The organism is Martinezella sp. CNPSo 3964 (assembly GCF_057784375.1).
Window position 1 is genome coordinate 55,994 of sequence record NZ_JBXSOW010000019.1, and the last position, 48,343, is coordinate 104,336.

52 protein-coding genes and 1 tRNA gene (1 of these 53 only partly in view) are annotated in these 48,343 nt (G+C 59.5%); 25 read left to right on the forward strand and 28 right to left on the reverse strand.

Features of this window, described 5'->3' with window-relative positions:
- The 3 genes in view from fabI to fabA are tightly spaced (at most 53 nt apart) and all read right to left on the reverse strand, a layout consistent with a single transcriptional unit that may run on beyond the window.
- Positions 1-118, reverse strand: partial view of an enoyl-ACP reductase FabI gene (gene fabI / locus AC13Q5_RS33750; protein WP_488504748.1) — the start only. It extends 689 nt beyond the left edge of the window; the window shows 118 of its 807 coding nt (coding positions 1-118); its start codon is at positions 116-118; its stop codon lies off the left edge, out of view.
- A gap of 4 nt (positions 119-122) precedes the next feature.
- Positions 123-1,346 (reverse strand): beta-ketoacyl-ACP synthase I, encoded by a 1,224-nt coding sequence (gene fabB, locus AC13Q5_RS33755; RefSeq protein ID WP_488504749.1) that lies wholly within the window; start codon positions 1,344-1,346, stop codon positions 123-125.
- A 53-nt stretch (positions 1,347-1,399) separates the two neighbouring features.
- Positions 1,400-1,915, reverse strand: coding sequence for a 3-hydroxyacyl-[acyl-carrier-protein] dehydratase FabA (gene fabA, locus AC13Q5_RS33760; protein WP_047635773.1), 516 nt, complete (start codon positions 1,913-1,915; stop codon positions 1,400-1,402).
- 297 nt (positions 1,916-2,212) lie between these two features.
- Between fabA and irrA the strand changes: the two genes are divergently transcribed.
- A complete protein-coding gene (gene irrA / locus AC13Q5_RS33765; protein ID WP_075856753.1) occupies positions 2,213-2,632 on the forward strand; it encodes an iron response transcriptional regulator IrrA in 420 nt (139 codons plus the stop codon).
- A 75-nt stretch (positions 2,633-2,707) separates the two neighbouring features.
- Here irrA and AC13Q5_RS33770 read toward each other — a convergent pair whose 3' ends face one another.
- Positions 2,708-3,343: a trimeric intracellular cation channel family protein gene (locus AC13Q5_RS33770; RefSeq protein ID WP_075856751.1), complete on the reverse strand. Its 636-nt coding sequence runs from the start codon at positions 3,341-3,343 to the stop codon at positions 2,708-2,710.
- A 141-nt stretch (positions 3,344-3,484) separates the two neighbouring features.
- Between AC13Q5_RS33770 and AC13Q5_RS33775 the strand changes: the two genes are divergently transcribed.
- Positions 3,485-3,964 (forward strand): hypothetical protein, encoded by a 480-nt coding sequence (locus AC13Q5_RS33775; protein WP_488504750.1) that lies wholly within the window; start codon positions 3,485-3,487, stop codon positions 3,962-3,964.
- Between the two features lie 66 nt (positions 3,965-4,030).
- Here AC13Q5_RS33775 and AC13Q5_RS33780 read toward each other — a convergent pair whose 3' ends face one another.
- From AC13Q5_RS33780 to AC13Q5_RS33810, 7 genes are all read right to left on the reverse strand, one after another.
- Entirely contained in the window at positions 4,031-4,822 is a 792-nt protein-coding gene (locus tag AC13Q5_RS33780) for a YdcF family protein (protein WP_488504751.1), read from the reverse strand.
- A gap of 72 nt (positions 4,823-4,894) precedes the next feature.
- Positions 4,895-5,617, reverse strand: coding sequence for a YoaK family protein (locus AC13Q5_RS33785; RefSeq protein WP_457878110.1), 723 nt, complete (start codon positions 5,615-5,617; stop codon positions 4,895-4,897).
- Between the two features lie 99 nt (positions 5,618-5,716).
- Positions 5,717-5,962, reverse strand: a complete 246-nt coding sequence (locus AC13Q5_RS33790) for a GIY-YIG nuclease family protein (RefSeq protein ID WP_075856747.1) — start codon at positions 5,960-5,962, stop codon at positions 5,717-5,719.
- A 326-nt stretch (positions 5,963-6,288) separates the two neighbouring features.
- On the reverse strand, positions 6,289-7,041 hold the full coding sequence (locus tag AC13Q5_RS33795; protein ID WP_488504752.1) for a hypothetical protein: 753 nt from the start codon (positions 7,039-7,041) through the stop codon (positions 6,289-6,291).
- Positions 7,042-7,046: 5 nt separating this feature from the next.
- Entirely contained in the window at positions 7,047-7,229 is a 183-nt protein-coding gene (locus AC13Q5_RS33800; protein WP_488504753.1) for a hypothetical protein, read from the reverse strand.
- Positions 7,230-7,671: 442 nt separating this feature from the next.
- Positions 7,672-7,983 (reverse strand): hypothetical protein, encoded by a 312-nt coding sequence (locus AC13Q5_RS33805; protein ID WP_488504754.1) that lies wholly within the window; start codon positions 7,981-7,983, stop codon positions 7,672-7,674.
- Between the two features lie 146 nt (positions 7,984-8,129).
- On the reverse strand, positions 8,130-8,474 hold the full coding sequence (locus AC13Q5_RS33810; protein WP_488504755.1) for a YdcA family protein: 345 nt from the start codon (positions 8,472-8,474) through the stop codon (positions 8,130-8,132).
- Between the two features lie 159 nt (positions 8,475-8,633).
- On the opposite strand from AC13Q5_RS33810, the gene AC13Q5_RS33815 reads away from it, so the two are divergent.
- The 4 genes from AC13Q5_RS33815 (at position 8,634) to AC13Q5_RS33830 (ending at position 11,550) form a co-directional block, all read left to right on the forward strand.
- Positions 8,634-8,900: a hypothetical protein gene (locus AC13Q5_RS33815; protein ID WP_488504756.1), complete on the forward strand. Its 267-nt coding sequence runs from the start codon at positions 8,634-8,636 to the stop codon at positions 8,898-8,900.
- Between the two features lie 56 nt (positions 8,901-8,956).
- Positions 8,957-9,706, forward strand: a complete 750-nt coding sequence (locus tag AC13Q5_RS33820) for a hypothetical protein (protein WP_488504757.1) — start codon at positions 8,957-8,959, stop codon at positions 9,704-9,706.
- A 189-nt stretch (positions 9,707-9,895) separates the two neighbouring features.
- Positions 9,896-10,426, forward strand: a complete 531-nt coding sequence (locus tag AC13Q5_RS33825; RefSeq protein WP_488504758.1) for an ImmA/IrrE family metallo-endopeptidase — start codon at positions 9,896-9,898, stop codon at positions 10,424-10,426.
- A gap of 35 nt (positions 10,427-10,461) precedes the next feature.
- Entirely contained in the window at positions 10,462-11,550 is a 1,089-nt protein-coding gene (locus AC13Q5_RS33830) for a hypothetical protein (protein WP_488504759.1), read from the forward strand.
- Here the strand turns inward: AC13Q5_RS33830 and AC13Q5_RS33835 are convergent.
- From AC13Q5_RS33835 to AC13Q5_RS33855, 5 genes are all read right to left on the reverse strand, one after another.
- Positions 11,547-12,230 carry a hypothetical protein gene (locus AC13Q5_RS33835; protein ID WP_488504760.1) on the reverse strand — a complete coding sequence of 228 codons (684 nt, stop codon included), beginning with the start codon at positions 12,228-12,230 and terminating at the stop codon, positions 11,547-11,549. The two genes, AC13Q5_RS33830 and AC13Q5_RS33835, sit on opposite strands and share 4 nt — an antisense overlap.
- Before the next feature lie 36 nt (positions 12,231-12,266).
- A complete protein-coding gene (locus AC13Q5_RS33840) occupies positions 12,267-13,004 on the reverse strand; it encodes an HIRAN domain-containing protein (protein WP_488504761.1) in 738 nt (245 codons plus the stop codon).
- Positions 12,997-13,908 (reverse strand): HipA domain-containing protein, encoded by a 912-nt coding sequence (locus AC13Q5_RS33845; protein ID WP_488504762.1) that lies wholly within the window; start codon positions 13,906-13,908, stop codon positions 12,997-12,999. Before AC13Q5_RS33845 ends, AC13Q5_RS33840 begins: the two co-directional genes overlap by 8 nt.
- Positions 13,909-14,086: 178 nt before the next feature.
- Positions 14,087-14,162 (reverse strand) — tRNA-Ala (locus AC13Q5_RS33850).
- Positions 14,163-14,314: 152 nt separating this feature from the next.
- Complete coding sequence (locus AC13Q5_RS33855; protein ID WP_075856746.1) at positions 14,315-14,695, reverse strand: TIGR02300 family protein; 381 nt, start codon at positions 14,693-14,695, stop codon at positions 14,315-14,317.
- 356 nt (positions 14,696-15,051) lie between these two features.
- Between AC13Q5_RS33855 and AC13Q5_RS33860 the strand changes: the two genes are divergently transcribed.
- The 3 genes from AC13Q5_RS33860 (at position 15,052) to rpsA (ending at position 18,233) form a co-directional block, all read left to right on the forward strand.
- Positions 15,052-15,687 carry an FMN-binding negative transcriptional regulator gene (locus AC13Q5_RS33860; RefSeq protein ID WP_488504763.1) on the forward strand — a complete coding sequence of 212 codons (636 nt, stop codon included), beginning with the start codon at positions 15,052-15,054 and terminating at the stop codon, positions 15,685-15,687.
- A gap of 28 nt (positions 15,688-15,715) precedes the next feature.
- On the forward strand, positions 15,716-16,348 hold the full coding sequence (gene cmk / locus AC13Q5_RS33865; RefSeq protein ID WP_488504764.1) for a (d)CMP kinase: 633 nt from the start codon (positions 15,716-15,718) through the stop codon (positions 16,346-16,348).
- Positions 16,349-16,529: 181 nt separating this feature from the next.
- Complete coding sequence (rpsA, locus tag AC13Q5_RS33870) at positions 16,530-18,233, forward strand: 30S ribosomal protein S1 (protein ID WP_075856743.1); 1,704 nt, start codon at positions 16,530-16,532, stop codon at positions 18,231-18,233.
- A gap of 104 nt (positions 18,234-18,337) precedes the next feature.
- On the opposite strand, the gene AC13Q5_RS33875 is transcribed toward rpsA, so the two are convergent.
- From AC13Q5_RS33875 to AC13Q5_RS33885, 3 genes are all read right to left on the reverse strand, one after another.
- Positions 18,338-20,026 carry a hypothetical protein gene (locus AC13Q5_RS33875; protein ID WP_488504765.1) on the reverse strand — a complete coding sequence of 563 codons (1,689 nt, stop codon included), beginning with the start codon at positions 20,024-20,026 and terminating at the stop codon, positions 18,338-18,340.
- A gap of 239 nt (positions 20,027-20,265) precedes the next feature.
- A complete protein-coding gene (locus tag AC13Q5_RS33880) occupies positions 20,266-20,892 on the reverse strand; it encodes a ribonuclease D (protein WP_075856741.1) in 627 nt (208 codons plus the stop codon).
- 82 nt (positions 20,893-20,974) lie between these two features.
- Positions 20,975-21,805, reverse strand: a complete 831-nt coding sequence (locus tag AC13Q5_RS33885; RefSeq protein WP_488504766.1) for a MerR family transcriptional regulator — start codon at positions 21,803-21,805, stop codon at positions 20,975-20,977.
- A gap of 285 nt (positions 21,806-22,090) precedes the next feature.
- Between AC13Q5_RS33885 and AC13Q5_RS33890 the strand changes: the two genes are divergently transcribed.
- Positions 22,091-23,362, forward strand: a complete 1,272-nt coding sequence (locus AC13Q5_RS33890; protein ID WP_488504767.1) for a 4-aminobutyrate--2-oxoglutarate transaminase — start codon at positions 22,091-22,093, stop codon at positions 23,360-23,362.
- A gap of 72 nt (positions 23,363-23,434) precedes the next feature.
- Positions 23,435-24,916, forward strand: coding sequence for an NAD-dependent succinate-semialdehyde dehydrogenase (locus tag AC13Q5_RS33895; RefSeq protein ID WP_488504768.1), 1,482 nt, complete (start codon positions 23,435-23,437; stop codon positions 24,914-24,916).
- Positions 24,917-24,923: 7 nt separating this feature from the next.
- Here the strand turns inward: AC13Q5_RS33895 and AC13Q5_RS33900 are convergent, their stop codons facing one another.
- Entirely contained in the window at positions 24,924-25,697 is a 774-nt protein-coding gene (locus AC13Q5_RS33900; RefSeq protein ID WP_488504769.1) for a metallophosphoesterase, read from the reverse strand.
- Between the two features lie 378 nt (positions 25,698-26,075).
- Between AC13Q5_RS33900 and copD the strand changes: the two genes are divergently transcribed.
- Positions 26,076-26,960 carry a copper homeostasis membrane protein CopD gene (gene copD / locus AC13Q5_RS33905; RefSeq protein WP_488504770.1) on the forward strand — a complete coding sequence of 295 codons (885 nt, stop codon included), beginning with the start codon at positions 26,076-26,078 and terminating at the stop codon, positions 26,958-26,960.
- A gap of 10 nt (positions 26,961-26,970) precedes the next feature.
- On the opposite strand, the gene AC13Q5_RS33910 is transcribed toward copD, so the two are convergent.
- Both AC13Q5_RS33910 and AC13Q5_RS33915 read right to left on the reverse strand, forming a co-directional pair.
- Entirely contained in the window at positions 26,971-27,759 is a 789-nt protein-coding gene (locus AC13Q5_RS33910; RefSeq protein WP_488504771.1) for a TIM barrel protein, read from the reverse strand.
- Between the two features lie 60 nt (positions 27,760-27,819).
- Complete coding sequence (locus tag AC13Q5_RS33915; RefSeq protein WP_075856734.1) at positions 27,820-28,773, reverse strand: helix-turn-helix domain-containing protein; 954 nt, start codon at positions 28,771-28,773, stop codon at positions 27,820-27,822.
- An 86-nt stretch (positions 28,774-28,859) separates the two neighbouring features.
- Between AC13Q5_RS33915 and AC13Q5_RS33920 the strand changes: the two genes are divergently transcribed.
- From AC13Q5_RS33920 to AC13Q5_RS33940, 5 genes are all read left to right on the forward strand, one after another.
- Positions 28,860-30,134: an ABC transporter substrate-binding protein gene (locus tag AC13Q5_RS33920; protein ID WP_075856733.1), complete on the forward strand. Its 1,275-nt coding sequence runs from the start codon at positions 28,860-28,862 to the stop codon at positions 30,132-30,134.
- Between the two features lie 162 nt (positions 30,135-30,296).
- Positions 30,297-31,157: a carbohydrate ABC transporter permease gene (locus AC13Q5_RS33925; protein WP_075856732.1), complete on the forward strand. Its 861-nt coding sequence runs from the start codon at positions 30,297-30,299 to the stop codon at positions 31,155-31,157.
- Entirely contained in the window at positions 31,154-31,990 is an 837-nt protein-coding gene (locus tag AC13Q5_RS33930) for a carbohydrate ABC transporter permease (protein ID WP_075856731.1), read from the forward strand. Before AC13Q5_RS33925 ends, AC13Q5_RS33930 begins: the two co-directional genes overlap by 4 nt.
- 15 nt (positions 31,991-32,005) lie before the next feature.
- Complete coding sequence (locus tag AC13Q5_RS33935) at positions 32,006-33,094, forward strand: ABC transporter ATP-binding protein (RefSeq protein ID WP_075856730.1); 1,089 nt, start codon at positions 32,006-32,008, stop codon at positions 33,092-33,094.
- Between the two features lie 51 nt (positions 33,095-33,145).
- Positions 33,146-35,149, forward strand: coding sequence for an aldo/keto reductase (locus AC13Q5_RS33940; RefSeq protein ID WP_488504772.1), 2,004 nt, complete (start codon positions 33,146-33,148; stop codon positions 35,147-35,149).
- Between the two features lie 94 nt (positions 35,150-35,243).
- Here the strand turns inward: AC13Q5_RS33940 and AC13Q5_RS33945 are convergent, their stop codons facing one another.
- Positions 35,244-35,777: a methylated-DNA--[protein]-cysteine S-methyltransferase gene (locus AC13Q5_RS33945; RefSeq protein WP_488504773.1), complete on the reverse strand. Its 534-nt coding sequence runs from the start codon at positions 35,775-35,777 to the stop codon at positions 35,244-35,246.
- 252 nt (positions 35,778-36,029) lie between these two features.
- On the opposite strand from AC13Q5_RS33945, the gene AC13Q5_RS33950 reads away from it, so the two are divergent.
- Entirely contained in the window at positions 36,030-36,365 is a 336-nt protein-coding gene (locus tag AC13Q5_RS33950) for a DUF6665 family protein (RefSeq protein WP_075856728.1), read from the forward strand.
- Between the two features lie 3 nt (positions 36,366-36,368).
- Here the strand turns inward: AC13Q5_RS33950 and AC13Q5_RS33955 are convergent, their stop codons facing one another.
- A complete protein-coding gene (locus tag AC13Q5_RS33955) occupies positions 36,369-37,571 on the reverse strand; it encodes an ROK family transcriptional regulator (RefSeq protein ID WP_488504774.1) in 1,203 nt (400 codons plus the stop codon).
- Between the two features lie 230 nt (positions 37,572-37,801).
- Here AC13Q5_RS33955 and AC13Q5_RS33960 point away from each other — a divergent pair, with 230 nt between their 5' ends.
- The 7 genes from AC13Q5_RS33960 (at position 37,802) to AC13Q5_RS33990 (ending at position 45,315) form a co-directional block, all read left to right on the forward strand.
- Positions 37,802-39,040: an extracellular solute-binding protein gene (locus AC13Q5_RS33960; RefSeq protein WP_488504775.1), complete on the forward strand. Its 1,239-nt coding sequence runs from the start codon at positions 37,802-37,804 to the stop codon at positions 39,038-39,040.
- Positions 39,041-39,223: 183 nt separating this feature from the next.
- On the forward strand, positions 39,224-40,108 hold the full coding sequence (locus tag AC13Q5_RS33965) for a carbohydrate ABC transporter permease (protein ID WP_075856725.1): 885 nt from the start codon (positions 39,224-39,226) through the stop codon (positions 40,106-40,108).
- Positions 40,108-40,953, forward strand: coding sequence for a carbohydrate ABC transporter permease (locus AC13Q5_RS33970; protein ID WP_488504777.1), 846 nt, complete (start codon positions 40,108-40,110; stop codon positions 40,951-40,953). Before AC13Q5_RS33965 ends, AC13Q5_RS33970 begins: the two co-directional genes overlap by 1 nt.
- Entirely contained in the window at positions 40,950-41,972 is a 1,023-nt protein-coding gene (locus AC13Q5_RS33975) for an SIS domain-containing protein (RefSeq protein WP_488504778.1), read from the forward strand. Before AC13Q5_RS33970 ends, AC13Q5_RS33975 begins: the two co-directional genes overlap by 4 nt.
- Entirely contained in the window at positions 41,973-42,902 is a 930-nt protein-coding gene (locus AC13Q5_RS33980; protein ID WP_488504779.1) for a PfkB family carbohydrate kinase, read from the forward strand. It abuts the gene before it with no gap.
- A complete protein-coding gene (locus tag AC13Q5_RS33985; RefSeq protein WP_488504780.1) occupies positions 42,899-43,963 on the forward strand; it encodes an ABC transporter ATP-binding protein in 1,065 nt (354 codons plus the stop codon). Before AC13Q5_RS33980 ends, AC13Q5_RS33985 begins: the two co-directional genes overlap by 4 nt.
- A 149-nt stretch (positions 43,964-44,112) precedes the next feature.
- Positions 44,113-45,315: an MFS transporter gene (locus AC13Q5_RS33990; protein ID WP_488504781.1), complete on the forward strand. Its 1,203-nt coding sequence runs from the start codon at positions 44,113-44,115 to the stop codon at positions 45,313-45,315.
- 379 nt (positions 45,316-45,694) lie between these two features.
- Here AC13Q5_RS33990 and AC13Q5_RS33995 read toward each other — a convergent pair whose 3' ends face one another.
- The 4 genes from AC13Q5_RS33995 to AC13Q5_RS34010 form a co-directional block, all read right to left on the reverse strand.
- Positions 45,695-46,096, reverse strand: a complete 402-nt coding sequence (locus AC13Q5_RS33995) for a hypothetical protein (RefSeq protein ID WP_488504782.1) — start codon at positions 46,094-46,096, stop codon at positions 45,695-45,697.
- The gene (locus AC13Q5_RS34000; RefSeq protein WP_488504784.1) at positions 46,093-46,413 is read right to left on the reverse strand and encodes a type II toxin-antitoxin system RelE/ParE family toxin; all 321 of its coding nucleotides are present in this window, start codon (positions 46,411-46,413) and stop codon (positions 46,093-46,095) included. Before AC13Q5_RS34000 ends, AC13Q5_RS33995 begins: the two co-directional genes overlap by 4 nt.
- Positions 46,414-46,416: 3 nt before the next feature.
- Entirely contained in the window at positions 46,417-46,683 is a 267-nt protein-coding gene (locus AC13Q5_RS34005; RefSeq protein WP_488504785.1) for a type II toxin-antitoxin system ParD family antitoxin, read from the reverse strand.
- 212 nt (positions 46,684-46,895) lie between these two features.
- Complete coding sequence (locus AC13Q5_RS34010) at positions 46,896-47,669, reverse strand: site-specific integrase (protein ID WP_488504786.1); 774 nt, start codon at positions 47,667-47,669, stop codon at positions 46,896-46,898.
- Positions 47,670-48,343 lie beyond the last annotated feature (674 nt).

Genomic DNA, 48,343 nt, shown 5'->3' on the forward strand with positions numbered 1-48,343 from the left:
AGGTGAACGCCAGTTCCGCACCTTCGGCTGCAAGCGCCTTCGAAATACCCCAGGCAATCGAGTGATTGTTTGCGACGCCCATGATGAGGCCGCGCTTACCCTGCATGATTCCCATCATTGCCTTATCCGTTGTAGCGCTGGAATACGAGCGTGGCGTTGGTGCCGCCGAAGCCGAAGGAATTCGAAAGAGCAATATCGAACTTGGCGTTGTCGATACGCTTGCGCACGACCGGCACGCCTTCGAATTCCGGATCGAGTTCGGTGATATGAGCGCTTTCGCCGATGAAACGCTCCTGCATCATCAGGATCGAGTAGATCGATTCCTGGACGCCTGCTGCGCCGAGCGAATGGCCCGTCAGCGACTTGGTCGACTGGATCGGCGGAATCCTGTCGCCGAAGACTTCGCGGATCGCGCCGATTTCCTTGCTATCGCCCACCGGCGTCGAGGTGCCGTGAGTGTTGATGTAGTCGATGTCGCCCTTCACGGTGGCAAGCGCCTGGCGCATGCAGCGTACCGCACCCTCGCCCGACGGAGCGACCATGTCGTAACCGTCCGAAGTGGCGCCGTAGCCGATAATTTCGGCATAGATCTTGGCGCCGCGTGCCTTGGCATGCTCAAGCTCTTCCAGAACCAGCACGCCGGCGCCGCCGGCAATGACGAAGCCATCGCGCTTGGCGTCATAGGCGCGCGAGGCGGTTTCCGGGTGGTTCTCGTTGAAGTCGGAAGACATGGCGCCCATGGCGTCGAAGAGGTTCGACATGGTCCAGTCGAGATCCTCGTGGCCGCCGGCGAACATGACGTCCTGCTTGCCCCACTGGATCATCTCGGCGGCATTGCCGATGCAGTGCGCCGAGGTCGAGCAGGCGGACGAAATGGAATAGTTGACGCCGTGGATCTTGAACCATGTCGCAAGCGTTGCCGAGGCGGTCGACGACATCGACTTCGGCACGGCGAACGGGCCGATGCGCTTCGGGCTGTTGTTCTTGCGGGTGATGTCGGCCGCCTCGATCAACGTGCGGGTCGACGGGCCGCCGGAGCCCATGATGATGCCCGTGCGCTCGTTGGTGATGTCACCTTCCTCAAGCCCGCTATCGGCGATCGCCTGCTTCATGGCGACGTGGTTCCAGGCGCCGCCTTGCGACAGGAAGCGCATGGCCCGGCGATCCACCAGGTCGGTCGTATCGATTTTCGGCGCGCCCCAGACCTGGCACTTGAAGCCGTGCTCGGCAAAATCAGAGGAGAAGGAAATACCGGATTTGGCTTCGCGCAGCGAGGCGGTCACTTCTTGAGCATTGTTTCCAATCGAAGAGACAATACCCAGACCCGTAACAACTACCCGTCTCATGTCGATGACCTTTTCTAAAACATCTGTCTTTGTGGAGGCGGCGGTGCCGCGGTTCAGGCAACCTTGTCCTTGGACAGGCCTACGCGCAGGTCTGTCGCCTGATAGATGGTTTCGCCGTCGGCCTTCAGCCAGCCGTCGGCGGTGCCGAGGACGAGACGGCCGCGCATGACGCGCTTGAAGTCGATGCCGTATTCGAGAAGCTTCGTGTCCGGGCGAACCATGCCCTTGAACTTCACTTCGCCTGTCGAAAGCGCCATGCCACGACCGGGCTCGCCGAGCCAGCCGAGGAAGAAGCCGGTCAGCTGCCACATACCGTCGAGGCCGAGGCAGCCCGGCATGATCGGATTGCCGGCGAAATGGCAGGGGAAGTACCAATCATCGGGGCGTACATCGTATTCGGCGCGGATGAAGCCCTTGTCGAAGGCGCCGCCCGTTTCGGAAATTTCAGTAATGCGATGGACCATCAGCATCGGCGGCAGGGGAAGCTGTGCGTTACCCGGGCCGAACAGCTCGCCGCGGCCACAGGACAGGATTTCCTCGTAATTGAAGCTGGATTGTCTCGTCGTCATAAAAATTCCGTTTCCCCCGCATGAATGCCGATGGATGTGAAGCTTTAGTGCAAGATCGACAGAAAATGAAGCGCAACCATCACACTCTCATTCACCCATCCGATCGAACGCATTAGCTCTTATGTGGTGGTCGCATACAGGAACGCCAGAGCCGCTACCAGTGCCAAATGCGGCAAAAGCCCGATTTTTCCGGCTTTTGAGCACCTTCCCACCCCATTGAAACTATTGAAAGCAATCAAGGCAAAAGTTATATGGCTTAGTAAAGAATTATAGAGATCAGGAATCCGGAGTCCCTGAATGGCGGAAGAAGCCGAAATCGCGATAGAGAGCAGGCTGCGCAATGTGGGCCTGAGGCCGACCAGGCAGCGGATCGCACTCGGTGATCTTCTCTTCGCCAAAGGCGATCGCCATCTGACCGTGGAAGAGCTTCACGAAGAAGCTGTCGCTGCCGGCGTTCCGGTATCGCTCGCCACCGTCTACAATACGCTGCATCAATTCACCGAAGCCGGCCTGATCCGCGTGCTCGCCGTCGAGAGCACCAAGACCTATTTCGACACCAACGTCTCCGATCACCATCACTTTTTCGTGGAAGGCCACAACGAAGTGCTGGATATCCCGATCAGCAACCTGACGATCGACAATCTGCCGGAGCCGCCGAAGGGCATGGAAATTGCCCATGTCGACGTGGTGATCCGTCTGCGCCGCAAGCAGCGGTAAGTTGTGGGCAATAGGCAATGGAATTGTCTTCCAGCCATTTGCTGTTACCCACTGCCTAATTCCTACCGCCTCCAGCTACATCACATCGTCCGGATGACGACCCGGCTTATGATGATAGGTCGGGAAGGTCCAACCGAACCAGAGTGCGCCGCCGCGCACCGCAAAGGCTGCGATCACGCCCAATCCCGCAGAAGCGTAAAGCGGCAGCATGGTCGCATTGGCGGCAGTGAAGACACCGGCGCCGACGAGCGAGGCCGTGACATATATCTCCGGCCTCAGCAGCACGGAGGGCTCGTTTGCCAGCAGATCGCGCAGGATGCCGCCGAACGTCGCCGTCAGCGCGCCTGTGACGATGGCGACGGTCGGCGAACCCGTCGCCGCCATGCCCTTGGCCGCCCCCATCACGCAATAGGCTGACAGCCCGACGGCATCGAGCCAGATGAGCAGCCGATAGCGCGATTCGAAGAGGTGCGCGGTAAAGAAGACCAGCACGCCGACCACGGCACAGATGACGATATAGGTCGGGTTCAGTACCCAGAAGACCGGTACCCGGCCGAGAACGATATCGCGCAGCGTGCCGCCGCCGATGCCGGTGACGGCCGCCAGAAACAGGAAGCCGATCAGATCGAGCTGCTTGCGCGAGGCCGCGAGCGCGCCGGTCGCGGCAAAAAGAGCGACGCCGGCATAATCAAGAAACGAGAGAAGCGACATCGAAAACTCCAACGGGAGGTCGGCGATTTTTCCGAAATGAATCATGACGGCAAGGGTCGCGCAAGCAGGCGCGTGCAAAGATGTCGCAGCGGCTGCGGCTGTTATGGTGGCCGAGGCGACGCTTCGAAGAGGAATCCCCCCGTGAAATCCCTGTTGATCGTGATTTTCAATCTCGTCGCACTCGTCATGATGCCCGTCGTCGCCGAGGCGCAGCAAGCGATCCTGCAGGACCCCGTGGCCTATGAGAAGGATCACTTTACCAAGAGCTGCGACGGCCAGGTGAGCTTCGGCGATCATTTCGCCACCCAGCAGGACATCAACAACGACAAACTGATGGATATCGTCGTCAACGAGGGCGAGATCACCTGCAAGGGCGAAAAAGGTCCCTACTGCACCGACGAGGGTTGCCCCTATAATTTCTACGTCCAGGTTGCCGAGGGTGGTTATCTGCTGATCGCCACCGCGCAGATCTACGGCTATGATTTCATCCAGCGCTTCGGCAACATGGTGCTGGTCATGAAAATGCATCCGCGCTTCTGCGACCGCAAGGATGGCGAAGCCGTCTGCGAAATCACCGTCAGGGTGCGCGGCGTCAAATTCGTCACGATCTCGAAGAAATAAGCGATATCAGGAAAAGACGGACAGCCAGTCACGGTCCGGACACGTGGTTACGGTCCGGGCACGTCGTCACGGCCCGGGATAGAGCGCCGAGGTGCGGCCGACGGCGTAGTAGCCGACCAGACCGACCCACTCACGCAGGCCTGTCGCCAATAGTTGCGCATTACGCGAGGGCTGGGTGAAATCGAAGCCGAGGCTTTCCTTGCCGGTGCTGCGATAATCGACTGGCCAGGGCACGACATCAATGCCCTGTTTGCGGAAGATGCCCATCGAGCGGGGCATATGGAAGCCGGACGTAATCAGCAGGCAATTGGAAAGGCCGTTCTGCGCCAGCAGCTCCTTCGTGTTGACCGCATTCTCGAAAGTGGTGCGCGAGGTCTTGTCCTCGACCATGCGGCTTGTGGGAATGCCGAGCGCCGTGAAGAAGCGCTCGGAAATCACGGCATCGCCCTCATAGGTGCCGCCGATCGAGCCATCGCCGCCCGAGATCACGATGCGCGCCTGCGGGTATTTCTGCGCCAGACGCAGCGCCTCGATCAGGCGATCGCCGGCCGAATCAAGCTCGTAGCCGCCGCGCGCCGTCGTCACCTCGTTTTGCGTCGCACCGCCGAGAACGATCATGCATTTGAGATCGGCGGGATCGGCCGTCGGATGCGGAAAGCGCTCTTCCAGCGTTTGAACGACATAGGCACCGGCTGTCGTATAGAGCGAAACGAACAGGATCAGCACCGATAGGAGCGACGAGATGATGGTGGTGGCGCGCCAGCGCAGCAGGACGGCGATGAATGCCAGAAGGACGAAGAGAAAGGCCAGCGACAGCGGCTGACCGAAAATCCAGACAAGTTTCGAAAAAACGAACACGGCATATCCTTACGCTTGTCGGCAAAACGATTCGTTTTCCTCCCTAGCAGATTTTTGTGCACCGCAATGTGGCTATTTCGCCCGTCGCGCCGCGGGAGCCGCCATCGTCAGCCGCTGGCTGAAGCGGCGCTGCAGCGGGCGAGGGATGAAAAGAGTAACCAGCGCCAGCGCCAGCGCGACCATCGAAACCAGCCAGAGCGCTCGGGCACCAAGGGTATTGGCGAGAAGCGCGCCGATGATGGCGCCCGATATCATGCCGCTCCAGGGCACGATCTGCACCCGCCAGGCAAAATCCCGATCGCCCAGAAGAAACCGGCCGATGCCGCGGCCGAATCGCGAGAGCGCGCCGGTGACGTAAGTCAGGCCGATGGGCAGGCCTTCGATATGCTCGACCGTGGCGTTGACCATGCCCATAGCGAGCACCACCAGATAAAACTGCACCAGAATCAGCGATGGCGCGGTAAAGCCCGCGGCCGCGGCCAGAAGGATGCTAACACAGGCAAGCACGACAAAAGCCCGCCGATCCGCCGCATGGGCAACGACGATACCGAGTGCATTGCCGGCAATGAAGGTCAGTATGGCTGAGAACAGCACCGCCGCATGACCAAAATCCCCCGTCCCCAGCGCAATCGCCGCCCGCGTCGTATTGCCGGTCATGAAGGACACGAAATTCCCCGTCAGCATCAGCCCGACGGCGTCGGTCATGCCGGCGAGAAAGGCGATCGAGGCAACGAGCAAGAGCCCCGTCACGGTACGGCGGGTCTTGATGAGACGACGGCGGCGCTGTCTGGTCATGGGCGATTCGGGGTGGGTTAAGGAGGGTTGGAGGCTAGCATGAAATTGGGGGATGCGGAGGATGGATCAAATCATCTCTAAACAGAAGATGAGCAGCACCTATGAGAGCAGCCTCTTCTTTGCAAATGCTCTGCCTGAGTGGGATTTCAGATAAGTCTCAAACTCCAATGCCCGATACTTGTCCGGGAATGCCGAGTACCAAAGGAGGATCCAGGGCGTGAATTTCGCGGTATGAGTCGACTTACCGGCATTGTGGTCGGCGAGCCGCTGTTTAAGGTCCGAGGTCGATCCGGTATATTGCTGGTCAGGAAAATTTACGCTTTGAAGGATGTAAACGTACCACATCCGCATCTCGATCGATTGGCATCCGGTGATTCGAACGCAAATTCTATAAGCAATCGAGCTTGCCTTGGTATCTGCAAATGTTTTGAGAAGATTTCAGCCCGTCGTCGCCCTGCGGGCTTTGCCGGGCACTGCTTCGGCCTAACGGTTTCCCGCGGCTACACCACGCGAAGCCCGTAGGGGACGTTGGTTGCAGAGTAGGCGCAGCGAACTGAAGGAAACATGACGGACCCGTTAATGTGAAGTTCATCCTTGATGCAAGGCCTTAGTGGCGGCTGCCAGCCGGCTGCAAGCAGAAGGATCGAGCGGCATAACCAAGGCTCGATGCTTCAGTTTTGGCACCTGACAACGATCACGTTGACGCCCCATTTACCGCCCGCGCTATCCGATTTCATGTAGCCTCCGTTGCCATTTGGTTTGAGGCCCTTGTCGGCGCAAATCTCCAAAGCCAGTTTTTGAATATCCTCGGCGTTGGCAGAGTGGCCAATATGACGGAAGAAGTCATTGCGAGGGCATTTGCCAGAGCTATCTACGTCCGCATTGCACACGATGAATTCGGAGATAACCGGTGTGATCAGCGGCGGAGCGGGAGGCGTCTGAGCAGCTACGGATGGACTTGTGGGGGGAGGATTCCCCTCTTTTTGTATAGCAAGCGCGGACACGGAGGCGAACAAAACAGCTATAACAAGAACGGTTATCGTAATTTGCCATTGACGCTGCTCTTTTATCCGAAGCTGCTGAATGACGATTTCCAGCTTTTTGGATGGTGGTAACGATGAAATGTCAACACTGACGTATTCTTGCGCAACCCGTAGAGCCTCCAAACGATCTGCCGTCGGAACGGTTGCGAGGTTAGAGCGAATTCCTTTGAGGCGATACCGGTAGGCCTGAACAATCACTGCAATAACAAACGCAACCAGAGACAAGCCGCTAGTTATCAACGGGACTGCCTGGAACATTTTTTGCTCCCTCCTTGAAACAAGCAAAGCCTGCGTCAGCAAACTAAAGATGTCGAGACTTTTGAGTAGATCCTTTCCACTCTGGAATTCGAACACCGGGTGACCGGGCGCGGCGATTTTCAATAGCTCTACGTGGCGCGTCCTTTGAGGACTTCCATCTCTCTCTTGAGAAACTCGATATGGGTTTGGGCTTCATGGATCAGCGCGGCCTTTATATCTTCGCCGTCGCGTACAATTCTTATTCTGTCATCAGCGAGATCCGCGATCAGCTTCGACAATTGGTCAAACTCATGAGTGAGATCAGAGGTCATGTGGCACCGTTCCGTGATCATTGTCAGGGCGGCATTTTCGATCGCCGATTACTTGTTCTTGAACTCTTTGATGATCTCGTCGCGGATTGCAAAAGGATTAAGTTGCACGCCTAAAATTGTTGAGCAGTTCGGGCAAATTAAAGTCACAGTCCTATAGGTAAATCCATTACCGAACTGAGGTCGCGCTGACGACGCCTCGTAATATAGCTCTTGCGGAATATGATCGCATTTCGGGCATTTGCCGGTATTCAGCATCTATTCCTCCAAAGGTTAATCCATGCCAGTTTTGAAAACGCGCGGCATGAGAAAAGACAAGGGTCGGCAAAAATATTATATAAACGATCTGCTGCTGCTTGTTCTGGATGCGAACGCTATCCGCGCAATGGCGTTGAGACCAATTTTCTGATGTCTTCCACGGCCCGCTCTGCGCCTGCGATCGAGTTTATGGTTGCTGAACAGATCGGTTCATGAATGCCATAAGCGCCCAAATACAGACATCGTCGGACTTTCCGGCAACTCGGCATTCAAGCAAAGAAGCTCTGACCTCGGATTCGCACTGCTTCTGGTGAACCTCAGCATCGGCTAGTGCCTGTTGGCCGGTGTGATCCTTCTCTCCGGCAATAGGGTGTCCCCTTAAACAATCAATCAAAGCCTTGTCTGTGGAGCTGTCATAATCCGACATCATGCCGGCAACAGTTAAATTGCAAGGGAGAAAAAGGAAAAAGCATGCAATCGCCATTGCCATTCGCTGCATGTGATATTCCTAGATAATGTTTGAATCCGATACCAAACGCGACGGGCGAAGTGAATAATCATTGCCCGGACACGGGCGAATGTCGATGCCGAGATTTCGCCTAAGCGGCGAGTCCATAGATCCGGATTTTGATTTCGTCTCACTGTTTAGTCGTGCCGCATATAGCTCTTTTTGCCCTCATGGGTCATGCAGAAGCGGCCACCGCGAGGACCGGTGCAGTATTTACCACTGTCACACGAACAGTCGCCGGTCTCGGTCGGCGCCATTTCAGTCGCCCCTGAACCCATCAGGCCTGCGGCCATCCCGAGGCCACCGGTATAGGCTGGGCAGGATTTCTTGCTACCGCTTACCGATCCGTCGTTGCAAACAAAAGTGTTGCCCTGGCAATGGTTGATGCCACCCTTGTGGCCGCTGCAGGGGGTGTTCTGTGCCCATAACGATGCCGGTACCACAAAGAATGCTGCAGCCAGAACGATAGCCAGTTTTTCCATTGCTCCTCCCATGGATGAAAGGACAATGCTTCGGATGGCGGTATTAAGCAAGAATGATCGAAGGTGAGTCTGTTGCGGTAGATAATCTCTACATTTCTCGCATTGGTGGATGTAGTCTGATCGGCTAACATAAGTTCCCGACGACTGCAGGAGAAGCACATGTCAGACCGCGGCACCATCGAAGAGCAGATCCACGATGCCAAGTATGGAATGTCTATCTTGGTGACCTGTCTTGTGCAGGAGCTGGAAGCGATCCATCCAGGCTTTACGGAAAAATATGAGGAACGGCTTAGCCGAGCCTATTATGCGATACGTGAGCGGGAAACGAAGGCTATGGACGCCATGGAGTTGATCTCTTGGACCAGAGAACTCCTAACAGGCTTTAGCATGACTACCGGTCAGGGAAAGCCTTTCCTGCAAGATTAGGGCATACGGTTACGAGCGCAGGCGAAAAGTTTGCGTTTGGTCTAATGGGCATTGGCATGCGCAAGCTTGAGGAATGGGAACAGGACTTTAACAGCGTTGGCTGGTTCATTCCGGCCTATATTCAGATGGGGCCTTTGGCATCGTTGGCGGCCGCAATTCGCGCCTCAAATGGCGGCTTCAGCCAGGATGAACTTGAACACCGTATGGCCGCTCTCTACGAGCCGATCGGCGTCGCCGCTATGGTCTGTGAACGATATCCGCTCACTCCCGTTATCAACGAATACCGGCAATCAATTGCCGAGGCCGTTGCGGCTCACTTTGCGGGACTCCACCATGTTGCTGTCGCCGGCTTAATTCCTGTGATCGAGGGCGCCGGTCGAGAGATCCTGAACATGAGGGGAGAAGGGTCTCCCGATCTCGGAGTGCGCAAAGTGTTTACAACACTTGCAGCAAATTGCCTGACAGAGGTCCGCCAGAAGCAAATGGGAGACGTGGACGAAGTCGAGTCTATGTTTGCCGCGTTCGAAAATTTTACGCGAGATTATGTCTATAAAGATTCAGCACTTTACAGTCTGGCAGACAAAACGAACAGACACGGCATCACCCATGGTGCCTATCGTGATGCTGACTACGGCCGACCGTTGAATTTCTATAAGATAATCTCGGCGGTCGACTTCCTCACGTTCATATCGTCTTTCAGAGCAAATCTCTCATGGCTTGCGCCGGCCCCAACGCCAGCGTCCCTGAAGCTAGCTGCCTTCTACAAGGAGCTCGCCCGAAAGAACGTTTTCGACGGCTTCATCTAAACCCCGAGCTGGAACGGAACTACGCGGGCGGTAGTAAGACCGAGGCATTTTCCGTACGAGTCGGACTGCGGACTCTTTTATGGAAATTTGTCAATACTTGTTGTGTAAAATGTCAAAGTAAAGCACTATGTAAATGCTTTCCGTTGCGTACGATTCGACGCAGGATGTCGATCGGCAAGGAGACGTATCATGGTCGAATACAAAGATCCGATCCCCACTCAGGCTTCGAAGGCTAGTGTTGCTGCCTTTGCGGAGGCGATTGCAAATTCGGTTGCCTATCAATACGGCGAACCGATTGAATTGATCGTATCAAAGGTCGGCGGAGCCATTTCTTATTTGAATCCGATTGGAGAATCCAAGCCGGAATCCATAAGAGTTGAGCCTACGAAGGCGTTCACAATCTATCTGCCTTCTATGACATCGGCTAGCCGCGATCGTTTCACAATAGCTCATGAACTCGGTCATCTATTTCTGCATTTCCCCCTCGTTCAGAAGCAATTCCCTGAGAGTGGGATGCGCGCGTATCGGTGGGTGGATGACAGCAATGCTGCTTTGCAGCGGTGCGAGTGGGAGGCGAACTGGTTTGCCGCCGCTTTTGTTATGCCAGAGGCTCCCTTCCGGGAGGTCTACGGCAAAGGTGGAGTGGCGATGGCAAGTTCGCTGTTCGGCGTCAGCGAAAAGGCTGCTGAGATCCGCGTGAAGAGCCTGGGGATTCCGTGACAGAAAAGTGTCCTGAGTATCGTGTCAGGCTCTTTATGTCCGTCGACCTGGTTGGCTCGACTGCGTACAAATCGTCATTCCTCGATAAGCAAGCCAAAACACAGCAGGCAAACTTTGGCTGGGTAACCAGGTTCAAGTTGTTCTATCAGCGTTTTCCTGAGGTTCTATCTGCTGCCTATAGGGTTGCGGAGACCAATCATCAGGAACTAGCCGGCGTCGACCAACCGAAGATTTGGAAAACAATCGGTGACGAGATTATCTTCTGTTGCCGGGTCCGAAGCGTGGACCATGTGGCATGCTGTGTTTCAGCGTTTTTGAAAGCGCTCGAGGCGTACGGACAGAGCCTTGAAGCTGACGCCATCCCTCTTGATGTGAAGGGGTCCGGCTGGTTGGCTGCGTTCCCAGCTGAGAATATAAGCATCGAAATCTATGACGGGAATGTTGCCGCAACGAATAAGAACGAAGACTATCCGACCGAGGATTTCGAACGGCAGGCCGACGAAGCTCCCCACAAATTCGACTTTCTAGGTACTGGAATTGATGCAGGCTTTCGCATTGCAAAGAATTCGGCAACGGACCGATTTACGATTTCCGTCGGTCTAGCCCACGCTCTCGCGAATGCGGCCCAAAACAATATGTTCGGCGGCCAGTTCCGATATCACGGTCGGGAGTCGCTAAAAGGGGTCGCGCGTGGGCACCCTTACCCCGTAATTTCGATAGAGACGGAACGCAACGCGCATAAGCGAAAGCTCGCGGCACGGGAAATGTTGCTCTCTGGCGACCAATTTGCCCCGCCGGTCGCACTTTTTGACTACCTTCACGATTTCCTCGAAGAAGAAGGGATCGACGTTCCAAGCTTACCGCTCCATCCAACCGGAGAGATGATTCCACCGCCGCCTTCATACGATCAATACAAAGCGATTTGGCAGGTCAACGTTAAAGAAACGAGTGAAAGACAGGAAGGCATTCAGGATGCTGAGAAATCCGGCAACGAGGGTGGATCGGAGATATCACAGGACGTTCTTGATTATACCAGCCAGGCTCTCTTGCGCTTGAAGTTCGCCGTAGACCCGTCGATCGGCAAGGGGAAGCGCCCGAAAAGATCTCGTGCGAAGTCAGATTAGGCTTTTACAATCGGAATTCCGGGGCCGGATGACCCTGGAAATTGAAAACCCATTACCGTAACAGAATTGATAATCGATAGGACGAGCTCCGTGACGTGACGTTGAAGTTGCAGCAGAAACGCTTCGTCAATCCGGGTATCGAAAGCTCCGTCCTTTTTCGCAAAATAGCGCAATTCGGAAAATCCATTCGCGTCTGGCGGCATCCATGCGCCGTGACAGATGGCGTTCCTAATTTTCGACGCGTCTCTCAGATGCGCCACGAGGTCGTCGAGATTCTTAAATTGCGCATCAGGATGCGCTCGCACTGCCGCTGCATATTTGTCGATTAAGGGATTGAGAGTGTCGGAAAGAGTTTGCTCGAGACCGGGTATCCACTTCTCGAACGCTCCTTCAATCTCCTCGGGAGAATAGCGTCTGGTACCGGTAAAGGCGAAGATTGCTCTCGCGAGAGTATCTTCCAGCTGTCCGAATGTCGCCACTGTTCTTCCCAACCATTCCCAGAATGATGGTGAATGAAAGTGCGTTGGAAAGCGCGCCGGTAAATTGGCGGCATCTACTCGGAAGGCATCGTTCCGTTTTTCATTCATAGCTTTCCGCACGGCTTTTCGGCCAAAATCGACAATCCTTCTTGTAGGTTTCAGGAAGCCATGATGATCGGCTTCAGAATTCCGGAAAGTCAAAGGTTATCGGCAGCCGGGGCCAACGCCAAAGAGCTATCAAGCGGCTAGTGAGGTCAATCGAGCGGATACGCGAGCGAAGATATAGAGGCGAGGATGCGCGACTGTCCCGTTTACTCGTTCGATGACCGCACTCACCCTGCCCTCCTGAATCCACTTCTGAAACGCCGCGCACTGAAACTTGTTAATGTAGCCGACCTTCTTTGCATGGGCGAACACCATCACGGCGCTCGGATCCCACTGATTTTCAGGCTCCGGAATCAACTCCACAGCCTCACCGACCGCGCGAGTCAATTCGCACGGATAGTGCCTGTGGCCAGCTACCTCGATCATCAACTCCCGTGCCTCTTCTGTGTCGTCTAACGGATCGACAAGCGCGAACCCGTCTGCTGGCAGCTTTGCCTCCGTGATACCCAGCAATGCAAAGTCTGAAAAATCGGCGCTTTCGCTGATTCGAAAATGGCTGATGTACTTATCGAAGTCGGCACGATTCCGCGGAGGTAGACGACGTAGGAAGGCATCGAGCACACCGTCAGTATGATGGAGCTTCGTCGGGTTGAAGGCCGGATATTGCGCATATCCGATCGATCGCACTTCGGCTAGAGACTTCCCGTTCAGGCGAAGGAACTCGTCCTCCGAGAAATAAGTGAATGATGGCCGCGAATCTGCCTTCAGTTCGCCAACGGCGAACCGTGTCCTAGTCTTTGAATCGTCAAGTGTCTGCCAAGTTAACAGCAGTCGATCAGGTTCAACGATATGTTCGATCTGGTTAGGCATTATCCGCACACAAATGGGTTAGTAGCTCGCGACGACGAATCAGAAGGGTCCGTAAAAAGTTCGCACGCACAGCACTAAACTCAACTGGGGACTCAAAGTTTCGACACCAACCGAGCACGTCGTCGATCAGGTCATTGTTGAATGGAATCATAAATTCCTCGGCGACGCCAGCGGGATTATAATTTTCAAAGAAAGAGGAGCAGAGAGCCATATGTCGCTCCCCTTTCAGAGATCCGTCCCAGGCACAGTGGTGCCGTCCTCTACGAATATAAGCATCAAGGTCCTGAAACCTAGAGAGCTGCTCATCACTTTCGCCATAGCTGAGGCTGGATCCATTGTCGAACAACGGTGCCATCGTATAATTGTAACTGTTCCCAGTCGCAGCCAGCGCGAGCAAACCCCAGTTGTCCGGATGCCTGTCGACGTTGCCGATAATCGCATCGAACAAAAACGCCTTTGCCCACCATTCTTTGTAGTTCGAGATTCCAAGGCTCCTGGCAATGGTGAGATTAGCGCGAACGGCGTGTGGGCGTCCGCGTCTGCGGTCGTAGTTGCTCGACATCCAAGCATGTATGAAGTCGCTTCCGGGAATGAACCGCAGAGGTGGTTCGCCCTGATAGCCGTAGAAGAACTCCACCAGCACACCGGTCTGCTCCTCCGCACTGTCATAAGCCATGAAGCAAGGCGGCACTTGGACGTCGAGGCCACGTGACATCTCGTAAGCGATCAACTCCGACCAGATCTGACGCTCTTGCCACCCCGTAGGCATCTTAAAGAGATACTTATGGTTCGGGAGGAGAAACGGTGGCAGACCATGACCAGGGGAGATCAGGAGCTTCTTCGGCTGCTTACCTTCAGGATAGTAAGGGTTGTCGGGGTCGATCTCCCAACCGGAGATGTCCACGATTTGGTCCGAATTCTGACGCGGTCGATGTGCGATACCCACGGAATTCGCCCCTTTAAGATCCCTATTAAATTGAGGATCAATCCGTTTCGCGCTTCCCCGGCGCTTCCCCAACGAAAGACTGCCAATTTCGACGGATAAATCAGCTATTCAAGCCTTTGATTTTACAGCTGAAAATTGGTGGAGCTAAGCGGGATCGAACCGCTGACCTCTTGCATGCCATGCAAGCGCTCTCCCAGCTGAGCTATAGCCCCATCAAGATGGTGCCGTTTTACCGGCCCTGGGTCCCTTCCGAGCGCTTCGCCCATCGGGGTGGCGGCTTATTACTTGTGGTTTTCACAGATAGCAAGCCGAAAAATTCGGCCCGGGAAACTTTTCTTGTTCACCGGGCCGACTTGTCCGTGGATCAGACGTCGTCTTCGTCGCCGGTGACGCCGATGATGTCGCTCATGTCGTCATCGTCTTCATCTTCGTCGGCTTCGAGGAAGGTATCGTCGTCATCGTCGCCGATTTCGACGTCGTCATCGCCCATGTCCGGAATGTCGTCGCCGCTCGCGGCTTCGTCGGCATCTTCGAGCGACACCAGTTCGACTTCGGTGTTTTCGGTATCGACTTCGGCCACTTCGTCTTCTTCCGGAGCTTCCTTCGAAGCAGAGGTTTCTTCAAAGAAGGACAAGGGCCAGGACTTGCCGGTATAGGGCGAGACCACCGGGTCCCGGTTCAGGTCGTAGAACTTCTTGCCGGTATCGGGGTCGGTACGTTTTGTTCCAAGTTCCGCTTTCGCCACTGTCAAAGCCTCATGAATGGCCGAATGAAAATTCGGCAATGCCGGGGAAGCCGGCGTTTTAAGGGAAATATCAGCCGGTCCCCTTAATCGTTGCGGCCGTTTCTGTCAAAGCTAAAGTTCATGCCGCTTTGCACACGGTTTTCATGCATTGCGCCGCCGGCCTTTGCCAACGAGCCGTTGCGAAGTCGACCAGATCGGATCCGAGGCCATCCCCGCGATGCTTTTGTGTTTTTTTGCTATGATGACAAGATTGGGCGCGACGATCGAAACCAGGGACTGATAGACCGCGCCATAGGCCATGCGAAAGCCTTGCCTTGCAGGGCCTTCAGTGATGGCAGCAATAACGGACCGAAGCCATGTATCAGCCTCCCCATCATCGCGAAGACGATCTTAGCACGCAGCACCAGCTGATCCGCGCCCATCCGCTGGGAATGCTCATTACGGCCGGAGCCGGCGGGCTGATTGCCAACGCCGTGCCGTTTCACCTGAATGCGGAGCTTTCGCCGAAGGGCACGCTGCAGGCGCATGTGGCCAAGGCAAACGGGCAGTGGAAGGAGATTGCGGCGGGTGCGCCTGTCCTCGTCGTTTTCCAGGGCGCGGATACCTATATCACGCCCTCCTGGTACGCGACGAAACGGGAAACCGGCAAGGTGGTGCCGACCTGGAACTATGCGATCGTGCAGGTGCGCGGAGCCGCGCGAACGATCGAGGACCCCGCCTGGCTGCGCGCGCAGATCGGCGCGCTGACGGGCGAAAATGAGAGCGACCGCGCTCAGCCATGGGCCGTGGAGGATGCGCCGCCGGACTTCATCGCAGCTCAGATGAAAGGCATCGTCGGTATCGAAATCGAAATCGAGACGATTGACGGCAAATGGAAGGTAAGCCAGAACCGGCCGCTGGCTGACCGACAGGGCGTCGCCGACGGCCTCGGAGCGATCGATCGCACCGAGGCAGCGGAAATGGCCGATCTGGTGCGTCGCTACAGCAAATAACGAGAGACCGGCTAGGGACAGAGAAGACATGATCATCGCCATCGACGGACCAGCGGCCGCCGGCAAGGGAACTCTGGCACGTCGGATCGCCGAGGCCTATGGCTATCATCACCTCGATACCGGCCTCACCTACCGCGCGACCGCCAAGGCGCTGCTCGATGCCGGATCGCCACTCGATGACGAAACCGTTGCCGAAGGTATGGCGCGCAAGGTCGACCTGGCTGGGCTCGACCGGACCGTTCTGTCCCAACACGACATCGGCGAGGCCGCCTCGAAGATCGCCGTCATGCCGGCAGTGCGCCGGGCTCTGGTCGAAGCGCAGCGCCGCTTTTCCGAGAAGACGCCGGGCGCCGTGCTCGATGGCCGCGACATCGGCACCGTCGTCTGCCCGCAGGCGCCGGTGAAGTTTTACGTCACCGCCTCGGCCGAGGTTCGCGCCAAGCGGCGTTACGACGAGATCATCGAGGCCGGCGGCAGCGCCGACTACGACGCCATTTTCGAAGATGTGAAGCGGCGCGACGAACGCGATATGGGCCGCACCGACAGCCCTTTGAAACCGGCTGAAGACGCATACTTGCTAGATACCTCAGAAATGAGTATAGAAGCGGCGTTTCAGAAGGCTAAATCGATCATCGACGCCGCTCTGAGCCGAAATGCCTGAAAATATGAGCGGCTTTCGCGCGCCCCGCGCCGGAAACCGTCGATTTCAAAATAGCCTGACATTCCGTCCAAGCGCCGGATAGCTTCCCGAAAAGGAGGCGGACTGGGGTCAGGCCCGTTTAACGCGAACCACCGGCGCGTCAGTGTCCAGATCGCATGATCAGGACACGCCAGGAGATTTTATGTCTGTAACTTCCCCCTCTCGCGAAGATTTCGCGGCCCTTCTCGAAGAATCCTTTGCCAAGAACGATCTGGCTGAAGGCTATGTCACCAAGGGCATCATCACCGCCATCGAAAAGGATGTCGCTGTTGTGGACGTCGGCCTCAAGGTCGAAGGCCGCATCGCGCTGAAGGAATTCGGTGCGCGCGCCAAGGACGGCACGCTCAAGGTTGGCGATGAAGTCGAAGTCTACGTCGAGCGCATCGAAAACGCACTTGGCGAAGCTGTTCTGTCGCGCGAAAAGGCTCGCCGCGAAGAAAGCTGGATCAAGCTCGAAGCCAAGTTCGAAGCTGGCGAGCGCGTTGAAGGCGTCATCTTCAATCAGGTCAAGGGCGGCTTCACCGTCGATCTCGACGGCGCTATCGCCTTCCTGCCGCGTTCGCAGGTCGACATCCGTCCGATCCGCGACGTTACCCCGCTGATGCATAACCCGCAGCCCTTCGAAATCCTCAAGATGGACAAGCGCCGCGGCAACATCGTCGTTTCGCGTCGCACGGTTCTGGAAGAGTCCCGTGCCGAGCAGCGTTCTGAAATCGTTCAGAACCTCGAAGAAGGCCAGGTTGTTGACGGCGTCGTCAAGAACATCACCGATTACGGTGCGTTCGTTGACCTCGGCGGCATCGACGGCCTGCTGCACGTCACCGACATGGCATGGCGCCGTGTGAACCATCCGTCGGAAATCCTGTCCATCGGCCAGCAGGTCAAGGTACAGATCATCCGCATCAACCAGGAAACCCACCGCATCTCGCTCGGCATGAAGCAGCTCGAGAGCGATCCGTGGGATGGCATCCAGGCCAAGTATCCGGAAGGCAAGAAGATTTCCGGTACCGTCACGAACATCACCGACTACGGTGCGTTCGTCGAGCTGGAGCCGGGCATCGAAGGCCTCATCCACATCTCGGAAATGTCCTGGACCAAGAAGAACGTTCACCCCGGCAAGATCCTGTCCACGAGCCAGGAAGTCGAAGTTGTCGTTCTCGAAGTCGATCCGACCAAGCGTCGTATCTCGCTCGGCCTGAAGCAGACGCTGGAAAACCCGTGGGCAGCATTCGCCCGCAACCATCCGGCTGGCACCGAAGTCGAAGGCGAAGTCAAGAACAAGACCGAATTCGGCCTGTTCATCGGCCTCGACGGCGATGTGGACGGCATGGTTCACCTCTCCGACCTCGACTGGAACCGTCCGGGCGAGCAGGTCATCGAAGAGTACAACAAGGGTGACGTGGTCAAGGCCGTCGTTCTCGACGTCGACGTCGAGAAGGAACGCATCTCGCTCGGCATCAAGCAGCTCGGCAAGGACGCAGTCGGCGAAGCAGCCGCTTCCGGCGACCTGCGCAAGAATGCAGTCGTTTCCTGCGAAGTCATCGCAGTCAACGACGGCGGCATCGAAGTGAAGCTCGTCAGCCACGAAGACATCACCTCGTTCATCCGCCGCGCCGATCTGTCGCGTGACCGTGACGAGCAGCGCCCTGAGCGTTTCTCGGTTGGTCAGGTTGTCGACGCTCGCGTCACCAACTTCTCCAAGAAGGACCGCAAGATCATGCTGTCCATCAAGGCTTTGGAAATCGCAGAAGAGAAGGAAGCCGTTGCTCAGTTCGGTTCGTCCGACTCGGGCGCTTCGCTCGGCGACATCCTGGGTGCGGCTCTGAAGAACCGCAACGCCGAATAATCTTCGGTCGAAGCCTGGAAACAAAAGACCCGCCGGAGTGATCCGGCGGGTTTTTCTTATGTCCGTCATGCAGCATCCACGCCGCCTGTCCGTTGCGAGGTCGCCTATTCCCAGGCCACCATGCGCCGATAGAAATCGAAGGCGTGGTCGTGCAGGGGATCGCGCAAAGGCTGGGGCAAGGCAACGAGTTCCGGCCTGACATTATTGTCCCCAGCGGAGGTCGGACCGGCTTCCGCTTCGTCGGATGCTTCGCCCTCTGCTTGTGCTGACGATTCCTCCGCATGAGCCTGCTCTTCATCCTGGCCTTGCGGGGTTTCCTCGTCCTGAGCTTGTCCGCCCTCCTCATCGCCGACGGGATCGACGCGATTGAGCAATTTCGATTCGCTGTTCTTGCCGGGGGCGTCGAGCGGCAGATAATTCGCCACGACGAAGGGAACGCCGAGCGGCAGGGGCGCCGATATCGTTGCCTGCTCCGCAGCCTCATACACCGCCATCGGCGTTACGGACGACGTCTGCAACGGCGGCTTGCCGGAAGCTAGGGCAAGGGCACCTGATGTTTCAGGTTCTTCCGCCAATGACACCGGCATGGCCGCCAACGAAACCGGGCTCTTGGGGCCTTCATTGGCGGCCGGCGGCTGCGCGGACGATGCCTGCGCCGCGGTATTGCCGGTCAGCGCCTGAGCGATGATCTTCTCGATGGAGGAAGAGGGATTGCTGATGATTTGCAGAAGATCGGCATCGGTCGCCATTGCCGGCGGGCTGATGACGACCTGCAGGCCCTGTTTGATATCGGCTTCTATCTGCTGGATGTCGCGCGGCACCGGCGGTGGCGTCAGCGGCGACCGGATCAATGCGACTTCGGTCGGAAGTTCAGCCTCGGCGGCGATCGCCGTCAACAGCACGCCTGCGGTCAGATCATCGACAAGAGACGCAAGCATGGAAGGAGAGGCTGCGACAGCAATGCTGCCAGCAGGCGCGGCTTGCGGGACGATGATGGCTCCATTTTGCGCGACTGTCTGTGCTTGGGCCGTCTGCGCCAAAGTGGCCTGACCAACGGCCGGCGCCGATGGAGATTGAGCGAGGGAACCCGGTTGCGACGGCTGCTGTGCCGAGGGTGCCGGCTGTGCGGCAGGCTGGGCCGTGGCTGGCGTGGTCGTCGTAGGCGTAGGCGCGGGTATAGCGGAAGCCGGTTCTTCCGCAGCCGCAAGCGCCGTTGCCAGGGCGGCCAGATCGGCCGCTTTCTGCAGCGGCGCCGATGTCGGTGCCTGGGTGGCCGGCGTTTCCACCTCGCCGGCATTCTGCCCATAGGAATTGACGACCGCCTTCAGCACGGCGTCCGGCTCGACGGTCGATGCCTGCTCAAGGCTGAGAGCCAGCTGCACCGCCTGCGGGCTTTCAGGGTCCTCCAAAGCCGCTGCCAGAAGCGGCAACGGCACCGGCGTCCTCATCTGCGCGTCCAGCCGTTGTTGCGCAACGGCGAGCTGCGGCGGGGTCAGGCTGCGGATTGCGGCGGCAACGCGCTGCGCATAGGCGGTATTGCTCTCACCCGGCTCTCGGGAAACATTCACCACCTTGCTGGCGGCATCGATCGCGGAGAGCAGGCTGTCGAGCATGCGCTCGCGGGCCGCGACCAGCAGCATGTTCAGCTTGCCTTCGACGCTGGCATTAACGGTGCTCGACAGAACAGCGAGTGGCGTTGCCGTCGTCTGAAGCCCGGAGGTCTCAGCCGTTGCGGCAATCGGCTTCTCAATGGACACACCCACAGCGGACACGGCACCAACGGGAAGCAACATGACATGCTCCTTTGTCTGGCAAGGCGACGATGGAAGCGGGAGGGCAGGTTCAATCCAGGACCGCTCATGCGGCCGGTAACATTTCCTAGCGCCGGATGACCGAAGTGGCGAGGCGCGAACGCGCAGAACTGGAAATCATCCGCAAAATAGCAGTCGAATCCTTAACAGATCACTAAATAAGAGGGCCGATGCCACTTCCGCGACGCCGGCCCCTGGATTTCGCCCTGCAAGCGAAGCAATCAGCTATGTGCGAAGATATCCGCCTCTTCCCAGCCGAGAAGGTCGAGCTTGGCCCGCGTCGGCAGAAAGGCGAAGCAGTCATCCGCATAGTCCATACGGCCATCGCGCAACAGGCGTTGCGTCAGCTTTTCGCGCAGCGCATGCAGATAAAGCACGTCGGAGGCAGCATATTCGAGCTGCGCCGGCGAAAGCGTTTCCGCCGCCCAGTCGGATGACTGCTGTGCCTTGGAAATATCGACGTCGAGCATTTCCTTGAGATTGTCCTTCAGGCCATGGCGGTCGGTATAGGTACGGCAGAGGCGCGAGGCGATCTTGGTGCAGAAGACCGGCGTCGTGGTGACGCCGAACGTATGGAACAGGACGGCGATGTCGAAGCGGCCGTAATGAAAGATCTTCTGGTGCGTCGGGTCGGCGAGCATGGCGACGAGATTGGGCGCCTGCTTCTGGCCGGCGGCGATGCGGATGACGTCAGCCGTACCGTCGCCCGGCGAAAGCTGCACGAGGCAAAGCCGGTCGCGGCGTGGAACGAGACCGAGGGTTTCGGTGTCTATGGCTATGGCGCCGGTGTAGCGGGCGGCATCTTCGGCAGAAATATCGCCTTCGTGATAACGGATGGTGGCGGCCATGAGATTCTCCCGGCTCGGTCTTCAGAATTCGATTTTCGTCCGTTCTATAGAACAGACAGGATGAGAACCATACCAGCGCCGTTCAAAATGTCGGCGGCGTGTTGATCCAGAGCAATATGGTCTCACCATCATGGCGGTTGCGCCAGGAATGATAGCGCCGGCTTTCGAAATAGAGGGAATCGCCGGCCATGAGATCGAAGAACTGGTCGCTGTCCAGCACCAGTTCCAGACGTCCGGCAAGGACATGGATGAACTCCTCACCCTCATGACGATAGGCGCCCTCGCTCGCCGCGCCAGGAGCGAGTACGAAGCGGTGGCAATCCATCATCGTCCTGCCCTCAGCGAGCAGTTGCACGGTGACGCCGGGTGTCGTCGCCGGCCAGGCACGCCATTCGCCGGACCGGATGAGCGCGGGAACATCCTCCCGCTCCTCACCCGACAGGCGCGATACCGTCGTGCCGTAATAGTCCGCGAGATCATGCAGGGTCTTGAAGCTGACGCCCTGCGATGTGCGCTCCAGGGTCGAGAGCGTCGAGGAGGTCATGCCTATGTCGGCTGCGACCTGCTCCAGCGTCTTGCCGGCGGCATGTCGCAGCGAGCGGAGCCTGCGGCCGATATCCGAGGATGCCGATTGTTCGCCATTCTCCGCGCCGGTGGCATTCCCCTCCTCCGTCTCAAGCGCCTCGCGGATCGCCGCCGGATTGAGGCCGCGTTCGGCGCGGAACCAGGAAATGCGCTTCAGCCGCGCCACGTCCTCTGCGCTATATTGGCGATGGCCAGTCTCGGAGCGGGAAGGAACTACAAGCCCCTGGCTTTCCCATAGACGCAAGGTGGAGGCCGATACGCCGGCAAGACGCGCCGCTTCCGCCACCTTGTAGCGCACAGGATAGCGCTCGGGCTCGATGCTGCTCATTTGCCAATATCCCTGATTTTTGTCTTTCGATCCGTTTAGCATGGAAGGGCGCCCGCTGCACAATTCTTTAAATCGATTTAAGAATTCCTGCCGCTTTTCAAGATGCTACGGCGCCCCCTAGCCGCCATAAAGGGAGACGTGACGTTGTATGCGAGCCTTCGGCGCATTCTTGTCACCAACACAAAATCCCGCTTGAAATCCTACAGGAAAAATGTAGGAATTTTTTAAATAACTTGCAGAAGTTCTGCAAGATAATTCGAAAACGACCTTCTGGGAGCCACTGCAATGACCCTGACCGAGCGGAAGAATGCCGCCATTTCCCGCGGCGTCGGCATGACGACGCAGATCTATGCCGATCGCGCCGAAAACGCCGAGATCTGGGACAAGGAAGGGCATCGCTATATCGATTTCGCCTCCGGCATCGCCGTCGTGAATACCGGCCACCGCCATCCGCGCGTCATTGCCGCCGTCAAGGAACAGCTCGACCGCTTCACCCACACCTGCCATCAGGTGGTGCCCTATGAGAGCTATGTGCATCTCGCCGAGCGGCTGAACGCGATCCTTCCCGGCGATTTCGCCAAGAAGACGATCTTCGTGACGACGGGTGCGGAAGCGGTCGAAAACGCCGTCAAGATCGCCCGCGCCGCGACCGGCCGCTCCGCCATCATCGCCTTTGGCGGCGGCTTTCACGGCCGCACCTTCATGGGCATGGCGCTGACCGGCAAGGTCGCGCCCTACAAGATCGGCTTCGGCCCGATGCCGGGCGATGTCTTCCATGCCCCCTTCCCGGTGCCGCTGCACGGCGTGAGCGTCGAGCAATCGCTGGCGACGCTGAAGAAGCTCTTTGCGGCCGATGTCGATCCGCAGCGCGTAGCGGCCATCATTCTGGAACCCGTACAGGGCGAAGGCGGCTTCTACCCCGCGCCCGCGGCCTTCATGAAGGCTCTGCGCGAAATCTGCGACCAGCACGGCATTCTCCTGATTGCCGACGAGGTGCAGACCGGCTTTGCGCGCACCGGCAAGATGTTTGCGATGGATCACCATGAAGTGGCTGCCGATCTCGTCACCATGGCGAAGAGCCTTGCCGGCGGCTTCCCGCTCGCCGCCGTCACCGGCCGCGCCGAGGTGATGGACGCCCCTGGCCCCGGCGGCCTCGGCGGCACCTATGGCGGCAATCCGCTTGGCATCGCCGCTGCCCATGCCGTGCTTGACGTCATCGCCGACGAGGGCCTATGCGACCGCGCCAACCAGCTCGGCTCGCGCCTGAAGCAGCGGCTGGAATCGCTGCGTGACAAGGTGCCTGAAATCGCCGATATCCGCGGCCCCGGCTTCATGAATGCGGTCGAATTCAACGATGCGACAACCAAGCTGCCGAGCGCGGATTTCGCCAACAAGGTTCGCCTGATCGCGCTCGACAAGGGCCTGATCCTTTTGACCTGCGGCGTCCACGGCAATGTCATCCGCTTCCTGTCGCCGATCACCATTCAGGACGGCGTGTTCAGCGAGGCGCTCGACATTCTCGAGGCATCGCTGCTGGAGGCAAGCGCCTCCCATTAACGGACGCGATCCAAGTATTTCCCTTTATCCGCCCGTGCGGCCTGCCGGGCGAAACCTGTCGGAGTGCATAGCATGTCCTTTACAACAGCAATGACCAAGCATGTTCCCTTCTCCTCGCGCTTCCTGCGCGCCGCCGGCTATATCAACGGCGTCTGGACGGCGGGCGGGGCAACGAAGACATTCGATGTCGTCAATCCGGCCACCGGCGAAGTGCTCGCGACTCTTCCCGACATGGGAGCAGCCGAAACGACGGCTGCCATCGATGCCGCCTATATCGCGCAAGTCGCCTGGGCGGCCCGCCCCGCCAAGGAACGCGCCGTTATCCTGCGCAAGTGGTTCGATCTCATGGTCGCCAATGCCGATGAGCTGGGGGCGATCCTGACGGCCGAAATGGGCAAGCCGCTGCCGGAAGCCAGAGGCGAGATCCTCTACGCCGCCTCCTATGTCGAATGGTACGCGGAAGAGGCCAAGCGCATCTATGGCGAAACCATCCCCGCCCCCTCCAACGACAAGCGCATGGTCGTCATCAAGCAGCCGGTCGGCGTTGTCGGCACGATCACGCCCTGGAATTTCCCTGCCGCCATGATCGCCCGCAAGATCGCGCCGGCGCTTGCCGTCGGCTGCACCGTGGTTTCGAAGCCTGCCGAGCAGACGCCACTGACGGCGATCGCGCTTGCCGTGCTTGCTGAAGAGGCAGGCATTCCGGCCGGCGTGCTCAATATCATCGTCGGCATCGACGGCCCGGCGATCGGCCGCGAGCTTTGCGGCAATCCGAAGGTGCGCAAGATCAGCTTCACCGGCTCGACCGAAGTCGGCCGTATCCTGATGCGCCAGTGCGCCGACCAGATCAAGAAGGTGAGCCTCGAACTCGGTGGTAATGCGCCTTTCATCGTCTTTGACGATGCCGATCTGGATGCCGCCGTCGAAGGGGCGATGGCTTCGAAGTACCGCAATGCCGGCCAGACCTGCGTCTGCGCCAACCGCATCTATGTCCAATCCAATGTCTACGACGCCTTTGCCGCCAAGCTTGCCGCCAAGGTGGGCGAGCTTTCCGTCGGTGACGGCTTCAAGCCGGGTGTGACAGTCGGGCCGCTGATCGACGAGCAGGGTGTCGCCAAGGCTGAAGACCATGTTCGGGATGCCATCTCCAAGGGCGCCCGCGTCGTGCTCGGCGGCAAGCGCATCGAAGGTGCCGGCACCTTCTTCGCGCCGACGATCCTGACCGGCGTCGACCGCAGCATGAAGGTTGCCCGCGAGGAAACCTTCGGCCCCGTTGCGCCGCTCTTCCGCTTCGACACGGTCGAGGATGTCATCGCCCAGGCGAACGACACCGAATTCGGGCTTGCCGCCTATTTCTTCGCCGGCGACCTGAAGAAGGTCTGGCGCGTGGCGGAAGCGCTGGAATACGGCATGGTCGGCATCAATACCGGCCTGATGTCATCAGAGACTGCGCCCTTCGGCGGCATCAAGCAATCGGGCCTCGGCCGCGAAGGCTCGCGCCACGGTGCCGACGACTATCTGGAAATGAAGTACCTCTGCATCGGCAACCTGTAGCCGACTATCAGGTTGAGGTGATGTGAATGCGGCCCTGCCATAGCCGGGCCGCGCTCAGCCGGCCGGTGTGAAAAGCGCCGGTATCGAGATTGAGCCTGAGACCATTGACTTCAGCCTGCCGGATCGGTGTATGGCCATGTATGATCAGCTTCGGCAGCGGCTGTGCACTGTCGTAGAAACGCGAGCGGATGAAGACCAAGTCGTCGTCCTGCTGGTCGGCGATCGACCGATCCGGATCAATGCCGGCATGGACGAACAAGGCCTTCGGCGTGTCCAGCAGGATCGGCAGGCGACGCAGGAAATTGACGTGATCGTCCGGCAGCCAGGTTCGGATGAAGGTGTCGAGCTTCTTTTGCTTAGGATATAATCGCTGCAGGCGAGGGATATCCACACCATAGGAGGCAAGTGTGGCATCGCCGCCAAGCGCCACCCAATCCTCAAGCGATATCTCGCCATCGACATAGGAAAGCATCGCCATCTCATGATTGCCGGTCAAGCAGATGCGGTCGAAGCCATTCGGCGGCGGTGCCATCAGGCGGCCGACCACCTGCGCCGACGCCGGACCGCGGTCGATAAAATCCCCGAGCATGATGATGAGCTTGCGGCCGGGCAGCCCTACAGCATCGGCGAAGATCTTGCGCTCCAGCGCGCTCAGGAGATCGTAACGGCCGTGGACATCGCCGATGACATAGGTGGGCATATCGAGATGTTCGAGCCATTCGCGATGCCGGCGATGGCCGAAGCCATTGGGCATTTTTTCGCGTATCCTAGATGCCGCCATGAAACTGCCTTTCGAGCGCACACCCCGGAACGCCTTAACTGTGTCTGCAAAAAGGACTCAAAAGCGACAATTCTTTGCCAGAAAGGCGGAAATCATCGCTGATGACGGTTCTGGCAGCAGGACCGGGCCTACGGCACTAACCCGCCTTGCGGCAAAGCGTCCCGAACCGGGCCTTTATGCATGGAGAAAGTTGACAGTGCGTATCCGCAATCTTATCGCGCTAACCACGCTGGCGCGAGAAATTCCCGCCGTTCAACCCGAGAAAACGTGGGTGTCGGGCAGCTTCTGCACGAGGGCTGCCGGATTGCCGGCGAAACGACACCGACCCAAACTGGAACGTCACACTCATGGCGCCTGTAAATTTATCGTGAAGTCCTGATGGATACGACGACAGCGCTCCAACTCTGCCGCTTCCTGCATGACGCATCCCTGATGCTTCTATGGGGCGCCTGCGCCTATCTCTCCCTGCTTGCGCCGAGAATACTCGCCGACACGGTCTGGCGCATGGTTGCAAGGCCGTTTTTGCTGATCGCCGCAATTGCCGTCTTCACGGTGCTGGCCGCGCTGCCGGTGGCGACAGCGAATATCGGTGGCGGCTGGAGCGATGCGCTCGACGTGAGCATGATCCATGACGTGGTTTTCGAAACCACGATCGGGGTCGCCTGGCAGGCGCAGGCGCTTGCGGCCATCGTGATCGTTTGCGCCTTGCTGCTGCCGGAAAGCTGGCGCCGTCATGGGCTAGCCTTGGGAGCAGGCCTCGGGCTAGCCTCGCTTTCATTGACCGGCCATGCCTCGATGCTGGAAGGCTGGGTGCAGCAGGCGCATCGGGCCAATGATGTCCTGCATGTGCTCGCTGGCGGCGGCTGGCTCGGGGCGCTGGTGCCATTGCTCACCATTCTCAGGCTTCTCGGCCGTCCGGAATGCAGGGCGGAAGCGCAACTGGCGCTGCGCCGTTTCTCCAATGCCGGGCACGTGGCGGTCGCGCTCGTCATTCTCTCCGGCATCGTCAATACGCTGCTGATCCTGAAACACTTGCCGACGGATTGGTCTTCGCCTTATCAGATGCTGCTTGCCATCAAGATCGCACTGGTCGCAGTCATGGCGGTGCTGGCCATCGTCAATCGCTACGTCTTCGTACCCTGGATCGGCCGCAAGCCGGTCCGCGCATTGCTGGCCCTTCGACTTGGAAGCATCACAGAAATCATCATCGGCATTGTCGTCATCGGGCTCGTCGCTGCCTTCGGCATGCTGGAGCCGGTGTAGGCGGAAGGCCTCAAGCAGCCCCGCGAAGCGAGCCGCCGAGTGATTTCACCACCGCGCGAACGGCAGCGGCATCGCCTGTCGCCGGCTTGTACTCCAAGCCGATCCTGCCGCTATAGCCCTGAGCAAAGAGCCAATCGAGCCGCTCCTTCAGATCAATGCGGCCGGTGCCGGGGTCGCTGCGGCCGGGATGATCGGCGACGTGGAGATGCACGATCCGGTCGATGCGATCGCCGATCACTTCCTGCGTGTTTTCGCCCATGACAGCCGAATGGTAGACATCATAGACGATGCCGATTTCCGGGCGGCCGACCTCGTCGACGATATCGAGGCCTTCCGCCGTCGAAGACAGGTAATAGCCGACATGATCGATCGTCGTGTTCAACGGCTCGAGGCCAAGCCGGACGCCGGACCCTTCGAGAATATCGGCACCGGCGTTCAAAGCAGCGACGATGGCCGCCCGCTGTTCGGCTCGTGAAAGCTCCGGCAGCTCATCGCCGGCCTGTGCGATGAGAACTGGCGCGCTGAGACGCTGGGCGACGGCAACAGACTCCCGCAACCCCTTGAGCCAAGTCTCCTTGTTTGCCGGATTCGTCAACGCGATCATCGGCTCGGCAACAAGACCAGAAACCGCAATGCCAGTCTCGGCTACGGCAGCCGCGATCGCGTCCAGATCCTTGCTCGTCCAGTGCCAGAACTCGACCGCATCGAGCCCCGCTTCATGCGCCAGCCGGATACGATCGGCAAAGGCGTCGCCATCGCGCGCAAACAACCACTCGATGCAAGCCGAAAACTGCCGCATGAGATTCTCCTCTCTCAACTGGTCAGGAGCAATGGGCGAGATCGTGCATAACTGCAAGCCTCACGAACGATGATGTTGCGGCGGCGGCCGATGCATCGAAGGCTTGATGGCTTCGACATTCATCGCCGAGAGCACGCGCATATCACGGCGGAAATCGGAAGGCGTCATGCCGGCAATGTGACGGAAGGATTTGTTGAAGGCGCTGATCGAGCCGAAGCCACTATCCATGGCCACCTGCAGCACATTGGCGCCATCGCGCATCAGCATCGCCTGGGCGCGCGAAAGGCGCAGCAGGTTCACATATTTCGCCAGCGTCATGCCCGTGGATTTCTTGAAGAGATTCATCGCATATTTCGGGTGGAGATGCGCCGCCTTGGCGATATCGACGGTATCGATGTCGTGCAGGAAATTGTCGGCGATGAAATCGCACATGCGCGCCAGGCTGCGCGAGGATTGCGGATGGGCCTGGTCGTTGGTCAGGTTTTCCTGCTTCTCCGGCACCATGCGATAGGGTTCGAAGGCGATGCGCTCCAGGCGCAGAAGGAGCTCCGCGACGGCATGTTCGGCCCTGGCGCCGTCGCCGGACATGACGTAGCGGTGCCATCTGGCAAAGTTCTCGTCATCGGCGGCATCGGTCGCCGAGCTTATCAGGGCCTGCCCGCGAATGAGGCGGCCGGAAATATCGAGCGGCAGCCGCAAGCGGAAAAAATGCACCAGCGGCAGATGCGCGCCCGCATAGATCGCATCCTCCGACAGCTCGTCCAACAGATGCGGCTGACCGCCCCAGAAAAGGCAGATCTCGCCCGCTCTCAAAGTAAGCTGGTGATCGCCGATGCGGTAATGCACGGTCCCGCGGACAATGTAGTTCACTTCCACCTGCGCGTGCCAATGCGGCTTTGCCATCGGCAACGGGTGGTTATGAAACATCTGCAGGACATTTGGGAGCCCTTCGACGCTGCTCGCACCCGGCTGATAAACCGCCCGTTGACCTACCTTACTTTTCGCCAAGTCGATGTTCCCTTTTTAGGAGACAGAAGCGTACCGACAGATAGTTTAAGCGTGTTCTCTTGAGGACGGCAATTGAAAAGGGAGGATTTTCAATGCGTTTAAAACTTGCTGGAGCGACGGTGCTTGCTGCCCTGCTCGCTTCCGGTTCTGCCTTTGCAGAGCAAACCACCATTACGGTCTGGAGCTGGAACATCGCCGCATCGGCGCTGAAATCCACCGTCGAGGGGTTCAATAAGAAATATCCCGACATCAAGGTCGATGTTCAAGACATCGGCAACCCGCAGGTCTTCGATAAGATGCTGGCCGCTTGCGCTGCCGGCGGCGACGGCCTGCCCGACGTCATGTCGATCGAAAACCACAAGGCTTCGATCTTCTGGAACCGCTTTCCGGACTGCCTGACCGATCTCACGAAGCTCGGCTATAATGACGAACTGAAGAAGCAGTTCCCGGATTTCAAGCGCGCCGAGCTTGAAGTCGGCGATGCCGCCTACGCGATGCCGTGGGATTCCGGCCCGGTCACCATGTTCTATCGCCGTGACCTCTATGAAAAGGCGGGCGTCGATCCGGCAACGATCAAGACCTGGGACGATTTCATTGCCGCCGGCAAGAAAATCTCCGCCGCCAATCCCGGTGTCGTCATGACGCAGGCCGATCTCAACGGCGATAGCGAATGGTTCCGCATGCTCGCCAACGAACAAGGCTGCGGCTATTTCTCGAGTGACAGCCAGAGCATCACCGTCAACCAGCCCGGCTGCGTCAAAGCGCTGGACAAGGTGAAGGAGATCAAGGACGCGGGCCTGATGACCGCGGCGAACTGGAACGAGAAAATTCAGGCGAACACTGCAAGCAAGGTGGCATCGCAGCTGTATGGCGGCTGGTATGAAGGCACCGTCCGCTCCACCTCGCCGGATCTCGCCGGCAAATGGGGCGTCTATCCGATGCCGAGCATGACGGCCGACGGCCCGCATGCAGCCAATCTCGGCGGTTCGTCGCTCGCAATCGCCAGCGGCTCCAAGCACAAGGAAGCCGCCTGGAAATTCCTCGAATACACGCTTGGTACCAACGAGGGCCAGGTGACCATGCTGAAATCCTTCGGTCTCGTGCCGTCGCTGTTGACGGCGGTCAAGGATCCCTTCGTCAACGAACCGCAGCCCTATTGGGGTGGGCAAAAGGTCTGGGCCGATATCCTCGCCACCCTGCCGAAAATCCACCCGAGCCCGGGCACCCAGTATTTCAGTGACGCCGATGAGGTCATAAAGGCCGTCCAGACGAAATACCTTGCCGGCGGCTATCCAAACGGCAAGGCCGCGCTCGACGATGCGGCGCAGCAGATCGCCTCGGCGACAGGCCTGCCGCTCGCGAAATGAGTGACACTGCCGGGCGCGCATCCCAAGCCGCGCCCGGCATCCCCGCCGCCCCTAGAGCGTGACGTCGTCCGAAAACCGCCTACACTTTTCGGCGTCACGCTCTAGGGGCGCGGGGATGCAATGTCACGCGTCATTTCACTGCGCATAAAGGAGAAGGCTTTCATGCGGTTGCGAAACCGGAGCGCCTATGCGTTCCTTGCACCCTATCTTCTGGTGTTCGCCGCTTTCTGGGTCTGGCCGATCATCGATTCGTTCCTGATTTCGTTCCAGAACACCCGGGTTAATCCGTGGGTCTACAATCTGTCGCTCAATTGGGGGCGCCTGTTCGGCGACCCGGCCTTCTACAACGCGCTTCAAAACACGCTGATCATCCTGATCGTCCAGGTCCCCGTCATGATCACGCTCGCCACGGTCATGGCGGTGCTGCTGAATTCACCGCTGTTGAAGGCCCGTGGCATTTTTCGCTTCGCTTTCTTCGCACCCGTCGTCGTCGGCGAGGTGGCCTATGCCGCTGTCTTCCGCCTGATGTTCAACGTCGATTTCGGCATCGTCAACAAGCTGCTCGGTACGGTCGGCTTCGCACCGGTGTCGTGGTTTGCGGAATCGCATGCCGCCATGGTGCTCATCATCATCGCCGTCACCTGGCGCTGGGCGGGTTATAACGCCATCATCATCCTGTCCGGGCTGCAATCGATCCCCGAGGATGTTTACGAGGCTGCAACCCTCGACCGCGTCAGCCGTTTCCAGCAGTTCATCCATATCACCCTGCCGCTGCTGAAGCCTATCATTCTGTTCTGCGTCGTCCTGTCCGTCATCGGCACCATGCAGCTCTTCACCGAGCCATATCTGATCACCAACAGGGGCGGCCCCGGCGGCGGGACGGAAACGCTCGGCCTGCTGCTCTATCGTCAGGCCTTCCAGTCGACCAACTTCGGCTATGCCTCGGCGGTCGCCTACACGATGGCGGCGCTCGCAGTAGCCATCTCTCTCCTCAATCTCTGGGTGGGGCGCGAACCAAAATGAAATCGAAGTCCAAATCCACTCTGATCCGCTCGATCGCGCTGCACGGCCTGCTGGTGCCGCTCGCCATCATCTGGCTGTTTCCGCTCTGGATGATGTTCGTCTTCTCGACCATGCCCGATTACGGCATTTTCAGCCCCGGCATCATTCTGACACCGTCGACAGGTTTCATGGACAACGTCCGGAACTTGCAGGCCGACACCAACTTCATCGGCGCCATGACGATCTCCATCGTCGTTGCCGTCGTCTATACCGTCCTGTCGGTGCTGCTGACCTCGATGGCCGGATGGGCACTGGCGCGCTACCAGTTTGCCGGCCGTTCGGGCGTCATCGGCATCATCCTCGGCACGATCACGCTGCCCTACTCCGTCGTCGTCATCCCGCAGTTCATCATGGTGGCACGCGATTTCGGGCTGGCCAATTCATGGGTCGCCCTGATCGTACCGCCGCTCTTCAACTCACTCGGTGTGCTCTTCATGCGCCAGGCCTTCTCGATGATGCCGGGCGAACTCTTTGACGCCGCCCGCGTCGAGGGCGTCAAGGAATGGCAGATCTTCCTGCGCATCGCCCTGCCGCTCGCACGGCCGACCATGGCGGCGCTCGCCATCATCCTGTTCCTGGCCTCCTGGAACAACTACCTCTGGCCGCTGCTCATCAACTCCCGACCGGGAATGATGACCGCGCCCGTGGCGCTCGGAACACTGATCGGCCTCACCAGGGTCTCCTGGGGCGGCATCATGGCTGGTGCTGTGATGCTGACGGCACCGATCCTCATCATCTTCGTTCTCCTGCAGCGCCACTTCATCGCCGGCATCGCCGCCGGCGCAATCAAATAGTTCCGGGAGATCCGTATGGCTGAACTTTCTCTCACCAATATCGTCAAACGCTACGGTTCGCTGGAAATCATCCACGGCGCCAATCTCGAGGTGAAGGACGGCGAGTTCGTCGTCTTCGTCGGACCGTCCGGATGCGGCAAGTCCACGCTCTTGCGCATGATCGCCGGGCTGGAAGACATCACCGGCGGCGAACTCAAGATCGGCGGCCGCGTGGTCAACGACATGGAACCGGCCGATCGCGGCATCGCCATGGTCTTCCAGTCCTATGCCCTCTATCCGCACCTGACTGTCGAGCAGAACCTGAATTTCGGGCTGCGCATGAACGGCAACCCGAAGGCCGATACCGATCGCCGTGTCAAACAGGCAGCCGAGATCCTGCAGATCAGCGAGCTGATGCAGCGCCGGCCGAAGCAGCTTTCGGGCGGCCAGCGCCAGCGCGTCGCCATCGGCCGCGCCATCGTCCGCGAGCCGCAGATCTTCCTGTTCGACGAGCCGCTCTCCAATCTCGATGCAGAGCTGCGCGTGCAGATGCGCGTCGAAATCTCCCGCCTCCACAAGAAGCTTGGGACGACGATGATCTATGTCACGCACGACCAGACCGAAGCGATGACGCTGGCCGACAAGATCGTCGTGCTGCGTGGCGGCAATATCGAACAGGTGGGCGCGCCGCTCGACCTCTATGACGATCCGGCAAACCAGTTCGTAGCCGGATTCGTCGGCTCCCCGAAGATGAACTTCCTGCAGGCCGAGGTCACGGACAATCAATCCGGTCGCATAGCCGTCGTGCTCAAGGGCCAGCGCAATGTCCGCCTGACACTGCCCATCACCTCGGCCAAGGTGGAGGTCGGCCAGCCGGTGACGCTCGGCATCCGTCCGGAACATTTCCTCGAAGCCGGACGTGGCGAGGTCGACATGATCGTTGACGTCGACGTCGCGGAGCATCTCGGCAACACCAGCTACATCTACGCCAATATCGAAGGCGGCGAGCAGATCGTCATCGAGCGCGAGGAGTCCCGCAATACGGGCAACCGCGACAAGCTCACCGTGGCGCTATCGGCCGCCAAGACATTCCTCTTCGACAGCGCCGGGAACCGATTGCGGTAGGCGCTGCCCATTCTCCCAAGACAGCATGCAGATTTAGGAAAGGATCGTTCCATGACTACTGAGACACCAATCCGCTGGGGCATCATCGGCCCCGGCCGGATCGCGCAGACTTTTGCCGATGGTATCGCCCATTCCCGCAGCGGCAAGCTGGTGGCCATCGCCAGCCGCAACCCGGACAAGCCGGGCCTCGGCGACGGTTTTCCCGGCGCACGTATCGTCAACGGTTACGAGGCCCTGCTCGCGGACAAGGAGATCGATGCCGTCTATATCGCCACGCCGCATACCGGCCACGCCGAATGGGCGATCAAGGCGATCCGCGCCGGCAAGCATGTGCTTGTCGAAAAGCCGATCGCGCTTTCGGCCTTCGATGCCGAGGCCATCTACTATGAAGCCAAAAAGGCTGGGGTCTTCGCCGGCGAAGCCTTCATGTATCGCGTCCATCCGCAGACGGCGAAGCTGATCGAACTCATCAAGAGCGGTGCGATCGGCGATCTGCGCATCATCCGCACGTCCTTCGGCTTCAATATGGGCAAGGTCAATCCGGAACACCGGCTGTTTGCCAATGAAACCGCCGGCGGCGGCATTCTCGATGTCGGCGGCTATCCGGTCTCGATGGCACGGCTGATCGCCGGTGCGGTCGACGGCAAGCCGTTCCTTGATCCCGACAAGGTCTCGGGCGTCGGCCATCTCGGCCAGACGGGCGTCGATGAGTGGGCTTCTGCCGTCCTGAAGTTCCCGAACGACATCATCGCCGAAGTGTCCTGCGCGATCATGGCAAACCAGGACAACACGCTGCGCATCATCGGCTCGGAGGGTCGCATCGAAGTGGCCGACTTCTGGTTCGCCTCCGGCCATAAGGGCGGCGTCGGCAAGATTAACGTGATCAAGGGCGGCGAGACCCAGACGATCGAGGTCAAGGAAGATCGCTGGCTCTATTCCTTCGAAGTCGATGCGGCCGGCGATGCCATCCGTGCCGGACAAAAGGAATTTGCCTATCCCGGCATCAGCTGGGCGGATTCGATCGGCAATCTCCGGGTCCTCGACCAGTGGCGCGCTTCGATCGGCCTCGAATATAGCGTCGAGAAAGCGGCAAAGCGGACGAAGAACATCGCCGGCGCGACCGTCACCAAGGGCAACAGCATTCCGAAGCGAAGCATTCCCGGCATTTCCAAGCCGGCATCGCTCGTCACGCTCGGCTTCGAGTTCTTCCCGAATTTTGCGGCCGCCTCGCTGACGCTCGATGCGTTCTATGAAGCGGGCGGCAATGCCTTCGACACAGCCTATGTCTATGGCGGCGGCAAGACGGAAAGCATTTTCGGCGATTGGCACACCAGTCGCAACGTGCCGCGCGAGGAGATCGTGCTGATCGGCAAGGGTGCGCATTCGCCGCTTTGCTATCCGGATGTGATCGCCAAGCAGCTCGACCAATCCCTCAATCGCCTGAAGACCGACTATGTCGACATCTACTTCATGCACCGCGACAACACCGACGTTCCCGTCGGCGAGTTCGTCGATGCCATGGATGCCGAGGTAAAGGCCGGCCGCATCCGCGGCATCTTCGGCGGCTCGAACTGGACGCGTGCCCGCTTCGACGAGGCGATCGCCTATGCTCAGAAGAACGGCAAGGCGGCACCGGCTGCCCTTTCCAACAACTTCTCGCTGGCGGAAATGCTCGACCCGATCTGGGCCGGATGCGTCGCTGCCTCCGACGATGAGTGGAAGACGTGGCTCAATGCCAAGCAGATCCCCAACTTCGCCTGGTCGAGCCAGGGCCGCGGCTTCTTCACCGACCGCGCCGGCCGCGACAAGCGCGACGAGGAGGAATTGGTGCGCGTCTGGTATTCCGACCGCAATTTCGGCCGCCGCGACAGAGCGATCGAACTGGCACAGAAGCTCGGCCGCAACCCGATCCACATCGCGCTTGCCTATGTCGTCGCCCAGCCCTTCCCTGTGATACCGCTGATCGGCCCGCGCACGATCGCCGAGCTGGAAGACAGCCTTTCGGCGCTCGACATCAAGCTGACGCCGGAGCAGGTGAAGTGGCTCGAGGGCTGAGATAGGCGCTCGACCCGAAAGGCGGCACCTAAACAAAAAGCCCATCCGGGAAACCGGATGGGCTTTTTCATATGCCTGAATGATCGCCGAAAGATCAGGCGGCGAAATCGAATGTCTTCGTATCAGCCCCTTCGAGCCGCAGCAGATAGGCCTTGCGCTCGATACCGCCGGCAAATCCCCTGAGATCGCCAGCCGATCCCACCACGCGGTGGCAGGGCGCGATGATCGAGATCGGATTGCGGCCATTGGCGGCACCGACGGCCCGGATCGCTTTTGCCGAGCCGATCTCGGTTGCGATCTGGCGATAGCTGCGCGTCTCGCCGAAGGGGATGGCGAGCAAGGCCTGCCATACCTTCTGCTGGAACTCCGTTCCGGCGAAATCGAGCGGCAGATCGAAAGCCTGTCGTTTGCCGGCGAAATATTCGCGCAGCTGCCGCTCGGTTTCCAGGAGCACGGGATGGCTGTCGTCTTCCGCGACGATCAGCAAGGGCACGCGGCCTGGCCGATCATTGTCCCAGAGGATCGCGGCAAGTCCATCATCGCCGCCGACGAGCTTCAAGGGACCAACAGGCGAGTTCATGATCCGATAGACATAGTGCTTCTCTGCATTTTTCGGAGTTTTGGTCATGCCGATTTCCTTTCTTTGAATTGCGCTCATGGCATCGGGCGAGATTGCTTCTGATGGAGCACTTATGTCCCTATTGGACCTCAAATGACGGTCTGCAACCACCCGAAAAGGAACGGCGGGCAGAGAAATCCAACATTTCCGACTTCAAGCGCCGGGATCACAATGATGCAGGCGGCATAGTCAGGCTTGGGACGGCGGCTGAGATTGTGTAAAACCGTGGAGAGACAGATCATCCAGCATGCGGAGCCCGATATGACAGTTCGCCCGCCGCGCAACTTCAATCCATCGCAAACCAGGGAAACCGGCCTCGGCATTCTCGAATATGAGATGATGTCGGAGAGGGCGAGTTCGCTCGGCCGCCACGGCATGAAGGTCGAGGCAGCGCTTGCCGCCTTGCAGGACGGCGAAGCCAAAGGCAAGGAAGGCGTCGAGCACGAGCGGCTGGTAGATGCCGCCGCCGAAGCTGTTTGGGGCATGTTCATTCACCGCGAGATCTGCGGCCTGCGCAACGGCCGCGACGTCATCCAGCGCTACGGCGTTCCGAACAAGGTGCTAGCGCGTCTCGGCGCCAGCCCGCGCCACCCCTGAATATCAGGATTTCAAGATCGCCGAAAAGCGCGGGTCGAATGCATGGCCGATCGGCTCGGCAGCCGCACCGCGTGCCACGGCCCAGGGGTCGGTCATGCCGAGCTGGAGGCGGGGCAGCAGCCGGTCGGGGCGATCGGCGTTGGAAGGCAGGAGCGGCTGCATCGCCGCAATCAGCCGCGTCGCCAGCGCTACAGGGGCACCGCCGCACAGAATCACCGTCTGCGGATCGAAGATGGTTTCGATGAGTTGGACACTCCAGCGCAGATCGATCGCCGCCCTTTCGATCCAGGCGAGAATATCAGGATCATCGGCGGCAGCGCGGTCGTTGATCAAAGAATAAATATCGGGTGCCATCGGATCGACGCCGAGGTGATCGTAGAGAGAAGCGAGCGAGGCGCGGTGCTCCAGCTGGGTTTGTTGCCCGCCAGCCGTCAACAGCGCCATGCCGATTTCGCCGGCATTGCCATGGGCACCGCTATAGAGTTCACCGCCGAGAATGAGCCCGGCACCGATACCATAGCCGACATAGAGGCAGACGGCGTGGTCGAGCCCATGGGCAGCCCCCACCATGCGCTCGGCGGTCGCGCAGGCTGCAGCGTCGTTCTGCAGGGTCACATTGAGGCCGGTTCCAGCCGATAGGGTTTCGAGCAAGGGAAAGCGCTGCCAGGCCCCCATCATCCAGGGATTGTCGGCACTATCCTGTTCGATACCAAATGGCCCCGGCATCGCCGCGCCAAGCCCGACAAGGCGCTTTTCCGCCTGCGCGACGCGCTGCCGAAGCTCGGTGCGCACATTCCCTATCAGCTGCAGGACGACGGGCGTGCCCGTCGCCGGTCCGCCGGCCGGCAGGTTCGCTTCCTTGCGGATCAGCACATTGCCGACGAGGTCGACGGCGATGGCGCGGGTGATATGGCGATCTATCTGCAGGCCGATGGCGAAGGCGCCTTCCGGCACGAGGCCATAGGGCGTCGAGGGCTGGCCGCGGCCGCGGCGCACCGTTTCCCTTGATGTCACCAGCCCGTCGTTTTCCAGTTCCTCCATGATGTTGGAGACCGTCTGCTTCGTCAGGCGGGTGGCGCGGGCGAGATCGGCGCGGGAGAGCGCTCCGTTCAGCCGCAGGGCGTCGATGATCACCCGTCGGTTATGGGCGCTGGTGCCTTCGTGGTTCGTTCCGCTCGTAGCCCTGATCGGGCGAATATCGTTCATCTGTTTTTGCCTCTTGACACCAATAGAATATTGAAGAACAAATTAGTCAAGACAATTGACTTAAAAGAAACCACAGAGTTTCATCAGGGAACTTGAGCGAGCCCTACGGCTCCAAGGACACGCCGATCGATGTTCGGCAGCCGGCCCGGCCAATTGCCTGCTCGACAACCGATGGCGACACCAGCCGCCGTCGGAAAAATCGCGTGACTGTCAAAAAACTGGAGGATGGAATGTTGAAATCATTGAACAAGACATTGCTCGGCGCAGCGCTGATCGGCGTATCCTTCGCCTCGCATGCCTTTGCCGAAACCACGATCAATGCCCTCTTCATGGCACAGGCCGCCTATAGCGAAGCCGATGTGCGCGCCATGACGGATGCCTTCTCCAAGGCCAATCCGGACATCAAGGTCAATCTCGAATTCGTTCCCTACGAGGGCCTGCACGACAAGACCGTGCTCGCTCAAGGGTCCGGCGGCGGCTACGACGTCGTGCTCTTCGACGTGATCTGGCCGGCCGAATACGCGACCAACAAGGTTCTGGTCGACGTTTCCTCGCGCATCTCCGACGACACGAAGAAGAGCGTGCTACCGGGCGCCTGGACGACGGTCCAGTATGACGGCAAGTACTACGGCATGCCCTGGATCCTCGATACCAAGTACCTGTTCTACAACAAGGAAATCCTGGAAAAGGCTGGCATCAAGACCCCGCCGAAGACCTGGGACGAACTGAACGAACAGGCCAAGACAATCAAGGACAAGGGTCTTCTCGCCACCCCAATCGCCTGGAGCTGGTCGCAGGCCGAAGCCGCGATCTGCGACTACGCCACGCTCGTCAGCGCCTATAAGGGCGACTTCATCAAGGACGGCAAGCCGGACTTCCAGACCGGCGGCGGCCTCGATGCGCTGAAATACATGGTCACCAGCTACAAGTCCGGCCTCACCAATCCGAATTCCAAGGAATTCCTCGAAGAGGACGTCCGCAAGGTGTTCGAAAATGGCGACGCCGCCTTCGCGCTGAACTGGACCTACATGTACAACATGGCGAACGACCCGAAGGACAGCAAGGTCGCGGGCAAGGTCGGCGTCGTTCCGGCACCGGGCGTTGCCGGCAAGAGCGAGGCGTCGGCCGTCAACGGTTCGATGGGCCTCGGCATCACGTCTGCCAGCAAGCATCCGGACGAAGCCTGGAAGTACATCAGCTTCATGACCTCGCAGGCGACGCAGAACCAGTATGCCAAGCTCAGCCTACCGATCTGGGCATCGTCCTATAGCGATCCGGCCGTGACGAAGGGCCAGGAAGAACTGATCGCGGCCGCAAAGGTCGGCCTCGCCGCCATGTATCCGCGTCCGACGACGCCGAAGTATCAGGAACTGTCGACCGCACTTCAGCAGGCGATCCAGGAATCGCTGCTCGGCCAGTCTTCTCCGGAAGATGCGCTGAAGTCTGCTGCCGACAACAGCGGTCTCTGATAGTCTTACCGGGCGGCGCTGGAGCGGATGATTTTAGATCTATTCGACCTAAAATCTTAATCCGCTCCAGAATTAAAGAAGTAGAGCATGATGTCCACCGAAAACCGATTACACTTTTCGGCATCATGCTCTATCGCCGCCCGCCTCTTGATCCTCCATGAAGAATGAAAGAAGGGGCCTGCCATGTCCGGCACCTCTATGACAACTCGCGCCTGGCTTTTGATGCTGCCGCTGCTCGTGGTGATGATCGCAGTCATCGGCTGGCCTCTCGTCGACACGGTCGGCCTTTCTTTCACCGATGCGAAGCTCGTGGGAACAGGCGGCAATTTCGTCGGCATCGACAACTACGCGAAGATGCTGGCGAATTCGAATTTCCAGCGTACTCTGATCACCACCGCGTGGTTCGCGATCATCTCCGTCGCCGCCGAAATGGTGCTCGGCGTGCTGGCCGCGCTGCTGCTCAACCAGAATTTCAAGGGTCGCGGCGTGCTGCGCGCGCTGATGATCCTGCCCTGGGCGCTGCCGACCGTCGTCAACGCGACGCTCTGGCGCCTGATCTACAATCCCGAATACGGCGCACTGAACGCTGCCCTGACCCAGCTTGGCCTGCTGGACGCCTATCGCTCCTGGCTCGGCGAACCGGGCACGGCGCTGACGGCGCTCATCGTTGCCGACTGCTGGAAGAATTTTCCGCTGGTGGCGCTGATTGCGCTCGCCGCCCTGCAGGCCGTGCCGCGCGACATCACCGCCGCCTCGCTGGTTGACGGCGCCGGGCCTTTCAAGCGCTTCCGCTTCGTCATCCTTCCCTATCTTGTGGGACCGCTGATGGTGGCGCTCGTGCTGCGCACCATCGAGGCCTTCAAGGTGTTCGATATCATCTGGGTGATGACCCGCGGCGGCCCGGCAAACAGCACGCGCACGCTGTCGATCCTCGTCTATCAGGAGGCCTTTTCCTTCCAGCGAGCGGGGTCCGGGGCATCGCTCGCCCTGATCGTGACGCTGCTGGTCACGGTACTTGCCGCCGCCTATGCCGCCCTTGTCCGCAAAACCGCAGGGAGTGCCACCTGATGGAACGCCAGAGCCCGCTCTTCACCTGCTTCATCTACATCTGCGCCATCCTGCTCGCCGTCGTCATCCTGGCGCCGATCGCCTGGCTCTTCATCATGAGTATTTCGCCGGCTGCCGACCTTGCCGCCAAGCCGCTGCGCTGGTGGCCGCAGACAGCAGATTTCTCGCGCTACAAGGTGCTGCTGTCGATGCTGGAAAACAGCGAGGGCGCCGCCTTCACCTCGTCGCTGCGCAACAGCATCGAAGTCGCCGGCATGGCGACCATCGCCGCCATCGCGCTCGCCATCCCCGCCGGCTGGGCCGTGTCGCGCACACCGTCCGTGGGCTGGTCGCTCTCCATGGTCATCGCCACCTACATGCTACCGCCGGTCGCACTCGCCGTGCCGCTCTATATGGGCCTTGCCTATCTCGGCCTGCTCAACAACGTTTTCGGACTTGCGCTCGTCTATCTGACGATCCTGGCACCGTTCACGACCTGGCTGATGAAATCCGGCTTCGATTCCATTCCGAAGGAAATCGAGGCCGCCGCGATGATCGACGGCGCCGGGCTGTTCCAGACCTTGAAGATCATTACGCTGCCGCTGGCCATGCCCGTCATGGCGACCTCGGCGCTCTTTGCCTTCCTGCTTGCCTGGGATGAATTCTTCTATGCGCTGCTCTTCACGTCAGACCAGCGCGCAAAAACCCTCACCGTCGCCATAGCGGATCTCGCCGGCGGCCGTGTCTCGGATTACGGACTGATCGCGACTGCCGGCGTGCTGGCCGCCCTGCCTCCGGTGGTGATCGGCCTTGTCATGCAACGCGCCCTGATCTCGGGCCTGACCAATGGCGGCGTCAAGGGATGACCATGACCAAAGAGAAAACACGCCCCACCGGCCTTGCTGCCATCGACCGCGAAATGGCTCGCCAGCATGCCGATGCGCTCGCCTCCTTCGAGGCTGCCGCCGATATGGCCGCCAAGGCCGCGGCCTCGCTGAAGCGCACCGGCAGGCTACTGCTGCTCGGCATGGGCGGCTCCCACGCCGTCAACCGCGCCGTCGAACCACTCTATCGCGCCGCCGACATCGATGCGATCGCACTGCCGCTTTCCGAACAGCTCGGCCAGCCGCTGTCGCTGGAGGGCCGGACGATCTTCATGACTTCCCAATCCGGGGAAAGCGCCGAAGTGGTGCGCTGGTTCAACGAGACGGGCGGTACTGCCGAGACCTTCGGCCTGACGCTGGAGGGCACGTCCTTCCTCGCGAAGACCGCGCCCTCCCTCGTCGGCGCCGGCGGCACCGAGCTTGCCTTTGCGGCAACCCGCAGCCTCACCGTTACCTTCGCGCTGCATCTGGCGATCTTCGCGGCTCTTGGGCAGGATCCGGCGCGTGCCTTGGCTGTGCTTCGCGCGCCTGAAACGCTCGACACCAAGCCAGCGCTTTCGGCTCTTTCCAATGTCGCAACCGTCGTCACCTCGGGCCGCCGCCTGCAGGGCGTTGCCGAGGCGCTGGCGCTTGGTCTCACCGAACTCTCCCGCTGCCCCTGCTTCTCGCTCGAAGGCGGTCAGCTGCGCCATGGTCCGATGGAAATGCTCGGCCCCTCGATCGGCGTCATCCTCTTCCGCGGCCATGATGCGACCGCCAGCCTCGTGACGGCCATGGCCGTTTCCGCCGCGGAGACGGGTGCGCCCGTCATCGTCTTCGACGGTTCCGAGGAAGAGCCGGTGCCGGGTTGCGTGACACTGCGCTTTAAGCCGGAAACCGGCCTTGCCGCCATCTTCCAGATGTTGCCGGTCGCCCAGTCGCTGATGATCGCCTTTGCGGACGAGCGGGTGGAGAATGCCGGCACGCCGGTCCGCTCCACCAAGATCACCCGGAGCGAATGAATGAAGCCGCTTGCAGTCATCGGCAACGTTAATATCGACCTGATCCTCGGGCCGGCAGCGCCTTGGCCGAAGGCCGGCACCGAGATCATCGTCGATCACGACGAGCTGCGCGTCGGCGGCCAGGCGGGCAATAGCGCGCTTGCCTGGGAAGGCCTCGGCGTCGATTACGAGATATCGGCCAATGTCGGCAGCGACCAGTTCGGACGCTGGCTCAGCGAAGCATTCGGCGCGCGCGGCAGCAAATGGCCTGTCAGACCGGAGGGCACGACGCTCTCTGTCGGCATCACCCATCCCGATGGCGAGCGCACCTTCTTCACGACGCGCGGTCACCTGCCGCGGTTCAGCCTCGATGATGTGCTGGCGGTTCTCGACGGCGAGAGGCTTGCGGGCGGCTATGCGCTGATCTGCGGCGCCTTCCTCACAGAAGATCTCACCCGCGACTATGACGCCCTGTTCGACTGGGCCGACACGCACAGGATTACGGTTGCTCTCGATACCGGCTGGCCGCTCGACGGCTGGACGGAGGCGAATTGCGACGCTACCCGCGGCTGGCTTTCCCGCTGCGGCGTGGCGCTGATGAACGAGGTCGAGACGACGACGTTAGCCGGCATGGACGATCCGGCCGAGGCTGCACGCGCACTTCACGCGCTGATGCCCGAGGGTGCGATCTTCGTCGTCAAGCGCGGTCCGGACGGCGCGATTGCCATCGATGCCGAGAGCAATCTCGTTTCGGCCGCAGCGCCGCGCGTCACGGTCGTCGATACCATCGGCGCCGGCGATGTCTTCAATGCCGGCTTCCTGGCCGCCCTTGCCTGCGGCGAGCCGCCTGCGGCCTGCCTTTCGGCGGGGACCGCGGTCGCCTCCCGCGCCATTTCCACTCTGCCGCGCAGCTACGGCCCGGCCAACGCATCCGAGGAGGCCGTTCAATGAGCGCGCTCGAAATCCAGAACATCCGCAAGAGCTATGGCGACGTGGAGACGCTGAAAGGCATCGATATTTCGCTCGAAAGCGGCGAGTTCCTGGTGCTGCTCGGCTCTTCCGGCTGCGGCAAGTCCACGCTTCTGAACATCATCGCCGGGCTTGCCGAGGCGACGAGCGGGGATATCCGCATAGGCGATCGCTCCGTGCTCGGCGTGCATCCGAAGGACCGCGACATCGCCATGGTGTTCCAGTCCTATGCGCTTTATCCGAACCTCTCGGTTCATCGCAACATCGGCTTCGGCCTGGAAATGCGCAAGGTGCCCGCCGCCGAGCGCGACAAGGCGGTGCGCGAGGCGGCAAAGCTTTTGCAGATCGAACCGCTGCTAGAACGTAAGCCGAGCCAGCTCTCCGGCGGCCAGCGCCAGCGCGTGGCGATCGGTCGTGCTCTGGTGCGCAAGCCGGAAGTCTTCCTGTTCGACGAGCCGCTCTCCAACCTCGACGCCAAGCTGCGCATGGAGATGCGCACCGAACTGAAACGCCTGCACCAGATGCTGAAGACCACGGTCGTCTACGTGACGCACGACCAGATCGAGGCGATGACGCTTGCAACCCGCATCGCCGTGATGCGGGACGGACGGATCGAGCAGCTCGGCACGCCGGACGAGATCTACAATCATCCGGCGACGCTTTATGTCGCCACCTTCGTCGGTGCGCCGCCGATGAATCTGCTGAACGCAACCGCCGATCAGGGTTCGCTGCGCATCGATGGAACATCGATCACGCTGCCCATGCCGGCAACGAAAGCCGAAATCAAACAGGGTCAGGCGCTGGTTATCGGCATCCGGCCGGAAACGCTGCGTCTCGATGAAGACGGCAAGCTCGAGGCGGTCTGCGAAGTTGCCGAACTGACCGGTCCCGAACTGATCGTGACCGCGCAGGCGGGCTCGCAGCGGCTGATGGCCTGCCTGCCGCCGCGCACCACGATCGCCGAGGGGCAGACCATCACGCTCGGCTTCGATGCCAGCGCCTTGCACCTCTTCGATCGCGCAACCGGCCAGCGCTGCGAATAGACCTTCGGACCCGCGCATATGATCGCTTGGGTTGGCGCAGGTGACCATTGCGGTTTCCGGTGTCACCTGCAGAAATTTTCAATCCCCGTACTGTTACCGCAAGGCAGCGCACTGAACCTGACGACACAAACGATCGTCGGGAAAGAACCGTGTTTCAACAATTTCAACGCAGCACGCGCTGGCCTTTCGTCGGGCTTCAGCTGAGCAATGTCGCCCTGAACGCTAGCCACGCCTTCGCGACCGTTCTTTATCCGTGGATGATGTACGACCTCACCGGCAGCGTCGTCTGCATGGCGCTGATGGCCTTCGTGAATGGCGCCGTGCTTCTGATCGGCATGGTCTTCGGCGGCTACGTGGCCGAGATGCTGGGTACGCGCTATACCGCGCTCATCTCCACGAAGGTCGGGATGCTGACGTCGCTGATGATTGCAGTGCTCCACATGGCGGATTTTCTGCACCCAGGCACCTTTCTCCTTCTCAGCCTCATCGGCTCCATCCTTGATGGACCGGCGACTGTCGCGACCGAAGCCAAGACACCGGAAATCGCCCGCCTTTCAAGATTGTCCCCGACCACTGCCAATTCCATCGACGACACGATCGACGGGCTTGTGCTGCTGACGGCATCCGCGGCCAGCGCTTTCGTTATCGCCGTCATCGGCTCGAAGGACGCGGCCTGGTGGATCGTTGTTGGCAACTTCGCCGCGATAATGCTCCTGTCCTTCAGCCTACCGAGGTTTCGTTTAGGCCCGGCACCGAGACTTGGCGATATCGTCAATGCCGGCAGGTGGCTCCGGGCTGCGGCAGTGTCGTTGCCATTCACGCTTTGGGCAAGTGCTGCGCTCGGCTTCTTCATCGTGCTGCAGGTCTTCATCGTGCCGGCCGCATTGCGTCTCGAGGGCGCATCGGTGGCATGGCTTGGGCTCTTCGTTGCGGCATCGGCAACAGGCACGATTGTGATGAACCTGCATCTGGCGTCCCGCCAAGCCATGCCGGCGCCTACGATCATCGTTTCGAGAGCCCTCCTCGGCCTTGCGCTCTCGATGTGCATTCTATGGATGCAGATTACGCCGCTGACGATGATGTTTGCCGGCCTCGTCGCCGGACTGGCAAATGGCTGGCTCTCGCCCGCCTTTGTCGCGATCTTGCAAATGAAGGCGCCGCGCGACTGCCGGCCCTATGTGATGGGTCTTTCCTATTCGATGGTTCTGCTGTTTCTTCCGCTGGAATATATGCTGACCGGCACTGCAATCGGCCTGACCTCGTTCCGCACGACCTGCATCCTGCTGATCTTCCTGCTGTCGCTGGCGGCCGCCGTCAGCGCCGCCTGGCTCGAATGCATCCAGACCGACTGACCGAAAACGGGATAAGAGCCGTCGATAAGGCGCACGCCTGGTTGCGCGCAATGATGCCGTAATGTTCGTCGCTATGTCTTGGACAACACTATTTCGTTTCATGGAGGGTGAGAATGCGCCTCTTGCTTGCCGGGCGCATACCTCGACCCTTCCGGCCGCGTGGCTCAGCCGGTAACGGGGAACGACAGGACGCGATCCATAGTCAATACAAAACGCCATCGCGCCTGGAAGACTGCCGACGACAACGGCCTGACAGGTTGTCATGGAAGATGAGCTTGGGAATGCAGCCGATCAGATCCCCGGCAGCCCTTTCATCAGGTTGCAGATCACAGGAGCTTATGCTGCTTGAGGGGGAGCAGGAACTTGGCCGCGTCCGACGCTACGAAGGATAAGGAACCTTCACCCAAGTCGGGGGCTCATGCTCCGCCGTCTTCTTGATCGTCTCCTTCAGCCTCGCGAAAACCTCTTCGGCAGGAATGCCTGGACCCTTGTCCTCAAGACTTTGGATGATCTCGCGGCGAAACAGTTCCTCACGCAGGTCGGGGTAAGCATCCAGTTCCATGAATACCTGCATAGCCACAAAGATAGCCTCGGAAGGATCAAGAAACCGGCCCCGCTCAACTTCGGTCAGAACCCATTCGGCAACCGATGGCACGAGGTAGGTTTGTAGCCGCAAGCCATGCTCTGACGCTTCACCTTTCAACGCGGTGGCCTGGGCCTTCTGGGCAGCGCGGTATTCCGGTGGATAAAGATCGTCCTGCTGGTTTTCCATATCGCTCACAGCCTACTCTCCAGGGCTTCAACAGTAATATCCTGCCCGCCGTAGAACACACCCAAAACCAGAACGTGGGCATCTTCGACCACGAACGCGATGCTCACACTGCGCCGGTAGCCGATGATCCGAAGACCTGGCACCAGACCGTCCCTGACCATGCCTCGCTTGGGGAATGTCGCAAGCTCCATGATGAACTGGCGGATACCGCTGACATAATTCCACGCTACGGCAGGCCCGGCTTTGTCGTCGCTCGCAAGGTCAAGGTAAAGCTGGCGTAACTCCCCTTCGGCCTGCTTATGCAGGATGATCTTGTATGTCTTCATCCCCTACTTGGCTTTCGCCAGCAGGGCTCGATGCTCGGCCTCAAGACGGGCAAAGGCATCATCAAGGGGAACACCCTTGGAAGGATCACGCTCTAGTTCTGCATAACGCCCCGGAATTTCCTGAGCCAGCCAGCGTTCGCGGGCTTCTTCCTGGTCCTCCAGCAACCGCAAACCCGCGCGAACGACCTCGCTGGCGTTGTTGTAGCGGCCCGATTCAAGCTGCTTTTTGATGAATTTCTCATAGTGTTCGTTCAGCGCAAAACTCGCCATGGCATCGGCCCTCCTGTTACTTGGATTATAGGTCGCTCCGCCGGAATTAACAACTGTTATCAACTATTGATACCTTACCTTCGTTCTCAAATAACATCCGGCCACGATGAAAACCTCAACGTGACCGGACAAGAGACTGCTCTCTTATGAAGGCCCGCCAAGCGGGCTGACAAATCGGCAAGCGATTTGTGGCGACACCCGTTCGGGTGTCTTTACCGGACCGTGGGGCCTCGGCTTCCGTGGTAGGACGGCGGTCCCGCCGCCCTAGGCACCTTCCGTCCACGATGGCCACGCTTGGGCTTTCGGGAATTGATGAACGCGGTATCAAGGGTCGTCTTGATGTGGGCGGCGTAGAATTTTTCAATCATTTCGACGCTGGTGCGACAATTCTTGGCAATCGCATAAACATCAGCACCTTCCATGAGGCGAAGGCAGATATAGGTATGACGTAGGCTGTAGGCCGTTCGCGGCTTGCCGTCGCGGTCCAGCTTGAGGTTTTGCGCTTCAAGAAGGTTGTTGAACATCTTGAGATAATTGCCGGGGAATAGAAGGTCGGTCGGCTGCGGAGCCTTGACGACGATCTCGCCACCTTCTTTCTCTTTCCCGCGAACCGGTTTCAACCGGTCGCGCAAGCGCTCATAGGGCTTCACCGCACCCGGCATGGATTTGCACCAGCCGATCCCGCGCTTGCCGCGTACCTCGATTTCAAGAATACGCTCACGGCTATCGGGATCTTCGATAATGGTCACGTCACGATGCTGGAGCTGCTTCGCCTCGTCCGGGCGCAAGCCCGTATTGCCCATGAACAGGATGAAGTCATGCAACTGTTCGGCTTCCCAACGGAAGTGCGGGTTCTTCCGCTCCTTGGCATTCTGGCGCGTGGCCTCGTAAAGCTGCTTGTATTCGGCAGGGCTGAACCATGGCCGGTGCGTGATCTTGCCTTGAGTCTTATAGGGGGTGACAGATCGGGAAGATGGTTGAGCCACTTGTGGCGGATGGCGGTTTTCAGGACCTGCCGAAGGGTTCCCACCTCGTCATGCAACGTGCTGCGTGCTGGGGCCTTGCCTGTCGTAGAGGAGCCGATGCGTTGAACTCGATAGCCCTGAACCGTTCCGGCATTGATCTCAGACAGGCCCATCTTGCCGAAGAACGGGATGAGGTGCAGCCGGATGCCGTGACCTTCAACCCATTTCGGACTGCGCTCACCTTCCGTGATAACCCCGTACTCCTGCTCAAACTTCTTGGCAGCTTCCGCGAAGGTAGTCTCCGTCTTCAAGATTCCCGCAGCCAGCTTGCCCCGCAGCCTAAGATACCAATCTTCCGCAAATGCCTTGGCTTGTTCGAGGCCCGTTTCCTTGGTGCTGGTGCGATACTGGCGGCCTTTTACAGATGCCGAGCAATGCCAGATGAGGCCCCCGCGCCGGTAGACGTTAACCTTTCCTCCGAGGATTTCGTGGCTCGCCATAAAGGCCCCCTATCGATTTTGTTACTTCGATATGGGGACAGCGAATCACACCAGCAAGGGACACGTCAAATCGGGGGGCCTCGTTTGTGCTAGCGTTGTGCTAAGCCTAAAAACGACTTCGGCCTCCCATTGGGAGGCCGATGAAGTCTTGATAGTCTTCGAAATTTTTGGTTGCGGGGGCAGGATTTGAACCTG

Bases quoted from the DNA above. Each gene is read 5' to 3' on its own strand.
- fabB (WP_488504749.1), bottom strand. From the start codon at position 1,346: ATGAGACGGGTAGTTGTTACGGGTCTGGGTATTGTCTCTTCGATTGGA.
- fabA (WP_047635773.1), bottom strand. From the start codon at position 1,915: ATGACGACGAGACAATCCAGCTTCAATTACGAGGAAATCCTGTCCTGT.
- irrA (WP_075856753.1), top strand. From the start codon at position 2,213: ATGGCGGAAGAAGCCGAAATCGCGATAGAGAGCAGGCTGCGCAATGTG.
- AC13Q5_RS33770 (WP_075856751.1), bottom strand. From the start codon at position 3,343: ATGTCGCTTCTCTCGTTTCTTGATTATGCCGGCGTCGCTCTTTTTGCC.
- AC13Q5_RS33785 (WP_457878110.1), bottom strand. From the start codon at position 5,617: ATGACCAGACAGCGCCGCCGTCGTCTCATCAAGACCCGCCGTACCGTG.
- AC13Q5_RS33790 (WP_075856747.1), bottom strand. From the start codon at position 5,962: ATGTGGTACGTTTACATCCTTCAAAGCGTAAATTTTCCTGACCAGCAA.
- AC13Q5_RS33800 (WP_488504753.1), bottom strand. From the start codon at position 7,229: ATGACCTCTGATCTCACTCATGAGTTTGACCAATTGTCGAAGCTGATC.
- AC13Q5_RS33805 (WP_488504754.1), bottom strand. From the start codon at position 7,983: ATGCAGCGAATGGCAATGGCGATTGCATGCTTTTTCCTTTTTCTCCCT.
- AC13Q5_RS33810 (WP_488504755.1), bottom strand. From the start codon at position 8,474: ATGGAAAAACTGGCTATCGTTCTGGCTGCAGCATTCTTTGTGGTACCG.
- AC13Q5_RS33815 (WP_488504756.1), top strand. From the start codon at position 8,634: ATGTCAGACCGCGGCACCATCGAAGAGCAGATCCACGATGCCAAGTAT.
- AC13Q5_RS33820 (WP_488504757.1), top strand. From the start codon at position 8,957: ATGCGCAAGCTTGAGGAATGGGAACAGGACTTTAACAGCGTTGGCTGG.
- AC13Q5_RS33825 (WP_488504758.1), top strand. From the start codon at position 9,896: ATGGTCGAATACAAAGATCCGATCCCCACTCAGGCTTCGAAGGCTAGT.
- AC13Q5_RS33830 (WP_488504759.1), top strand. From the start codon at position 10,462: ATGTCCGTCGACCTGGTTGGCTCGACTGCGTACAAATCGTCATTCCTC.
- AC13Q5_RS33840 (WP_488504761.1), bottom strand. From the start codon at position 13,004: ATGCCTAACCAGATCGAACATATCGTTGAACCTGATCGACTGCTGTTA.
- AC13Q5_RS33860 (WP_488504763.1), top strand. From the start codon at position 15,052: ATGTATCAGCCTCCCCATCATCGCGAAGACGATCTTAGCACGCAGCAC.
- cmk (WP_488504764.1), top strand. From the start codon at position 15,716: ATGATCATCGCCATCGACGGACCAGCGGCCGCCGGCAAGGGAACTCTG.
- rpsA (WP_075856743.1), top strand. From the start codon at position 16,530: ATGTCTGTAACTTCCCCCTCTCGCGAAGATTTCGCGGCCCTTCTCGAA.
- AC13Q5_RS33875 (WP_488504765.1), bottom strand. From the start codon at position 20,026: ATGTTGCTTCCCGTTGGTGCCGTGTCCGCTGTGGGTGTGTCCATTGAG.
- AC13Q5_RS33880 (WP_075856741.1), bottom strand. From the start codon at position 20,892: ATGGCCGCCACCATCCGTTATCACGAAGGCGATATTTCTGCCGAAGAT.
- AC13Q5_RS33885 (WP_488504766.1), bottom strand. From the start codon at position 21,805: ATGAGCAGCATCGAGCCCGAGCGCTATCCTGTGCGCTACAAGGTGGCG.
- AC13Q5_RS33890 (WP_488504767.1), top strand. From the start codon at position 22,091: ATGACCCTGACCGAGCGGAAGAATGCCGCCATTTCCCGCGGCGTCGGC.
- AC13Q5_RS33895 (WP_488504768.1), top strand. From the start codon at position 23,435: ATGTCCTTTACAACAGCAATGACCAAGCATGTTCCCTTCTCCTCGCGC.
- AC13Q5_RS33900 (WP_488504769.1), bottom strand. From the start codon at position 25,697: ATGGCGGCATCTAGGATACGCGAAAAAATGCCCAATGGCTTCGGCCAT.
- copD (WP_488504770.1), top strand. From the start codon at position 26,076: ATGGATACGACGACAGCGCTCCAACTCTGCCGCTTCCTGCATGACGCA.
- AC13Q5_RS33910 (WP_488504771.1), bottom strand. From the start codon at position 27,759: ATGCGGCAGTTTTCGGCTTGCATCGAGTGGTTGTTTGCGCGCGATGGC.
- AC13Q5_RS33920 (WP_075856733.1), top strand. From the start codon at position 28,860: ATGCGTTTAAAACTTGCTGGAGCGACGGTGCTTGCTGCCCTGCTCGCT.
- AC13Q5_RS33925 (WP_075856732.1), top strand. From the start codon at position 30,297: ATGCGGTTGCGAAACCGGAGCGCCTATGCGTTCCTTGCACCCTATCTT.
- AC13Q5_RS33930 (WP_075856731.1), top strand. From the start codon at position 31,154: ATGAAATCGAAGTCCAAATCCACTCTGATCCGCTCGATCGCGCTGCAC.
- AC13Q5_RS33935 (WP_075856730.1), top strand. From the start codon at position 32,006: ATGGCTGAACTTTCTCTCACCAATATCGTCAAACGCTACGGTTCGCTG.
- AC13Q5_RS33940 (WP_488504772.1), top strand. From the start codon at position 33,146: ATGACTACTGAGACACCAATCCGCTGGGGCATCATCGGCCCCGGCCGG.
- AC13Q5_RS33945 (WP_488504773.1), bottom strand. From the start codon at position 35,777: ATGACCAAAACTCCGAAAAATGCAGAGAAGCACTATGTCTATCGGATC.
- AC13Q5_RS33950 (WP_075856728.1), top strand. From the start codon at position 36,030: ATGACAGTTCGCCCGCCGCGCAACTTCAATCCATCGCAAACCAGGGAA.
- AC13Q5_RS33955 (WP_488504774.1), bottom strand. From the start codon at position 37,571: ATGAACGATATTCGCCCGATCAGGGCTACGAGCGGAACGAACCACGAA.
- AC13Q5_RS33960 (WP_488504775.1), top strand. From the start codon at position 37,802: ATGTTGAAATCATTGAACAAGACATTGCTCGGCGCAGCGCTGATCGGC.
- AC13Q5_RS33965 (WP_075856725.1), top strand. From the start codon at position 39,224: ATGTCCGGCACCTCTATGACAACTCGCGCCTGGCTTTTGATGCTGCCG.
- AC13Q5_RS33970 (WP_488504777.1), top strand. From the start codon at position 40,108: ATGGAACGCCAGAGCCCGCTCTTCACCTGCTTCATCTACATCTGCGCC.
- AC13Q5_RS33975 (WP_488504778.1), top strand. From the start codon at position 40,950: ATGACCATGACCAAAGAGAAAACACGCCCCACCGGCCTTGCTGCCATC.
- AC13Q5_RS33980 (WP_488504779.1), top strand. From the start codon at position 41,973: ATGAAGCCGCTTGCAGTCATCGGCAACGTTAATATCGACCTGATCCTC.
- AC13Q5_RS33985 (WP_488504780.1), top strand. From the start codon at position 42,899: ATGAGCGCGCTCGAAATCCAGAACATCCGCAAGAGCTATGGCGACGTG.
- AC13Q5_RS34000 (WP_488504784.1), bottom strand. From the start codon at position 46,413: ATGAAGACATACAAGATCATCCTGCATAAGCAGGCCGAAGGGGAGTTA.
- AC13Q5_RS34005 (WP_488504785.1), bottom strand. From the start codon at position 46,683: ATGGCGAGTTTTGCGCTGAACGAACACTATGAGAAATTCATCAAAAAG.